The sequence below is a fragment of the Microcoleus vaginatus HSN003 genome, assembly GCF_022701255.1.
GTDB lineage: Bacteria > Cyanobacteriota > Cyanobacteriia > Cyanobacteriales > Microcoleaceae > Microcoleus > Microcoleus vaginatus_B.
In genome coordinates, this window is sequence record NZ_CP031705.1 from 5944967 (window position 1) to 6002637 (window position 57671).

General features: G+C 47.1%; 45 protein-coding genes and 3 pseudogenes (2 of these 48 running past the window's edge). 29 read left to right on the forward strand and 19 right to left on the reverse strand.

What is annotated here, in order from left to right; all coding sequences use genetic code 11:
• Nucleotides 1-6079, forward strand: partial view of a DUF4347 domain-containing protein gene (locus D0A37_RS25490; protein ID WP_242718692.1) — the 3' portion only. It extends 674 nt beyond the left edge of the window; 6079 of the gene's 6753 nt are visible here — the last part of the coding sequence; the start codon falls outside the window, past its left edge; the stop codon is at nt 6077-6079.
• 47 nt (nt 6080-6126) lie between these two features.
• On the opposite strand, the gene D0A37_RS25495 is transcribed toward D0A37_RS25490, so the two are convergent.
• Nucleotides 6127-6684: an NUDIX hydrolase gene (locus D0A37_RS25495; protein ID WP_242718694.1), complete on the reverse strand. Its 558-nt coding sequence runs from the start codon at nt 6682-6684 to the stop codon at nt 6127-6129.
• Between the two features lie 90 nt (nt 6685-6774).
• On the opposite strand from D0A37_RS25495, the gene D0A37_RS25500 reads away from it, so the two are divergent.
• Nucleotides 6775-8103: an AMIN domain-containing protein gene (locus D0A37_RS25500; RefSeq protein WP_242718696.1), complete on the forward strand. Its 1329-nt coding sequence runs from the start codon at nt 6775-6777 to the stop codon at nt 8101-8103.
• Nucleotides 8104-8317: 214 nt separating this feature from the next.
• Here the strand turns inward: D0A37_RS25500 and D0A37_RS25505 are convergent, their stop codons facing one another.
• Nucleotides 8318-8914, reverse strand: a complete 597-nt coding sequence (locus D0A37_RS25505; protein WP_242718698.1) for a DUF3172 domain-containing protein — start codon at nt 8912-8914, stop codon at nt 8318-8320.
• 287 nt (nt 8915-9201) lie between these two features.
• Between D0A37_RS25505 and clpS the strand changes: the two genes are divergently transcribed.
• The gene (clpS, locus tag D0A37_RS25510) at nt 9202-9483 is read left to right on the forward strand and encodes an ATP-dependent Clp protease adapter ClpS (RefSeq protein WP_015178019.1); all 282 of its coding nucleotides are present in this window, start codon (nt 9202-9204) and stop codon (nt 9481-9483) included.
• Nucleotides 9484-9722: 239 nt separating this feature from the next.
• Here the strand turns inward: clpS and rbp are convergent, their stop codons facing one another.
• Complete coding sequence (gene rbp, locus D0A37_RS25515) at nt 9723-10064, reverse strand: RNA-binding regulator (protein WP_242718700.1); 342 nt, start codon at nt 10062-10064, stop codon at nt 9723-9725.
• A 287-nt stretch (nt 10065-10351) separates the two neighbouring features.
• Nucleotides 10352-11629 carry a Sll1247 family protein gene (locus tag D0A37_RS25520; RefSeq protein ID WP_242718702.1) on the reverse strand — a complete coding sequence of 426 codons (1278 nt, stop codon included), beginning with the start codon at nt 11627-11629 and terminating at the stop codon, nt 10352-10354.
• 409 nt (nt 11630-12038) lie between these two features.
• Between D0A37_RS25520 and D0A37_RS25525 the strand changes: the two genes are divergently transcribed.
• Nucleotides 12039-13421, forward strand: coding sequence for a UDP-N-acetylmuramoyl-tripeptide--D-alanyl-D-alanine ligase (locus D0A37_RS25525; RefSeq protein WP_242718704.1), 1383 nt, complete (start codon nt 12039-12041; stop codon nt 13419-13421).
• Nucleotides 13422-13544: 123 nt separating this feature from the next.
• On the opposite strand, the gene D0A37_RS25530 is transcribed toward D0A37_RS25525, so the two are convergent.
• Nucleotides 13545-13979, reverse strand: a complete 435-nt coding sequence (locus D0A37_RS25530) for a hypothetical protein (protein WP_242718706.1) — start codon at nt 13977-13979, stop codon at nt 13545-13547.
• Nucleotides 13980-14195: 216 nt separating this feature from the next.
• Here D0A37_RS25530 and D0A37_RS25535 point away from each other — a divergent pair, with 216 nt between their 5' ends.
• A complete protein-coding gene (locus D0A37_RS25535; RefSeq protein ID WP_242718708.1) occupies nt 14196-15323 on the forward strand; it encodes an HNH endonuclease in 1128 nt (375 codons plus the stop codon).
• Between the two features lie 121 nt (nt 15324-15444).
• Here D0A37_RS25535 and fusA read toward each other — a convergent pair whose 3' ends face one another.
• The 5 genes from fusA to rpsB form a co-directional block, all read right to left on the reverse strand.
• A complete protein-coding gene (gene fusA, locus D0A37_RS25540; RefSeq protein ID WP_242718710.1) occupies nt 15445-17529 on the reverse strand; it encodes an elongation factor G in 2085 nt (694 codons plus the stop codon).
• 544 nt (nt 17530-18073) lie between these two features.
• Nucleotides 18074-20587 (reverse strand): ATP-dependent DNA helicase RecG, encoded by a 2514-nt coding sequence (recG, locus tag D0A37_RS25545; RefSeq protein WP_242718711.1) that lies wholly within the window; start codon nt 20585-20587, stop codon nt 18074-18076.
• A 143-nt stretch (nt 20588-20730) separates the two neighbouring features.
• Nucleotides 20731-21687 carry a hypothetical protein gene (locus D0A37_RS25550; RefSeq protein ID WP_242718712.1) on the reverse strand — a complete coding sequence of 319 codons (957 nt, stop codon included), beginning with the start codon at nt 21685-21687 and terminating at the stop codon, nt 20731-20733.
• Between the two features lie 189 nt (nt 21688-21876).
• The gene (tsf, locus tag D0A37_RS25555; protein WP_242718713.1) at nt 21877-22536 is read right to left on the reverse strand and encodes a translation elongation factor Ts; all 660 of its coding nucleotides are present in this window, start codon (nt 22534-22536) and stop codon (nt 21877-21879) included.
• A 311-nt stretch (nt 22537-22847) separates the two neighbouring features.
• On the reverse strand, nt 22848-23675 hold the full coding sequence (rpsB, locus tag D0A37_RS25560) for a 30S ribosomal protein S2 (RefSeq protein WP_242718714.1): 828 nt from the start codon (nt 23673-23675) through the stop codon (nt 22848-22850).
• 435 nt (nt 23676-24110) lie between these two features.
• Here rpsB and D0A37_RS25565 point away from each other — a divergent pair, with 435 nt between their 5' ends.
• The 4 genes from D0A37_RS25565 (at nt 24111) to D0A37_RS25580 (ending at nt 29169) form a co-directional block, all read left to right on the forward strand.
• Entirely contained in the window at nt 24111-26315 is a 2205-nt protein-coding gene (locus D0A37_RS25565; RefSeq protein WP_242718715.1) for a cation:proton antiporter, read from the forward strand.
• 146 nt (nt 26316-26461) lie between these two features.
• Nucleotides 26462-26989, forward strand: coding sequence for a hypothetical protein (locus D0A37_RS25570; protein ID WP_242718717.1), 528 nt, complete (start codon nt 26462-26464; stop codon nt 26987-26989).
• A 287-nt stretch (nt 26990-27276) separates the two neighbouring features.
• Nucleotides 27277-27903 (forward strand): DUF3038 domain-containing protein, encoded by a 627-nt coding sequence (locus D0A37_RS25575; protein ID WP_242718719.1) that lies wholly within the window; start codon nt 27277-27279, stop codon nt 27901-27903.
• Nucleotides 27904-27906: 3 nt separating this feature from the next.
• Complete coding sequence (locus tag D0A37_RS25580; RefSeq protein WP_242718721.1) at nt 27907-29169, forward strand: DUF4335 domain-containing protein; 1263 nt, start codon at nt 27907-27909, stop codon at nt 29167-29169.
• A gap of 165 nt (nt 29170-29334) precedes the next feature.
• On the opposite strand, the gene D0A37_RS25585 is transcribed toward D0A37_RS25580, so the two are convergent.
• Nucleotides 29335-31410: an abortive infection protein gene (locus tag D0A37_RS25585; RefSeq protein ID WP_242718723.1), complete on the reverse strand. Its 2076-nt coding sequence runs from the start codon at nt 31408-31410 to the stop codon at nt 29335-29337.
• Nucleotides 31411-31415: 5 nt separating this feature from the next.
• A complete protein-coding gene (locus D0A37_RS25590; RefSeq protein WP_242718725.1) occupies nt 31416-32087 on the reverse strand; it encodes a hypothetical protein in 672 nt (223 codons plus the stop codon).
• A 240-nt stretch (nt 32088-32327) separates the two neighbouring features.
• On the opposite strand from D0A37_RS25590, the gene D0A37_RS25595 reads away from it, so the two are divergent.
• On the forward strand, nt 32328-33263 hold the full coding sequence (locus tag D0A37_RS25595; RefSeq protein ID WP_242718726.1) for an OmpA family protein: 936 nt from the start codon (nt 32328-32330) through the stop codon (nt 33261-33263).
• A 70-nt stretch (nt 33264-33333) separates the two neighbouring features.
• On the opposite strand, the gene D0A37_RS25600 is transcribed toward D0A37_RS25595, so the two are convergent.
• Nucleotides 33334-34446, reverse strand: a complete 1113-nt coding sequence (locus tag D0A37_RS25600; protein WP_242718727.1) for an AI-2E family transporter — start codon at nt 34444-34446, stop codon at nt 33334-33336.
• A gap of 144 nt (nt 34447-34590) precedes the next feature.
• Between D0A37_RS25600 and D0A37_RS25605 the strand changes: the two genes are divergently transcribed.
• Nucleotides 34591-35547, forward strand: a complete 957-nt coding sequence (locus D0A37_RS25605) for an alpha/beta fold hydrolase (RefSeq protein WP_242718728.1) — start codon at nt 34591-34593, stop codon at nt 35545-35547.
• Nucleotides 35548-35867: 320 nt separating this feature from the next.
• Here the strand turns inward: D0A37_RS25605 and D0A37_RS25610 are convergent, their stop codons facing one another.
• Complete coding sequence (locus D0A37_RS25610) at nt 35868-36095, reverse strand: hypothetical protein (RefSeq protein ID WP_242718729.1); 228 nt, start codon at nt 36093-36095, stop codon at nt 35868-35870.
• Between the two features lie 113 nt (nt 36096-36208).
• Here D0A37_RS25610 and D0A37_RS25615 point away from each other — a divergent pair, with 113 nt between their 5' ends.
• Complete coding sequence (locus tag D0A37_RS25615) at nt 36209-36400, forward strand: DUF433 domain-containing protein (protein WP_242718730.1); 192 nt, start codon at nt 36209-36211, stop codon at nt 36398-36400.
• Nucleotides 36401-36450: 50 nt separating this feature from the next.
• Here D0A37_RS25615 and D0A37_RS29595 read toward each other — a convergent pair whose 3' ends face one another.
• The 3 genes and pseudogenes from D0A37_RS29595 to D0A37_RS25625 form a co-directional block, all read right to left on the reverse strand.
• A complete protein-coding gene (locus D0A37_RS29595) occupies nt 36451-37023 on the reverse strand; it encodes a DALR domain-containing protein (RefSeq protein WP_445242448.1) in 573 nt (190 codons plus the stop codon).
• Nucleotides 37014-37985: a cysteine--tRNA ligase gene (gene cysS, locus D0A37_RS29600; RefSeq protein ID WP_445242449.1), complete on the reverse strand. Its 972-nt coding sequence runs from the start codon at nt 37983-37985 to the stop codon at nt 37014-37016. Before cysS ends, D0A37_RS29595 begins: the two co-directional genes overlap by 10 nt.
• A 71-nt stretch (nt 37986-38056) precedes the next feature.
• Nucleotides 38057-38221 (reverse strand): annotated as a pseudogene (locus D0A37_RS25625) (Uma2 family endonuclease); the annotation flags it as partial.
• Nucleotides 38222-38358: 137 nt separating this feature from the next.
• On the opposite strand from D0A37_RS25625, the gene D0A37_RS25630 reads away from it, so the two are divergent.
• The 7 genes and pseudogenes from D0A37_RS25630 (at nt 38359) to D0A37_RS25660 (ending at nt 45912) form a co-directional block, all read left to right on the forward strand.
• On the forward strand, nt 38359-40071 hold the full coding sequence (locus tag D0A37_RS25630) for an efflux RND transporter periplasmic adaptor subunit (RefSeq protein ID WP_242718731.1): 1713 nt from the start codon (nt 38359-38361) through the stop codon (nt 40069-40071).
• A gap of 73 nt (nt 40072-40144) precedes the next feature.
• Complete coding sequence (locus D0A37_RS25635; protein ID WP_242718732.1) at nt 40145-41320, forward strand: ABC transporter permease; 1176 nt, start codon at nt 40145-40147, stop codon at nt 41318-41320.
• A gap of 53 nt (nt 41321-41373) precedes the next feature.
• Nucleotides 41374-43284 carry a TolC family protein gene (locus D0A37_RS25640; protein WP_242718733.1) on the forward strand — a complete coding sequence of 637 codons (1911 nt, stop codon included), beginning with the start codon at nt 41374-41376 and terminating at the stop codon, nt 43282-43284.
• A gap of 45 nt (nt 43285-43329) precedes the next feature.
• Nucleotides 43330-43471 (forward strand): annotated as a pseudogene (locus D0A37_RS25645) (ISKra4 family transposase); the annotation flags it as partial.
• A 456-nt stretch (nt 43472-43927) separates the two neighbouring features.
• On the forward strand, nt 43928-44254 hold the full coding sequence (locus tag D0A37_RS25650; RefSeq protein ID WP_242718734.1) for a hypothetical protein: 327 nt from the start codon (nt 43928-43930) through the stop codon (nt 44252-44254).
• A gap of 32 nt (nt 44255-44286) precedes the next feature.
• Complete coding sequence (locus D0A37_RS25655; protein ID WP_242718735.1) at nt 44287-45606, forward strand: DUF4912 domain-containing protein; 1320 nt, start codon at nt 44287-44289, stop codon at nt 45604-45606.
• A 165-nt stretch (nt 45607-45771) separates the two neighbouring features.
• Nucleotides 45772-45912 carry a hypothetical protein gene (locus D0A37_RS25660; protein ID WP_242718736.1) on the forward strand — a complete coding sequence of 47 codons (141 nt, stop codon included), beginning with the start codon at nt 45772-45774 and terminating at the stop codon, nt 45910-45912.
• A gap of 4 nt (nt 45913-45916) precedes the next feature.
• Here the strand turns inward: D0A37_RS25660 and tnpC are convergent, their stop codons facing one another.
• Nucleotides 45917-47293 carry an IS66 family transposase gene (tnpC, locus tag D0A37_RS25665; RefSeq protein WP_242718737.1) on the reverse strand — a complete coding sequence of 459 codons (1377 nt, stop codon included), beginning with the start codon at nt 47291-47293 and terminating at the stop codon, nt 45917-45919.
• A 426-nt stretch (nt 47294-47719) separates the two neighbouring features.
• A pseudogene (locus D0A37_RS25670) lies at nt 47720-48568 on the reverse strand (IS630 family transposase).
• Between the two features lie 804 nt (nt 48569-49372).
• On the opposite strand from D0A37_RS25670, the gene D0A37_RS25675 reads away from it, so the two are divergent.
• The 10 genes from D0A37_RS25675 to D0A37_RS25715 all read left to right on the forward strand — a co-directional run.
• A complete protein-coding gene (locus D0A37_RS25675) occupies nt 49373-50689 on the forward strand; it encodes an ABC transporter substrate-binding protein (protein ID WP_242718738.1) in 1317 nt (438 codons plus the stop codon).
• Nucleotides 50690-50871: 182 nt separating this feature from the next.
• Nucleotides 50872-51780, forward strand: coding sequence for a carbohydrate ABC transporter permease (locus tag D0A37_RS25680; protein WP_242725760.1), 909 nt, complete (start codon nt 50872-50874; stop codon nt 51778-51780).
• Between the two features lie 50 nt (nt 51781-51830).
• Nucleotides 51831-52694: a carbohydrate ABC transporter permease gene (locus D0A37_RS25685; RefSeq protein ID WP_242718739.1), complete on the forward strand. Its 864-nt coding sequence runs from the start codon at nt 51831-51833 to the stop codon at nt 52692-52694.
• A 169-nt stretch (nt 52695-52863) separates the two neighbouring features.
• Nucleotides 52864-53946, forward strand: coding sequence for an ABC transporter ATP-binding protein (locus D0A37_RS25690; protein ID WP_242718740.1), 1083 nt, complete (start codon nt 52864-52866; stop codon nt 53944-53946).
• 333 nt (nt 53947-54279) lie between these two features.
• Entirely contained in the window at nt 54280-54630 is a 351-nt protein-coding gene (locus D0A37_RS25695) for a hypothetical protein (protein ID WP_242718741.1), read from the forward strand.
• An 800-nt stretch (nt 54631-55430) separates the two neighbouring features.
• The gene (locus tag D0A37_RS29210) at nt 55431-55520 is read left to right on the forward strand and encodes a hypothetical protein (RefSeq protein ID WP_278187208.1); all 90 of its coding nucleotides are present in this window, start codon (nt 55431-55433) and stop codon (nt 55518-55520) included.
• Nucleotides 55521-55569: 49 nt separating this feature from the next.
• The gene (locus D0A37_RS29215; protein ID WP_278187209.1) at nt 55570-55653 is read left to right on the forward strand and encodes a hypothetical protein; all 84 of its coding nucleotides are present in this window, start codon (nt 55570-55572) and stop codon (nt 55651-55653) included.
• Between the two features lie 162 nt (nt 55654-55815).
• Nucleotides 55816-56019, forward strand: coding sequence for a hypothetical protein (locus D0A37_RS25705; RefSeq protein ID WP_242718742.1), 204 nt, complete (start codon nt 55816-55818; stop codon nt 56017-56019).
• A gap of 333 nt (nt 56020-56352) precedes the next feature.
• Nucleotides 56353-56862, forward strand: coding sequence for a hypothetical protein (locus tag D0A37_RS25710; protein WP_242718743.1), 510 nt, complete (start codon nt 56353-56355; stop codon nt 56860-56862).
• A 223-nt stretch (nt 56863-57085) separates the two neighbouring features.
• Nucleotides 57086-57671: the 5' end (the start) of an ABC transporter ATP-binding protein gene (locus D0A37_RS25715; RefSeq protein WP_242718744.1), read on the forward strand. The gene runs 1448 nt beyond the window's last position; only the first 586 of its 2034 coding nucleotides appear in the window; its start codon is at nt 57086-57088; its stop codon lies off the right edge, out of view.

Here is a 57671-nt window from a genome sequence, read left to right on the forward strand (position 1 = left end):
TTTAGTGGACGAAAGTTTTCAAGACGCACGTCTAATCGGGCCTTGGATCTCTGGGGTTACTGGCTCGTCAGACGCTCCAGCTTTAACAGCAGGAACCGGAACCGAGAGTTTTCCGGGTTTGGACATAGACCCGGTTGGCAGCGGGGCGTTGAGATTAACTACAAGAACTTTTGACCAATCTACTTTTGTTATCTATAACAGTCAGGTTCCAGTCAACAGCGGTCTTAACATTGTCTTCGATATATTTGCCTACAATGGCACTGCACGTGATAATTTAGCAGGGCGGACAGGGGACGGCATAAGTTTCTTTTTAATTGACGGTACTGTGACGCCAACAGTAGCTGGAGGCTATGGAGGGTCTCTCGGCTACGCCCAAAATACAGATACAAATCAGCCCGGTTTACGGGGAGGTTATTTAGGAATTGGATTGGATGAATTCGGAAATTTCTCAACTGAAACTCAAGGGCGTGTAGGCGGACTTCCGGGGGGGCGTAGAGCAGATTCGGTAACGCTTCGAGGTAGCGAAGTTACGCAATATCAATTTTTAACTTCTACGTTTGTGCCGCAGGGAATAGATAATATTCCTGATACCGTAAATCCTCTGCCTCCAAACGGGCCAACCAACGCCATTACTAGCATTCGCGAAGAAGCCAGAAGAAGAGTTCAAGTTATTTTGCAACCCCCCACTTCTGACACGCCAAACCGTCTCAGTGTTAACTTTGATCTCAACAATAATGGTTCGTTTGCAGATCCGGGTGAGACTATTATCGACATTGCCAATTTAGAGGAGCTAAACGGGCCAATACCGGAAACATTCAAATTTGGTTTTGCTGGTTCAACGGGAGACGCAACAAATATTCACGACGTTCGCACTTTGTCTATCCAAACTATAGAGGTGCCGCGTACTACAGCAGATGTTGCCTCAACGAAAACAGGCCCGGCCGCTGCGGCACCGGGTAGCCCCATTACTTACACAATTACCACAGTAAATAACGGCCCGAACGACGCCGAAAACGTGGTGATTGAAGATAGATTGCCCGTCGGGGCAGTATTGAGTAGTGCCGAGGGCGGCGGCACTTTCAACCCGACAACGAGACTGGTCACCTGGCCCACTATTCCGAATTTACCTGCTGGGGCTACCACCAGGCGCACCGTAACTGTTACGAGCCCAACTACACTTGGCCCTATTACCAACAGTGTATTCAGCAGCAGCAGTACGATCGATCCCTTACCCGGTAACAACAGCGGCAGCAGCCCGGAGGCGCGAGTCACGACCACTATTACGAACGATCTTGCCGATGTAGTGACGGTCAAAAGCGGGCCCACTACTGCGGCCGCGGGTTCGACCGTCACCTACACAATTACGGCAACCAACAGTGGGCCGAGTCCGGCAGCCAATGTGGCGATCACCGACACCATTGTTCCGGGTTTAACAGGAGTCACCGTCTCGGAGGACGGAACTTACAACGGAACTACAGGTATTGTGACTTGGCCGGCGATCACATCCCTAGCCAGCGCAGCCAGTACCAACAGAACCGTCAGTTTCGCAGTTCCCGCCACCGGCGGCACCGTCGCCAACACTGCTAGCAGCACCTCAACGAGTTCAGACCCCAATCTCGACAACAACAATGGCAGCAGCCCCGAAGCGCAAGTCACCACCAGCATCACCGAGAGTGCCGATGTAGTGACGGTCAAAACCGGGCCCGCTACTGCGATCGCGGGTTCGACCGTCACGTACACAATTACGGCAACCAACAGTGGGCCGAGTCCGGCAGCCAATGTGGCGATCACCGACACCATTGTTCCGGGTTTAACAGGAGTCACCGTCTCGGAGGACGGAACTTACAACGGAACTACAGGTATTGTGACTTGGCCGGCGATCACATCCCTAGCCAGCGCAGCCAGTACCAACAGAACCGTCAGTTTCGCAGTTCCCGCCACCGGCGGCACCGTCGCCAACACTGCTAGCAGCACCTCAACGAGTTCAGACCCCAATCTCGACAACAACAATGGCAGCAGCCCCGAAGCGCAAGTCACCACCAGCATCACCGAGAGTGCCGATGTAGTGACGGTCAAAACCGGGCCCGCTACTGCGATCGCGGGTTCGACCGTCACGTACACAATTACGGCAACCAACAGTGGGCCGAGTCCGGCAGCCAATGTGGCGATCACCGACACCATTGTTCCGGGTTTAACAGGAGTCACCGTCTCGGAGGACGGAACTTACAACGGAACTACAGGTATTGTGACTTGGCCGGCGATCGCATCCCTAGCCAGCGCAGCCAGCACCAACAGAACCGTCAGTTTTGCAGTTCCCGCCACCGGCGGCCCCATCGCCAACACTGCTAGCAGCACCTCAACGAGCCCTGACCCGAATCCTGCAAACAACAACGGCAGCAGCCCCGAAGCGCAAGTCACCACCAGCATCACCGAGAGTGCCGATGTAGTGACGCTCAAAAGCGGACCCGCTACTGCGATCGCGGGTTCGAGTGTCACCTACACAATTCTCACCGAAAACAGAGGGCCCAGTACCGCCACCAACATCACCCTTACAGACACCATCGTTCCCGGTTTAACGGGCGTTACAGCATCCAACGGCGGTATTTACGACCCAGCCACAGGCATTGTCAGCTTTCCGCCCATTGCCCGCTTAGCTGACGGCGTGACCGTCAGCCGGAGAGTCACATTCCCAGCCCCGGTGACCGGCACTGTCAGCAACACGGCAAGAAGTACCTCAAATACGAATGACCCGAATCCCGCCAACAATAACGGCAGCGAGCCCGGCGCAACTGTTACCACCAGCATCGCCTCTGCCCCGACTCCGACTCCGACTCCGACTCCGACTCCGACTCCCGCACCGACTCCGACTCCCGCCAACCAACCGCCGATAGCTAACAACGCCAACCTCGAAATCGCCCCCAGCAGCGCTGTGGCGATCGCAGGACTTGGAGGAACCGACCCCGACGGCTCGATCGAATCCTTCACGATCAACACCGTCCCACCAGCAAGTGAAGGGCTGATATTTTTAGGCAATCCCGATACGGGCGGCACTATTGTCACCGCTGGTCAAATTCTGACACCTGCTGACATTGACCAATTATTTTTCCAATCGACAGCCAACTTTACCACCGCAAATTTCACCTACAGCGCTACAGACAACCAGGGCGCTACCAGCCCCGCCAGCGCTACTGTATCGGCGTTGCTGCCGGTGCCAAACCAACCACCGATAGCTAATAACGTCAACGTCGAGATCGCCCCCAGCAGCACTGTGGCGATCGCAGGACTTGGAGGAACCGACCCCGACGGGTCGATTGAATCCTTCACGATCAACACCGTCCCACCAGCAAATGAAGGGCTGATATTTTTAGGCGATCCCGAGACGGGCGGCACTATTGTCACCGCTGGTCAAATTCTGACACCTGCTGACATTGACCAATTATTTTTCCAATCGACAGCCAACTTTACCACCGCAAATTTTACCTACAGCGCTACAGACAACCAGGGCGCTACCAGCCCCGCCAGCGCTACTGTATCGGCGCTGCCACCATTGCCAAACCTACCGCCAGAAGCAGCCCCGGTCACTCTTGATATTGCCCCCAGCAGCACTGTGGCGATCGCAGGACTCGGAGCAACCGACCCCGACGGGTCGATCGAATCCTTCACGATCAACACCGTCCCACCAGCAAGTGAAGGGCTGATATTTTTAGGCAATCCCGATACGGGCGGCACTATTGTCACCGCTGGTCAAATTCTGACACCTGCTGACATTGACCAATTATTTTTCCAATCGACAGCCAACTTTACCAGCGCAAATTTCACCTACAGCGCTACAGACAACCAGGGCGCTACCAGCCCCGCCAGCGCTACTTTAACTGCCATTCCCGCGCCGGAACCAACACCAACACCAGCGCCAGAACCAACACCAACACCAGCGCCGGAACCAACACCAACACCAGCGCCGGAACCAACACCAACACCCGCACCGGAACCAACACCAACACCAGCGCCGGAACCAACACCAACACCCGCACCGGAACCAACACCAACACCCGCACCGGAACCAACACCAACACCCGCACCGGAACCAACACCAACACCAGTCCCAGAACCAACACCAACACCAGCGCCGGAACCAACACCAACACCACCAACACCCGCACCGGAACCAACACCACCAACACCCGCACCGGAACCAACACCAACACCCGCACCGGAACCAACACCAACACCAGCGCCGGAACCAACACCCGGGCCAACACCAGCGCCGGAACCAGCCCCAGAACCAACCCCTATATTCAACCCAGTAGCCGAACCGGATACCAGTTGCGGTTGCGACCCCCTACCTCAGCCCCCCAACATCACATTTACCCCCCCCCAGCCCTCGCCAATACTCAACTTCGACTCCAACGCCGCCCAACTCATCGACATCCAAAACACCAGCATCGGAACATCCGGAAACGATTCCTTAACAGGAAACGAAACCAACCAACTGTTTCTCTCCTTTGGTGGCGACGACACAGTGTTAGGTGAAGGCGGCAGCGATATCGTTTACGGCGACCAACAGCGAGACTTCATCGCAGCAGGTAAGGACGACGACATCGTTTACGCCGGCAAAGAAACCGACGCCGTATTTGGCGGCAAACAAAACGATCGCATATCGGGCGATCGCAATTCCGACACCCTGTATGGCGATCGCGGTTCCGACACCATAGTCGGCGACAACGGCAACAACATCGACTTGACCGACAACGACAGCGACCTGATTTTCGGCGGGTCTTCAGGCGACGCCATTGCAGGCACTCAAGGCAATGACACGATTTACTCCGGCAAAGGGCCTGACAGCGCCTATGGTGGCATCGACAACGACCTAATTTGGGGTGACAAAGGCCCGGACACCCTTTGGGGCGACAACGGAGACGACTCTTTGTTTGGTGGCCTACTCAACTCCCTAGACAGCGACCCCGACGGCTTCGATTTGCTGCTGGGAGGTGATGGCAACGACTTGATGAACGGCCAAGAACAAGACGACACCTTGCTAGGTGGCAACGGACGGGATTTGGTGTTTGCAGGCAAAGGAGGCGATCGCGTTTTCGGCGAAACTGACTCGGATACTCTCTACGGCAATCAAGGTTCCGACACCATAATCGGCGACTACGGCACTCAACAAGCCAGCACAATTGCGACATCTGAAGGCGATTTAATTTTCGGCAACGACACTGGCGATATCATCGGCGGTGGTAGTGGTAACGACAGCCTTTTTGCCGGCAAAGGTAACGACTTAATTTACGGCGGCAAAGATAACGATCGCATTTGGGGCGAACTCGGTTCCGACACCATTGTCGGCGACGAGGGAGACGATTCGCTTTACGGTAGTTTGCAAAACGAGTTAGTGTTGGATGCCAACGGCCGCGACTTGCTATTTGGGGGAGATGGCAATGACTTCCTTAATGGTGGTGAGAGTTCCGACTCTCTAAGTGGGGGTTTTGGTAACGATAGCCTTCGTGGTGGCAAGGATGACGATGTAGTACAGGCAGATGCTGGCGAGGATTTGATCTACGGCGATGATGGCAGCGATATTTTGTGTGGCGATCAGGGTAACGATACCATTTTTGGCGATCGAGGGCAAAATGAGCGAGGCGCTGTGGGTGAAGACGGTCAGCAAGACTGTATTAATGGTGGTAGTGGCGATGACCTGTTATACGGTAATGAAGGTCAAGATACTCTCAACGGTGAGGATGGTAATGACACTATTTACGGAGGGAAAGATAGCGATATTCTCAATGGGGGTGCAGGAGATGACTGGCTGTTTGGTGATGGCTCAGATGATACCTTGATTGGGGGTAGTGGGAATGATCACTTTGTGTTAGGCGCTAATAGTGGTATGGATACAATACTCAATTTTTCCGTAGGAACTGATAAGTTTGTCCTGGCTGAGGGCTTGAGTTTTGAGGCTTTGCAAATTAACCCGACGCCGAATGCCACACTGCTGCAAGTTGCGGCGACTGGTGAGGTTTTGGCTCAGGTTTTTGGCGCTGATAATTCTCTGACTTCTCTGGATTTTCTCGCTCTTTCTCGTTAAGAACAAAGGGCAATAAACAGCGTGTAAGGTTCCATTCACCCACCACCTTACCGCTGTTTATTCCAAAAATCTAATCCTAAAAAAATAGCTGCGAGGCTTCCTGCTACACAAATTTCTCGGTTTTTTATTTTTACCAAAACTTCGGCAATGGGGACTAAAACTACTTCAATATCTTCTGTAATATCTAATTGGATTTTGCTGGCAAGCTTGACATTTTTAGCAAAGTATAGGTAGAGAGAATTGGTGTCTTTTACGGGGTTATCATATAAGGTTGCTAGTTCCAAAATTTCTTCAGCAACATATCCCGTTTCTTCGGCAAGTTCTCTGGCGGCTGCCGATTTCCCGCTCTCTTCAGCAGGATTGAAAGATCCAGCAGGCAGTTCCAGCAAAATCTCGCCTACTCCGTGCCTGTATTGGCGAACTAATACAAGTTCTTGCTGCTCTGTCGTGGCAAATACGATGGCAATATTGGGTCGGACATTAACAAAAAAGTCGTCTATAATTTCTCCGCTTGGCAATTCTATTTCATCTTGTCTAACCTGACACCACTTGTTGTTAAGAACGAAGCGCGATCGCAATATTTTCCATTTAGTTAAATTTTTCATATCGCCATAATGCTAAACTTTCAGCGTCATCCGAAGGCACAATTTTCCCATCCATAATCTATTTCACATCAAAAATTTCACCCAGCCGCCATGCCATACAAAAAATTACTCACCAGATTTGGGGAAGACTTACCAAAATGGACTGTTAATTCTCTAGCACCCGGATTGTTGGCGATCGAGTCACTGAGTCTGAGTCTAGCAGTCGTCGCCGCAGTTGCTGCAGTGCCTGCAGCACAGCAACCAGCAAATGCTTCTACAGTCACAAGTTGGCAATTCGATCCGGCGACGAATCAGCTAGAAATTACTCTCCCAGAGGGAACAACCCCCAAGTATTCTCTACTAAATCCCAGTCAGATTGCTGTTGATTTGCCCAATACTGACATCGGAGTAGATGCAACTCAGCTATACCCACAAGGCAGAGTGCGTTCTGTGGGAGTGAGTCAACTGCGGCCGGGAACGGCGAGAATTCTGGTCAATTTGGCTCCGGGAGTCGGTTTTAGCGCAGGGAAAGTTCAATTCCAAAGAAGTGGGGTAGAAAATCGCTGGGTGTTACGCCCTTCGATCGAACCGACTGCGAGTATGGAAACTCCCGAAACTCAACCCCAGCCTGCAATACAAGTACCGCCCAACCAGCAGCAGACAGATTCCAACTCAACTGCTGCCACAGAGGTCGATCAACCTGAGCCTCCTACTTCCCTGAATCCCGCTACAAATTCTTCGCAGTCGCCAACTCCCAATGACCAAATCCGGCCGATAAAAGTGCCTTTAGTCAATGTTCGCCTTGAGGAACGCCGTGGACTACAAGCTGCTGCTCTACCCCGCCTAGAGCCTCAAATAACGGCTGCTGCTGCCCCCCAACAGCGAACGCTTACCTTTGGTGAACCGCTTCCTCGCGGCCGCTCAAGTGATCCTTTGCAGGCGCAGGCTGGGGCGAATGTCTTGTTGCCGGCGGGCACGGAACTCAGTTTGCTATACCCTGGTGCTCAGGCTTTGCGGCTGCAAGCGAAGCCCAGCCGAGAGGAAGTGCTGCTGCTGCAAGGGGGAATTCTCGACAGTGGCGGTAATACGATCGTACCTGCTAATACGCCGGTCATCGGTCGATTTGAAACGACTAACATCGGCAGTCGATTTGTAGTGGAAGCTATTAGTCTCAACGGTCGCAATATCCCTCTGGTAGCTCGCTCGCAACCCGTGGAAGGCCGCCGGGTTCAGCCTTCCGAGCGCAGTTTGTTGCGAAATACTGGTATTGGTGGCTTAGCTGTGTTCTTGCTGAGCGGCTTTTCCGGTATCGGTTTGTTGGCGGGAGCAGCCGGTGGTGTTGCTACAACTTACGTGGCGGCTCCTCAACCTGCTACGATTCAACCCGGCCAAATTTTGCAAGTTGAGTTAACGGAAGATTTCCCGCAGTTGGGTTTTTGAAGGAAGAAGGAAGAAGGAAGAGGGAAGAAGGAAGAAGGAAGAAGGAAGAAGGAAGAAGGAAGAAGGAAGACTCTCTTCTTCCCTCGAACCTCTTCGTTCTATATTTACTTGGAGCAGTTTTCCATTCTATGAAGTAAAGTAGGGACTTAAGCCAAGCCTAAGTCCCTACCCCATATCTGAAATTGACTCAACTGAAAACCGCTATATCGGCGATTTAGAAATTTTGACCTTCCGTGGTTGGCGCTATCGAACCCGGTTGGTTGAGGAACAGGTTTTTAGCGCCGTCGTTTTGGTAGATACAGTTAATTTCGGGTTGAGCTTCCAGGGGGCCGGTGAACCCAAAGGTGTTCATGCGATTTTTGCAATCGCGCACTTGGTCTTGGCTGATGAGTTTTCTTTGTTCCAGAATTGCCCAGTTATTGGTTCGCAGGACGCATCCGGGGCGCATACTCGGCTGCGAGATGTAGACGTTGAAAGGGTTGAGGGTGACGTAGAGGCGCATATCTGTCACCATCGCGCTTGCTCCAAACTGCACGCAAAGTTCTGGGTTCGGGGCGCTGCGATCGATAAATTCACGGGAGGCTACGTTCTCTGGGCTAATTGTAGCTGTGGAGCTAAAGGCAATGCCAATCCCAATTCCCAGAATAAAGACGGCTGTTAAAATCCCTAGGGTGGCGGAATTGAGGAAAGAGGGTTTACCGGACTGAGGTTGACGCCGCGACTGTCCGCCAAATGAGCCGGAGTCTTCATCTCCCCGGGATGGGTCGTCGCTGAATCTGTCGTCGTTGTAGGATTTAGGTTTGCGTTTCATATAAAGTTCCCTCAGTTCTGGAGACTCAACAGGTAGTAGTTTGTTATTTTTAACCGATCTCGCCCTTCTAATATTATGGCGCTAGGAAGGTGGTTGCTACAGGCCCCAGACACCCCCTGTGGGTTTGGTTTTTGGTTCAAAGCTCGCGATCGACCAAGGAGCTGCCTTGTCTGAAGTTTCAGATTTCAATAAAATAGCTGAAAGTGACATACTCTTGCACAGCGGAGGAATCCGGCTCAAGATTGTTAACAAATTTTAACATTTTACAAGTCAGGAGGTATAGATTAGTGTCTGTCGAAATTATTCAAAAGCCATCCACAGTCCGCAAGCTTGCACCGCGCTACCGCGTTCTGCTGCACAATGATGATTTCAATCCTATGGAGTACGTGGTGCAGACTTTGATGGCGACGGTACCAAGTCTGACTCAGCCACAGGCGGTAAATGTGATGATGGAAGCCCATACTAACGGGATGGGATTGGTGATTGTTTGCGCTCTCGAACACGCTGAGTTTTACGCTGAAACGCTCAATAATCACGGATTGAGCAGCAGCATTGAACCTGACGATTAGAACCTGACGGTACTGCAGCGGATTCGCCCAGACGCTTTCAAACTCATACCGTCAACCCTCATACCAAAAAGCCAAGGGTTAGGCCCTTGGCTTTTTGGTATATTTAATCCGGTAGATATGGAAATTTGAAGAGCATAGGTTTTGCGGAACGGCCGGAAGTGGTTCCGAGCTAGGTAAGCTCGATCGCCAATTTCAACTCTCCAATCTCAAATCTTTATCCGAGGAAACTAAGGAGGAAATTAATAACGTCCTCCTCCGCCTCCTCCGCCTCCTCCTCCGCGAGCAAATTTTCCAGGGCCGCCGCCGCCCCGGTTGCCGCCACCCCGGCCGCCTTCATCTTCGCGCGGCTTAGCTTTGTTAACTTTGAGGTCGCGACCCATCCACTCTGCTCCGTCGAGAGCACTAATGGCTGCATCTTCTTCTGCATCTGTGGACATTTCTACAAAACCAAAGCCGCGGGGGCGACTGGTTTCTCTGTCGGTAGGTAGATGTACTCGCTTAACGGTTCCGTATTCGGCGAAGACGGTGGTGATGTCTTCTTGGGTAACTTGGTAGGATAAGTTACCGACGTATATCGACATGAGGAATAACTCCAAAATTTAGACAGTGCGAAGATTTCAGTTTCGGAGAGTCCCCTGCCGATACAGAAGGGCAAGTTTTTAGACAATTCTGTAGCAATGAACAAAGCCTGCAACTGAATCTGATTCACACTTGGTACTTTAACATAGAATAGCGTCTTTTGAATAGGTTTCAGCAGTTAATTAAGTCGTTCTAATTAAACGTAAAACTTTTAGGGTATTCATAAACCTGGTTTATCGGTGTAATGTTTTGGCTGCAGTGGAAGCAGAGAAACTTATGGCGCGCGCTCTCACCGCAGAAAAGATACATCCACCTTGCCAAAGTTGGTACTCAAAGCTAGGTTTACGTTTTCCAGGGCTTTGACTAACCACACCACGCCTTCTCGGGTACTGCATTCGTAGTGACCGAACAAAATTGCCAGTCGCTTTTCTAGGTAGGGCTTGACTTTGCCGCAAATTAGTACGATTTTCAGCAGCAAACCTGTGGTTTGGGTCGCCCCGAGGTTTGAGATCAGGTCGATGAAGACAAAGTGGTTGGGTCGCACAGGACTCTCTACTACTAAAAAGTTCAATAACTGGCTGCAAGTTCTGATCATTAAAAATTCATTAAAGTTCTGATCATCGCTGTGGGCCAGGGTATTTTGTAGTTGCTTATACAATTTTTCGTTAAAGAGACGTTTACCGTAGCGGTCATCGGTGACAGAAGAAATCAGGTATTCGTACAAGTCGTCTTTAAAGGAGCGGTAGGACTGATTTGTGCTGGCGTTCGCCGTGAAACGGCCCGCTAGCTGTCTGTAGGTATCGGCTCCTTCTACTTTTCCGACAAATTGCTTGAGGGCAAAGAATAGTTCCGGGTCGGTCAACAGGGTCGGATTTTTTATAACTTGTATATTTCGGCCGAAGGAAATGGAGGTTTCCCGACGCGCTATTTGGGCTTTTCTCACTTGGTGAGCGACGTACTGTGAGAGATTAATCTCAAATTGCTGCTGCTTTTGAGCTTGGATTTTTTTAATGATTTTTTGCTGTTCGTAGGTGCTGTCGTCGCTGAGGAGGCAGTGTCTGTAGAGGTAAGGGTAACGGGGAATTAAGGTTCCGAGGGCAAGGCTAGCAGGGCTTTTGCTGTTGCTATCTTCATTGCTGTGAGTTATGACTTTGGCTAAGCGTTGGAGGGTGAGGTACTGTTCGCTTTCGGTAAATTGATTTACTAATTTAGGGATGGAGCCTCGCCCCCGCGATCGATTGTATCCAAATAATATTTTGGGCGCTTCTTCAAACACAGCGATCAATTCAGGGATGGCTGCTTGCTTGCTGGGGTATGTTTGCCAGCGGTTGATCAGGATGTGGCAGCAGCGGTTGAGGATGTATTTGAATTCTTGTTCGGCGTGTTCGGAACCTGCTATTTTTTCGAGTGCGTCGGCGACGGAGCGATCGGGATATCCGGTACCATGGATAAACAAAGTGCGGAAGCGGCTGATGAGTTCGGCCGGCTGCTCTCGTTGTACCAACTCCAGCCAGTGCTTGTAAAGTAGCTGTTCTTCTTCGTGGCTTTGTCTGTTGTAGTCGTTCACTGTGGATTAACCCTCCGAGGCTGGGGCAAGAGCTTTCAGCGCTATTAGCTTGATGAATTGGCCAATCAATCCCAATAATTGAGTCAACCGAGCTGCTCGCCGGATGAGGCTTATGGGTAGAAGCTGTCAGCAGCTAAAGCCGATCGATATTTTTTGCTTAGTTAAACTAATTACCAACACCAGCATGACATGAATTGTTGGTAATTAGCAAGGCCTTAAATCACCCTCAACTTTGTAAAGTATTGGTAAAGATTGTGGGTGGGTAGGGGATAATTTCTTGGTGGGCGGACGATTTAGTATTAGGATGATCAAGGTCAATCCTGATCCGCAGCCCGCTGTTAGTTAAATTTGAGGTTGGGCGAGGTAGAATTAGCTGTGAAAATAATTATTTGAAATGTGAGTGCTGGTTATGGTTTGTCGCGTAAGTATCGCCCAACTATCTGAAATTTTAAGTGTACCTTTGCCTGCTGTGTCTAAGGGCGTTTTGACAGCTTTAGGGACAGGTATTGCCACAGATACGCGCACTCTTGAGGGGGGCGAAGTATTTTTGGCGCTGGGGGGAGACAATTTTGATGGGCATCAATTTTTGGCAAAAGCCAGGGATTTGGGGGCGATTGCGGCGATTGTCGATCGAGATTGGCAAGAGGAATTGCCTAATTTTCCGCTATTGCGCGTTGACGATACTTTAAAAGCTTATCAGTCGATCGCCCGTTGGTGGCGTGACCAATTTAGTATACCTATAGTTGCTGTTACTGGTTCTGTAGGTAAAACTACTGTTAAAGAGTTAATTGCGACGGTTTTGTCAACGAAGGGAAATGTTCTTAAAACTCAATATAACTACAACAATGAAATTGGCGTACCAAAAACTCTGTTGGAGCTTTCACCTTCACACAATTATGCTGTAATTGAAATGGGAATGCGCGGAAGTGGCGAAATTGCGCTGCTGTCGCAAATTGCGAGTCCTACTGTGGCGGTAATTACTAATGTAGGAACGGCACATATCGGGCGATTGGGTTCGGAAGACGCGATCGCCCAAGCTAAGTGCGAACTTTTAGCCGAAATGCCTACAGATAGCATTGCTATTCTAAATCACGAGGGTGACAGATTAATCGCAACTGCGGCTAAAGTTTGGCAGGGAAAAACTTTTACTTACGGTTTAGAAGGCGGGGATTTATGTGGGGAATTCCTCAATCATGATACAATGTTAGTAGAAGGTGTGGAATTCCCCCTGCCGCTGCCTGGACGGCACAATGCTGTAAATTATTTGGCGGCTTTGGCGGTAGGAAAAGTTTTAGGTATTGATTGGGAAGTTTTAAAGCAAGGTTTGTCTGTGCAGTTACCGGATGGACGGGCGCGCCGCTACGATTTGCCGCAGGACATTGTGATTCTGGATGAGACTTACAATGCTGGTTTGGAGTCGATGTTGGCGGCCCTGAGACTGTTAGCAGATACTCCGGGAAAGCGCCGGATTGCGGTGTTGGGAACGATGAAGGAATTGGGCGATAGGGCGATCGAATTTCACCGACAAGTGGGGAGGGCGGCGCGAGATTTGCAGCTTGACGCTTTGTTTGTTTTTGCTGATTTTGAGGAAGCAGCGGCGATGGCTGCGGGTGCGGCGGGTTTGCCTTTTGTGGAGATAGGAGATATTACAGCCAAGGATGGGCGGGAAGATTTAGCAAAGCGGTTGTTGGGATTTGTCGAAAAGGGCGATCGGATTTTATTTAAAGCTTCTCATTCAGTTGAGTTGAATCGAGTTGTGGAGAAGTTTAGGGCAGATTTGGCGGGGGAGTAATAGAAAATAAATTTTGGGGATTTGAAATTATGCGAGCGCTTCTACTCAATCGTCGCCTCAAACTCACGTTTCGATCGCTGATGCGTAGGGTAAGATGCCCATCTGCACCTAAGTCCCGATGGCTCAATATTTTGATAGCCCTCTGGCCTCGATTTCGATATCGGGATCGATCTCAATTATTGAAATTTTGGCATTTTCAACTACTGTATTTCCCATCATTGTATTGTGCATTGCCTCAAACTTAGATTCTTCCTTAGCAATTCGTTCGTAGTGCAAAATTACGTGATAACGCTTTTCAATAGGCTCTCCAGAATCTGAAATTTCCACCGCGTCCCAATCTATATTTTGAGATTGTTCGGCTTGCTGGCGGTAGCGAGAGGCTAAATTTTCTAGGGCGATCGCGATCGCGTGTTCTTTCGTTTGGCCGTAAAAATTCATGTGCTCGTCGGCGCGATCACTCAGAGACGATGAAATCTGACAAAGATACTGCCCGTTTGATTGAGGAAAAACGTCGATCGCAATTGTTCCAGTAGTGCGATCGGGATTTATTTGAGTCATAAGCTGTTCGGCATTTAAAAGACGATAGTAGGGTGCGTCAGTCCATAAGCGTTTCCCTTGTCCAGTAAGTATTCTAACTGACGCACCCTACAAGGCTGAAACTCACCACAGCACAAGTTTTAGGAACCGGGGAAGCATGACCTATTTCAGGATATGTCGAAAAAAAGCTAAAATATCGATGAGTTTTCGTTGGACTTGTCATGTCGGAGAGCAGATATGAATTCAGTTGAGGAGACCGGATTGTCACAAATCGTTGACTTGCCACTGATAGGGTCTGCTGAACAAGATCTCTTCTCAGTCGAGGACGATCGAGAGCGTGCTGATAAGCTAAAAGAATTACTTGCCCCTAAGCTTAAAATAATCATTAAACAAGCTTGTGACCAAATTCACCAAGTTTATGGCACAGATGTACTCTCAGATTGTCAGATATTGACTACACCATGGCACAGCCTTGTAGCCAAGAAAACCCGGTCCTTCAAAATAGCAACCGCTGGCTTGGCTATAAAAGGAAAAGGTTGGTATTTCCAACAGAGATTCGAGTGTACTTATTATAGTTTATTTGTGAATTTTTTTGGATTAAGAGGGCTAGAAAGCAATCCGATTGTTCACGTTCTGAAAAACCATTTAGAAGATGTTACTAGGATTTTGAAGCATGGTAGATATAATATTTCCTCTGATAATATTGCACCGGAAAAATATGGTAAGTTAAAGTATGATGAGTTCATTAACAAACTGCAATTAATTCATGAAGGAGGTAGGAATGGTACTTATATTCAGAGTCCATCCCTAGTTATTCCTATTAAAGACCTAGATGCAGCTCAGCCAGTGATTAATAACTTTGTCGAAATCTTTGCTATCTTTCGTGCTGCAGCAAATGTGTTTCTTGGTGAGGAAGACCGTTTTGAGGAATACCTAAAATGTTTGTTGGATTGGCAAAATCAAAATCCGCTTCAGGTTCAGGAATCTGTAACTACTACTAGATTCTTTCCTGATGAAGTAGATGCAGTACAAACATTTCGTGAGGGGGCAGTACGGCAAGTTTCAGTCAATGCCTATGAACGAGAGCCTAAAGCTCGGCAAAAATGTATTGATTCTCACGGTTCAAGTTGCTCTATTTGTGGTTTCGATTTTGGCAGAACTTTTGGGCAACTGGGAAAAGGTTTCATTCATGTTCATCATCTACGACCCCTTTCAGAGATTGCAGAAGAATATGAAATTGATCCTATAAAAGATTTGCGTCCTGTTTGTCCAAATTGTCACGCTATGATTCATCGTCGTTCACCACCATTTAGTCTTGAAGAAATCAAGATGCTATTGAAGTCTGCTCGTGGTTCTACTATCTAATATGTTTTGTTGACTTATTCTAACCGATAGTTTACAAAAATTAGATCCCCGATTTATTCAAAAAGCGGGGATCTAATTTTTCTGTTTGACTCCAGATAGCACCTACCAGGAGTCAAATTCATTACTTCGCAGCTTGACGCTCTTTTGCCGCCTTAATCACTTCTTCAGCGATGTTATTCGGACAAGGAGCATAGTGCGAGAAGGACATGGAAAACTGACCGCGGCCAGAGGTCATAGTACGCAAATCGCTAATGTAACCAAACATTTCGCTCAACGGTACATCTGCCTTGATCCGCGCTCCTGTTTGTCCTGTCTCCTGAGATTTCATCATCCCCCGGCGGCGGTTGAGGTCGCCGATCACGTCGCCCATGTAATCATCTGGAGTGAATACATCGACATTCATAATCGGTTCGAGCAACTGAGGCCCTGCTTTCGGCAGAGACTGACGATAGGCCGCTTTGGCAGCAATTTCAAATGCCATTGCTGACGAGTCAACGGGGTGGAAACCGCCTTCTAGAAGCGTGAATTTCAAGTCTAGGCAAGGGAATCCGGCCAAGACGCCTTTGTCGATGCAGCTTTCAAAGCCTTTTTCGACCGCTGGCCAATATTCTCTCGGTACACTACCACCAGTCACTTTTGACTCAAATATGAAGCCACTTCCAGGCTCACCAGGCTCGATCACATAGCCGATTTTGGCGAATTGACCGGAACCACCTGATTGCTTTTTGTGGGTGTAATCGTCTTCGAGGCGCTTGGTAATCGACTCGCGGTAGGCTACCTGCGGTTCGCCGACTTCTACTTCGATGCCGTGGGTGCGCTTGAGAATGTCTACTTTGATGTCGAGGTGTAACTCGCCCATCCCCTTGAGAATCGTTTCGCCACTTTCTTGATCCGTCACCATGTGGAAGGATGGATCTTCTTGCACCATCTTGGTGAGGGCTGCTCCCATTTTTTCTTCGCCGCCTTTTTGTTTCGGTTTGACCGAAATCGAAATAACGGGATCTGGGAATACCATCGGCTCTAGGGTTGCGGGATTTTTGGGGTCGCAGATGGTGTGTCCGGTGCGGACGTTTTTCATGCCGACGATCGCCACAATGTCTCCTGCTTGGGCCGATTCAATTTCTTCGCGAGAGTTGGCGTGCATCTCCACCAAACGGCTGACGCGCTCGGTTTTGCCCGTGGCGGTGTTGAGTATGGTGTCGCCCTTGGACAGAGTACCGGAGTACAGGCGCGTGAATGTTAGAGCACCGTAGCGATCGTCCATGATCTTAAACGCGAGTGCGCGCAATGGCCTGTTGGGATCGACTATCGCAAACTCGCCGGTTTCCTCGCCTTCGAGATCGACTTCTGGCTGCGGTGTGACTTCCATCGGGTTTGGCAGGTAGTCAACCACGGCATCGAGAACCAACTGCACGCCTTTGTTTTTAAACGATGAGCCGCAGTAGGTGGGGAAAAATGCCCGATCGCGAGTACCTTTGCGAATGCAGCGCTTGAGGTCTTCGAGGCTCGGCTCGTTGCCTTCGAGATACTGTTCCATCACAGCGTCGTCTTGCTCGACGGCCAGTTCGATCAACTTTTCGCGCCAACTTTCGACATCATCGACCATATCGGCGGGGACATCTTTAATTTGATAGTTCATGGGATCGCCGGAATCATCCCAGATCCAGGCTTTGCGGGTCAGCAAATCGACTACGCCGCAAAACTTTTCTTCTATGCCGATCGGCAATACCATCACCATCGGTTTAGCGCCAAGGATTTTATCGACTTGCTTGACAACGCGGTAAAAATCTGCACCGGTGCGATCGAGCTTGTTGATGTAGATAACGCGAGCGACTTTGGAATCGTTAGCGTAGCGCCAGTTGGTTTCCGATTGCGGTTCAACTCCACCCGAACCGCAGAACACACCAATGCCACCATCGAGAACCTTCAAAGAACGGTAAACCTCGATCGTAAAATCGACGTGTCCGGGAGTATCGATGATGTTGAGCTGATGCTCGTTCCAGAAGCAGGTGGTAGCAGCGGATTGAATCGTGATACCGCGCTCTTGCTCCTGTTCCATGAAGTCAGTAGTCGCCGCGCCTTCGTGAACTTCACCTATTTTGTGGATTTTACCTGTGAGTTTCAGGATTCTTTCAGTTGTGGTGGTCTTGCCAGCATCTACGTGGGCGAAGATGCCGATATTTCGATAACGAGTGAGATCTTTCATAATTACTGTTGAGATTAAATGCGACGAACCGTCGGCGACCACCTGCAAGCGTGACAAGCGAGGAATCAATGTTGCCTGGTAAGGCCAGTACAGGCCGGATTTCCTTTTCCCTGTTTCTGGCAGGACTATCTTAATTTTGACACTTTCTCGTCATTCCTGCGAAGGATTCTGGGTTTAATAAGTGCCCCAAGCCTGACAACTCATAAAAATACCCTAGACCCAGGGAAAAATCGTCTCCGAAAGTAGGTTGGGTTGAGGCACTCGTACCCAACAAATTCGTGTTTTTGACGCTTCGCTCAACCTGATATTTTGCACCATTCTCAGCAAAACTGTATAAACTGGGTTTCTTGACAAAAAAACTATGATTTTACGTGACTTTGTGGCAAGAAACCCGGTTTCTGACATTAAATAGGCAAAGGCAAATAAACCGCCCTACGGGGAGAGGGCTGGTTTGGCAGCAATAAACAGCCGGCTTTGATAGATATTCGCTTAACCGACCACTACAAAATATTATTAAAAACCCCGTTGCTGCGTCCAGAAATATTTAAGTCAAAATCGACCCACTCATCATCCGCTGATATCTCCGCTCCAATTCATCCCGCACCACCGGCCACTGATTCAAACTTTCATCATTCTCAATTACCATTTGAGCCGCCGCCCTCGCCAACTCCAAAACCTCCTGATCCTCCACCAAACTCGCCAAAGCAAAATCTGGCAAACCCGACTGCCGAGTTCCCAAAACCTGACCAGGCCCGCGCAATCTCATGTCCATTTCCGCAATAAAAAAGCCATCTTGAGATTGTTCTAAAACCTTCATTCTCTGCATGGCTTCCGCAGTTTTGGAACCGGGCATTAACAAACAATAAGAACGGTTGCTGCCCCGACCTACTCGGCCCCGCAATTGGTGTAGTTGGGAAAGTCCAAAACGCTCAGAATTTTCAATCAGCATTACTGTGGCATTCGGCACGTCTACTCCCACCTCAACCACAGTAGTAGATACTAAAATATCAGTTTCTTTGTCCCGAAACTTAGAAATTGCTTCATCTTTGTCGGCACTGCTCATTCTACCGTGCAGCAAACCTACCTTAAACTCAGGAAATACACTTTTTTCAAGTTTCTCTTTTTCCTCAATTGCCGATCGCACGTCCAACTTTTCCGACTCCTCCACCAGCGGCAGCACCACATAAACTTGACGCCCGCTCGCCACTTCCCGCCGAATCAAATCGTAAGCTTGAATGCGTTCTTTGGCAGACAGTACAGTTGTTTGAATTGCCTGCCTGCCGGGGGGAAGTTCATCAATTTGACTCACATCTAAATCCCCGTGCAGCGTCAGCGCCAGCGTCCGGGGAATGGGAGTTGCCGTCATCGTCAAAACGTGGGGAGCTTCGCCTTTTTGCTGCAATTTAGCGCGCTGCTGCACACCGAATCTGTGCTGTTCATCAATTACCGCCAAACCCAACTTATTGAAATTCACTGTATCTTGAATCAGCGCGTGAGTTCCCACTAAAACTGGTAATTCTCCGGTTTCTAATTGGTTGTGAATTTCGCGGCGCTTGGCTATTTTTGTGGAACCAGTTAACAGTTCGACAGACAAGTGCATCAAGTTAAACCAACCTACCAATTTGCGATAGTGCTGTTCTGCTAAAACTTCTGTCGGGGCCATTAAAGCGGCTTGATAGCCGGATTGAATTGCTGCTAGCATGGCGACGACGGCTACTACAGTTTTGCCAGCACCGACATCGCCTTGAACTAATCTGTTCATCGGTTGCGACGAAGCTAAATCGTTGAGGATGTCGTTAATTACTCTTTCCTGAGCATTAGTCAACGCAAAAGGCAAGATTTCATAAAAATGTTCGATCAATTTGCCAGTAGGAAGGATGACTGCACTAGCTTGAGCTTTCCTTTGGGTTTGGCGGCGCTTTAAAAGTCCTAATTGCAGGTAGAAAAATTCGTCAAAAACTAAGCGGCGGCGGGCGGCGGCCAAACAATCTCGATCGAGCGGAAAGTGAATATTAGTTACGGCATCGGCTAAACCCATTAAACCGTAACGCTCGCGCAAATCCTCTGGTAGGGATTCTGGTAACATTTTTGCCGCCGGCATTGCAGCCAAAATCGATCGCCTCACCGAACCAGCATCCACCCCCTCCGTCAGCGGATAAACTGGTATCAGGCGCCCGACTTTCATTGATTCGATCGCACCGCCGGAGTCGTCTAATACTTCTAACTCAGGATTTTCTAAAGTAATTCCATATTTACCCTGCTTAACCAACCCCGAAGCAGCCAGCACCACACCAGTACAATACTCGCGCTTTTTGAATTCTTGCCAGCCGCGATTGCTGTAGCGAGGCCCTGCAAAAAAACGACTAATTTTTATTTCTCCGGTGCGGTCTTTTAAAATTACTTCTAATATGGTTAGCTTCTTATTCTTCGGACTAGAAAAGCAATTGCAGCGCTTTACTTCTGCGATTAAAGTGACAGTTTCCCCGGCTACTAGCTCGCGGATTTGTACTTGCTTTGCATAGTCGATGTGGTTGCGGGGATAGTAGTAAAGCAAGTCATATACAGTGTATAAACCCAGTTTTGCCAAGCGGTTGCCGTTGGCGGGGCCGATGCCGGTGACACGGTTTAACTGTTGGTCGAGAGTCAGGCTGGGCGGTGGGGGTGCTGTACTCAGGGGTGCTGTTCGGGGAACGGAAAGTGCTGGGGCGGTTGGTTCCGAAGCGTTAGCGTTTGCGGGTCTGACTTGTCTTGCTTGTTCTTGCTGGTGGCGAGTTTCTTGTTCCCAAACTTGCTCCATTTGCCTCAAAAAACTGACCGTAATGGCGATCGAATGTTGGCGCTCTTCGAGATCTTTCTGAGGGTAGATGTCAAATTCAGCGGCTAGTTGTCTGGCTCGATCGCGCGAAGAAGCGGCCACAGAACCTGCAAGTTGTCTCAAACTCAGGCCCAGAAACTCGCTGAAGCGGTATTGACTGCCTTGGATGTCGTTAAATCCGCGATCGGCTTCTACTGAAAGAGCTTTTTGCAATCGCTGCCATTCGGGTTGGTAATTAGTCATCAGTCATTAGTAATTAGTCATCAGTCATTAGTCATTAGTCATTAGTCATTAGTCATTAGTCATTAGTTATTAATCATAGCTCAAGAATTCCAGACAACTGACAACTGACAACTGTCAACTGACAACTGTCAATTGACAACTGATTAATCTTCAAACCAACTCGATCGCCAAGCCGACTCAGCCTCCACCACAGCGAGTTCCCGTTGCTTTTTCTGGTAATCGCGGCCCAGCGAGTTCAACTTTACAGAGAGGTTGCGAATTTGCTGGCGCCAAGCCGAGGTTCCCGCATCGGCAAACTCTATTTCCGACAGCCGCAGTTTAATCGCTGTAATCTGCAGCGCCCTACTACCCAAGGTTTCTGCCAATTTTCGCGATGCTGATGAGGCATCGGTTTCGATGATTATGTTTAATAAGTTAGGTGGCCCCGCAACGCTATCGCCGGACAATTCTGCTTGAGAAGCAGCTTCTAGAACAGGTTCTGGCAATTGACTCGGCAAGATTCCCGACTGTTGTAGCAAGCGGTTGGTGTCGCGAGAAAGCAGTTTGAGTATATGGACGATCGACTTTTCAATACTATTTTGCCAGCGTGCCAAACTTTCCGGGGAATTGGCATTTGGCAATTGGTAATTTGCCAATGAAAATAGATAGTTAATGGCGGAAACTTGGTTTTTTTCCTTGTCGTCTGCTTCGTCTTCCTCTTCCTCTGCTTCGTCTTCCTCTTCCTCTTCCTCTGCTTCGTCTTCCTCTTCCTCTTCCTCTGCTTCGTCTGCTTCCTCTGCTTCCTCTTCTTTTTCTTCCTCTATTTCTTCATCTGCTCCTGATTCACTCACCAGCGATCGCAATTTTTCCTCCGACGCCGCAGCCAAACGCCTTACAGACTGCTGCATTTTTTGCCGCCCCTCGATGGACAACTTGAGAAACGACTCGGGTACTGCTTGAGTGCAAAGGTGATAGCAAGCCAAAATTAACTGCTGCCGCACCGCTTGTCCCAACGCATTTAAATAACCTTCGTAGGTATTGCTAAACTCCAACTTCAAGGCTGCTAAAGCCTCTTCGAGTCCTGCCAAATCTTGCTCTATTCGCTCTCTTGGTCGCACCATATCTCTCGTATAAAATTAAAATAATACTTACGCAAGTTTTAAATTCTTACGCTATCTGTAGTAGTAAGGTGTGCAGTGCACACCCTACAAATATACTCTGTCCATAAGTCCTGTAAAAATTAAAAATTAAAAATGCAAAAAATCTAGGTTTTACATTTTTAATTTTTAATTTTTAATCTTAATTTGGGATTATTGAGCACCCATTTGGGCTGCCACTTCATCGGCAAAGTTAGCTTCTACCTTTTCAATGCCTTCGCCCAAGACAAAACGCACGAAGCGGCGCACTTGGACATTTTCTCCAATTTGGGCGATCGTTTGTTTCACCAACTCTTCCACCGAGATATTCTGATCTCTAATAAAAGGCTGATCCATCAAAGATAACTCTTTCAGGCGCTTCTCAATCCGCCCTTGAACAATCTTTTCTTTGATGTTGGCCGGCTTGTTGCCCAAGTCGTCCTTCTCCATTTCAATTGCCTTTTCTCTTTCGACAATTTCGGCGGGAATATCTTCAACTTTCACGTATTCCACATTCGGGCAAGCTGCAATTTGCATCGCAATATTCCGCACCAAAGCTTGGAAATCTTCGCGGCGGGCGACAAAATCTGTTTCGCAGTTAACTTCCACCAACACTCCCACGCGGCCGCCCGTGTGAATGTAGCTGCCTACTATACCTTCTGAGGCAACTCGTCCACCTTTTTTACCTGCCGAAGCCAGACCTTTTTTCCGCAGCCACTCAATGGATGTTTCGATATCGCCATTGTTTTCAAGGAGGGCTTTTTTGCAGTCCATCATGCCCGCGCTGGTTTTGTCGCGCAGTTCTTTAACAAGTTTTGCAGATATGTCCGCCATCTTCTTTAAGTTCCCAATCAAAATTAATTATTAGTCATTAGTCATCAGTCATTAGTCACTAATCTTAATGTTAATGATTAGACAAGAGTGAAAAAATACCCAGTCTACATTAGGGCGCACTTTGTACCTGTAGCGCCAGAATTAATTCTGGCGCTACAGGTACAATGAATGCTTTTGCCAGAAGTCTACTAATGACTTAGACTCGTGCCATGTACAATTAAAAATTAAAAATATCCAACTAAAAATAATGATTATTTTTAGTTTTCAATCTTTAATTTTTAATTTCCTGGTGTCAGATTCCGAGGGCAATACTAGCTCTCGGTTTCTTCGCCTTCAGCGTCTGCTTCGTCGGGATCTACATAATTGGGGTCATCCAATTCTTCGATTTCGACATCATATTCAGCGCCTTCGTAGCCACCTTCGTAGTCGTAGTCTTCCTCAGAGTCGCCGCCCTGCTGACCGTGACGACCTTCGTAGATGGCATCAGCCAACTTGCCGACAATCAGCTTGATCGATCGAATAGCATCGTCATTCGCCGGAATCGCAATGTCAACCAAATCCGGGTCGCAGTTGGTGTCCAACAGAGAGACGATGGGAATTCCCAACTTTTGGCATTCCAACACCGCATTATACTCGCGGCGTTGGTCTACCAGCACCACTCCGTCGGGAATCTTCCGCATAGATTTAATCCCGCCCAGATATTTCTGGAGTTTGACCATTTCTCGGCGCAGCACCGAAGCTTCTTTTTTCGGCAGCAAATCGAGGGCGCCGATTTCCTCGCGGCGCTCCAAATCCTTGAGGCGCTCCACGCGGGACTTAATAGTCGTCCAGTTGGTGAGCATTCCCCCCAGCCAGCGCTGGTTGACATAATAAGCACCGCAGCGTTGAGCTTCTTGGGCTACAATCCCGGCAGCTTGCCGCTTCGTACCCACGAACAAAAACTTTTTGCCTTTTTCTGAGGCCACTCTCATGTACTCGTAGGCGTCTTCCATAAGCTGAGCGGTTTGCACGAGGTCGATGATGTGAACCCCGTTGCGCTCTGTAAAAATGTAGGGAGACATTTTCGGGTTCCACCGGCGGGTTTGGTGTCCGAAGTGAACCCCTGACTCTAACATTTGAGCCAAACTGACTACTGGCATTGTATTTTTAACTCCTGATTCGGGTTAATCCTCCACCCGGTCGTATTTCTGAAGGTTTGCACCCTCGAAACACCCGAAAACCCGGATGTGCGAATTTAAACAACTTTTCTAGTTTATCACAGCGCGCGCTACTTTTTCTGACAATCTGATATCCGTAGGGTTGGCTTGGCACCCGGAGGTGAGATTTAGTGCGCGGGTTGGGTGCGGGGTGTACACGCTGCGGTTAAAGTTACTCACAAGCGCTTCTTACAAACGAAAAATGCCGGTGGGAGGTTGCCAAAGCCTTTGTTGGCTTGTGAGAGAATGGCTTTGTTGGTGCGCCTCTGGTGCCTTTTACCTTCGATCGAGCTGGTATCGATTTTTTTCGATCGGCAATTGAGTCAGCTTTAGTACACTGCCATCTCGATCCGCAAAAATCCCAAAGCTAAAAACGTCATGCCCATACCCATTCTCGTCCTGCTTGAAGTTCTAATTGTCCTCGCACTTTCGAGACTTGTAGGTTTAGGATTTCGAGCGATCAAACAACCTCAAGTCATTGGAGAAATTCTAGCAGGAATTATGCTTGGGCCTTCTCTATTTGGCTTAGTTGCACCTGATTTAGCAACAGCACTTTTTCCAGCCGAAGCCGTTCCCTTCCTCAACGTGCTCTCTGAGGTGGGGCTAATATTTTTCATGTTTTTAATTGGTTTGGAACTGAATCCCAAGTATCTAAAAAGCAATTTAGATATAGCGATTTTCACTTCCCACGTCAGCATTCTAGTGCCGTTTTCCCTGGGAAGCTTGCTAGCGCTGCTGCTGTACCCCATCCTTTCAAATAATAGCGTTTCCTTTACCGCCTTTGCTTTGTTTTTGGGCGCTGCGATGTCAATTACGGCCTTTCCGGTGCTGGCAAGAATTATTACAGAGAACAACTTACAGAATACAAAATTGGGGACGCTGGCCTTGACTTGCGCTGCGGTAAATGGCGTAACGGCGTGGTGTTTGTTAGCGGTGGCGATCGCAGTTACTCGTACTAATTCGATGCTCGGTGCTTTGCCGACAATTATTGCATCTTTAATTTACATCAGTTTCATGCTGACTTTAGTCCGCTGGTTCTTGCAGCGACTTTCCAAACAGTACAACCGCACTGGCAGATTAACACAGTTATTGCTCTCCGGCATTTACATGGGAGTTGTAGCTTCTGCCTTAATTAGTGAATGGATCGGCATTCATTTAATTTTCGGTGCATTTCTGCTGGGTGCTGCAATGCCTAAAAATGCTGGATTAACCAGAGAATTAGCCGAAAAAACCGAAGACTTTGTACTAATATTTCTGCTGCCTATATTTTTTGCTTATAGCGGGTTGCGGACTCAAATCGGCTTGCTCAACACTCCCGAATTGTGGCTGCTGTGCGCCGCAGTTTTAGGAGTGGCAATTGTCGGCAAATACCTCGGCACTTACGTTGCAGCTAGAGTCTGTGGCATCAGCAACCGCGAAGCTTCAGCCCTGGGATGGCTGATGAATACTCGTGGTTTGACTGAACTAATTGTGCTGAATATCGGTCTTTCCTTGGGGGTGATTTCCCCGCTGCTATTTACGATGTTAGTCATCATGACTTTAGTGACAACTTTTATGACTTCGCCGCTGTTGGAGTGGACTTATCCAAAACGGTTAATTAGATTAGATATTTCAGAAGTTAACCCGGGGTATTCAGAATTAGAAGGTTCAGAATTTGCTGACAGCAGCGAAGAAACTGCTAGCAAATTACTGCCAACTTATCGAATTTTAGTACCGGTTGCCAATCCCAGCACGCAGAAAGGTTTACTGCGACTAGCGTTAGCGCTAGCGCAGCCGGCGGCTGGTATGGGTGGTGACGATTTACAGTCGGCGGCGGTTCATCCTCTGAGTTTGATAGAATTAAATGATGACTATGCTTTTGAAAGCACGCCTGCAGAAGCCGATCGCATTATTCAAGAACGTCGCTCGAAATTATCAGAATTGATTGAGAGTTTGGAACTGCCGGAGGCGCGAAAATTCGTACATCCCATCATTCGGATTACTAAGGATGTAGCCAGGGAGACGGCACAAATTGCGGAAATAGATTGCGCGGATTTGATTGTAGTAGGTTGGCACAGACCTACTTTTAGCAGCAACCGTTTGGGAGGACGTGTCGGTCAAATTCTCAGCAACGCTAAGGTGGATGTAGCAATTTTTGTAGACAGAGGCCGGGAAAAATTGAATAACTTGTTAGTACCTCACGCGGCAAACATTCACGATGATTTGGGGTTAGAATTGGCGTTGAGACTGTTAGTTAATAGCGAGGAACGCCGTTTGACGGTGCTGCGGGTGGCGGTTGACGGGGAAGCTGAAAATGCTCTGAGTTATGAGTTTCAGCGAGTGATGGATCAGTTACCGGTTGATGTACGATCGCGCATTGAAACTCCGATTGTGGAGGCTGCTGAGCCAATTCAAGCAGTGGTGGCGGCTTCTGCTAAGGCTGATTTGACTATTGCGGGTACGAGTCGGGAGTGGGGAATTGAGCGCCAAACTTTGGGACAGTATACTGATGAATTGGCTGTGCAGTGTCATTCTTCGCTGCTGATTGCGCGCTGTTACGTTAGAGTGCGATCGCACTTGGCATCGGTACTTCCTCAAAGGTAGTCAGTTGACTGTTGACTGTTGATTGTTGACTGTTGACTGTTGACTGTTGACTGTTGACTGTTGACTGTTGACTGTTGGCAGTTGTTATTAGTTATTGGTTATTGGTTATGGGTGAGTTAGTACCAATAACCAATGCCCAATGCCCAATGCCCAATGCCCAATTATTAATTACCAAGATGATGAATCATTTAAGCCTCAAATCGCTGGCCTTTTACGGGATTGCGATCGGCTCAGCTTCACTGCTGTTTAAAGTAGTAACTGCTTATGGCGAAACAAATTTAAACGCTCCTCCGGCACTTGCGGGAAATTATCGCTTCGATCCTAATAATTTGCCCGAATGTCTGAAATCTGATGTTTTGGTATTGACAATTGAGCAATCGGGTGTTTATTTGAGCGGTAATTTGCGATCGGGCAGCAGGGAGGGCAGGGAAAAAACAGCTCAAGGGAAAGCTTCTCTACTTGGTAAGTGGGAAACTCAAGGATTGAACTTGTCGGGTGCGGTTCCTAATTTAGCTGGTTGCAGCGACTCCACAGCAACCGGTCAAAACAGTTCTGTTAAAATGCGCGGAATTATCGAGCAAGAAAGCCTCAAGGGAAAAATTAGTCTTACTGATGGGGCGGCGGCTACTGATTTTACGGCTCCAAGAGAAGCGGCGGTGCAACCCCAGAAGTAGGAACATTGATCGATCCCAATAGAGAATAAGAAATGGGAAATGGGTAATTCTTTGTCGCTTTCCGACTCGGCCCTTCTCCCGTCGGGAAGCAAGGAATCACAAAGCGGGGCGGGGGTGGGGGAGTGGGCGATCTAACTCCCGCCGCCGGAACTCGCCCACGACGGTCGGTTACTGCTAAATTGAAAATATACCTAAAAGTTAATGATAAAAATAAAGTATCCCAGAAGAGTCCTTGGTTGAGAATTTGTCTTGCTCAAGACCCCCCGTGCCCGTATAGTTTGTTTGGAATGGATGTTGCCGTGATCTTAATGCCGTCAGAAACTTCGCTTACCCAGTCAAACCCGTTAATTTTAGACAGTTTGCCAGACTTGTCGCCCTCCGATGGGGGATGTCCCCGCCGAGCCAGATTGCAAATTGACTTGATGTTGCTGGCGATCGAAGCCTTGTATCTCGGAGGTGCGGAAGAAATGCTGGCAGTGTCAAAGGACCTGGAATTGCAATCAATTATCAAAAATCGGGTTGCCCTTTGGCTGATGCGTAATACTAACCCGCTGAGACGCTACACGCAGCGCCGCTCCCTTACCATGGTGGAGGCAAAAGCGCTGGTGGCGATCGCCTGTAATATGGCGCGCAAGTTAACCGCGACAATTCGGCAGTTGCTGCTAGACTCGCAGCAGTTGCGAGCGAGAAATATCCCCCTCAACCAGAACCTGCCGCTGGCCGAGTATTTAGAACGTTTTCGAGCTCACTTTCGATCGCGCATGAACCCCAAGCGATCGCTAGTTGCAGCTTACGATTCCGACGACAAGCTCAACGAACTAGCTTTGAACTTGTTGAGCAAACTGCTATTTTGTACAGGCACAGCCGGAATGCAGCGCTTCTGGGTTAGCCTGTTTGATGGAGAAGTTGAATAAAAAATGACTATTAGGCGTCAGTACAGTCTGCCAAATTGCACCCTAGTTCTAGAAGGGTTGAGCGATGGATCGGCAGCCAGCCAGTTAGATATACGACCGGTGCTTTCTATATTAATGAGCGCTGAATGCTATTTGACCGGTCTTGGCGAGCCCCTAAGCGGGGGACGGGAGTTTTTTGAAAGCTTGGTGAGGGTCGTCAGCAGCTACGCTCAAGAATTTATGAGCGGAGTGCATTATCCCGATCGCTACGGCCCGAATGTGGGTATGGTGCAGTTACACAGAATTGACGGGAACGTGCATCGGTTGACCGTTCTACCCGCCTCCACAGGCAGCGCAACCCAAATCGATCAAAAAACAGAACTGTCGGCAAAAGTTGATTTGACGACGGTACAGCTATTTGACTTGGTAGAGGCGATCGATCAGTTTTTTGCTGACACGCAGACGCTGCCGGAATTGTCGCTGCAATTAACCCCAATTTCCAAGCGTTACGTCAAGTCGGCCGAACCTTTGGCGAAGCGGACTTTACCTGCTGTCGTGGGAGTGTCGAGTTTGGCTTTGGCGGCGATGGCATTTTTCTTGGTACCAGTCCCCGAAGTCCAGCGCCAGAGAGATCCGGTGCCGCAGCCCAATCCAGCGGGCCAGAATCAGGGGACGCCGAATCCGGGCGGATCGGGTTCGCCTAATCCCAATCCCACGCCCCCTGCTGACGGTTTGCTGCCAGGGGGTCAAACTCCCAACGCTGAATCGACTTCGCCGACTCCTATCCCCGCGCCGGAGTCGGACGCTTCACCTAGCCCCACACCGGAGTCGGACGCTTCACCGTTGGCCGCGCCGGAGTCGGACGCTTCACCTAGCCTCACACCGCAGTTGGACGATTCACCTAGCGCCACACCGCAGTCGAATACTTCGCCCGAAAGCACGCCCAGCCCTGTTGCTGAAGGTTTGGCAAGCCCTGAGGCAGCAGCCGTGCCAATTACCGATCCAGGGCAAATTGAGCTGTTGAGGGGCCAACTTTCCCAGCAAGTTGACGGAGTTGTGAAAAATCAGCCTCCGGTTGATGCGGAGTTGGTTTATCGGGTGAGTGTGGCCCAAGACGGGGCAATTGTCGGTTACAAACCCGAGAATTCGGCAGCAGTCGATCGATCCGAAACGCCGTTGTCGGAGTTGCTTTACCAACCGGTTGGCACCAGGTCATCGGCGGAACCGCTGGCTGATTTCCGCGTAGTTTTGGCACCAGGCGGCACTGTTCAAGTCAGTCCTTGGTAATGGTTGATTGTTGACTGTTAACTGTTGACTGTTGACTGATACCAAATCCGGTTTACATACCCCTTTTATTCTTTAGTCCTTCTCTGCTAGGACTAAAGTTAGTGTAGGATTGGTTTCAACCGCCGAGTCTTATCAAGGGGGTTTCTAACCCGGATTTGATATGATTCAAAGCCCTGTTGGTGCGATTGGCTCAATGTTTGGGTCAAATCCTCCAACTTGATTTGTGCGAATTATCCACAAAAATGCTCCCTGTTTTAAGAAAATTTTGGCTATTTCATCTTGGGTGCGCCTGGGTAGCATTGTTCGGTAACTAATAGCAGCTTTTATCAGGTTCACTATACCGACAAAAAAGGTTTTTTTCAGTTCCGCATCAATCCCCGCCAATCTTGCATTTTTCCGCCAATCTGGACGGACAATGCCGAGGGGCATTAATACTTTTTCTAAACTCTCTCCTAAAGCTACTAACTGGTGAAACCTTTGGGTTTGTGCGTCGGTGGGATGTGTTTTCAACCAGTCTTGAATCTGAGGATTTGACTCTATTTCGGAAGTAATTTTTTTAATTGTCGCGTAAATTGCCTGACTTGAATCTTGGACGCAAGAAGTTGCTGGGGTGACTAAACTTGCGCCGGTGCCGTCTCCGCTGCGGTAGCGGGCCATCATGATATCTAGTTGCTGGTTTAATTCGGTTAAAGGCGACAAGGTGATGCCGTCAAAATCGTAGTCGCAACACACGCAGTCTAATTTACAGATGATATCGCAAACCGGGCGATCGCCCAACCAGCCGCGTTGCAAGTCTCCCATGTAACTTTGCCATTTGCTGGAACCTGCGACAATTCCGTCGGGATTGTGGGCGTAAACTTGTTTGTATTCTATGTCAAAACGCAGTTCGCTGGTAAAGCGATCGCGCACTACTTTTGCTACTCCCAAAGCAAAATGTCCGGTGACAATTCCCAGCGGTGGCCGTTCCCCTTTTTTGCCGCCGATACCGCCGAAACTGTGAAGCACTATCCCGATATCTCCTTCTTGCCAAGGAGAGATGGAAGCGTTTTCTGTAGCATCATTTGGGGTTAACAATATTCTTTTTGCTTGCCCTTTTTGTGCTGGTGTATTTTCCCAATTTTTGTTGCTTAAATAAGCGAGAGATTTTTTCAGTCCGAAATATGTTTCATCTGGTGTTAATTGGGCAATTTTGCGGGGTTCGATTGCCTGTACTACAAATATACTGTCTTCGTCTCTTTCGCCATAAATGTACCAGCCGTCTGGATTTAATGGGGATTGTTCGATCAGGTGATTGGTAGACCTCGCTACGCCATTTTTGTCTGGCTGTACTTGCGGAATCCGAATGATTTCAGCGGCGCCGTCAAATTGTTGAGATGTTTTGTTGAAATGGCGGACAATAAATTTGTCGCTGTCGGGTTCTTTTCGCTGTAAAATTGATACTAAGGCGCACAAACGTCCCATAATTTGTACTGGCTCGCGATCGATCGTGAGTTCCTGGCGATCGCTGCTGCTATAATTAATCGCAATCACAGGCCTGCGTAGCATCACAGTCAGGCTGTCTTCGAGTCTGCTGCCTGCTAGAGTTTCTAAAGGGCCGACATTTCGCCAGCCGTTCAATCTATCTGGATGGATATTGCCAGATTTTTGACTTTTTTTAGTTTCTTGTGTAAAGTTTATATCTTGACTGACTGCGTGGACAAAAAACTGTACTTCCCGATTTGTACTCCATTTCAAAAATACTGTTTTGCCAATAAAATTTTTATACTTTTTGGGGGCATTTATTACTTCAAAAAACACTGTCCCGTAAGGCTGGCGCTGTTCGTGTGAGGGCAAAATTAAGCGCCCGTGCCAAAGAGCGATCGGCTTGTACAGATAGGCAACCGCTGCTGAATTTTCGCAGATTACCTGCGGCTCAAGCACTTCGGAAATATCGTTTTTGTCTCCCAAAAATGAAGCAGTTAACTTGGGGTCAGTTTCTACGAAGACAGGTTCTAAAAAAACCTTTTCAGGTTCTGAAATATGAACCGATGAGCTGTCATTCTTGATTTTGAGCGAGCGTCTAAATAATCGGCTATTTTTTTCTAATTTCGCCTGCAACCAAGTGACAAAAAGGCGCATAAAAATAAAAGCTGTTAAACCGAAAACAACAGCTAAAATTATCATCCCCAGAGTCAAAATGAATTGGTTGAAAACCTGACCTGACAGTAAAAAAATGGTTGGCGCGATCGCAGAAAATGCCATAATATCTAAAAACGAGTTTTAGGTTCGATCCAGTCGGTGCTGGCTTGACTGCCGAAAACTAGGGGTTTGTCCTCGCTGACAGCTACCGTTTGGCCTGTCATATCCACTGCACAAAGAGGCCAAGATCGATCGCCCAAATTGCCGGCGCGGAACAGAACTTGTCCGGGACAAACTTGACTCCAACCCAACAATACCGCATGAGTGTAAAGACTGCGAGCCGGAGCAACGGTATAAGTGTAATTATCATTTTTGTCCCAAATGACACCGTAGTCGGACATATCGGAAGAGTTGAAAAGTGCTTCAAATTCACGGGCGAGAACGCGGGAACCGTCTTGATTCCAAGAAACAGGCACTAAAATGGCGATCGTCCCGGACATATCTGTATCCTCGCTACCATACATCCCACTTTCCGCCAGTGGCGAAGCAGCAGCCACTGTTTGCAGTTCGCCGGTTTTGAGATTTTCCACAAACATGACGCTGCTAACCCGACACTGGGAGAATTCCGGCTGCACTTGCAACTCAATTCGACTGTAAGCTGCGTATTGGCCGTTAGTTGAAACTAGGGATGGACTGCGATAGTAGCGCAGACCTGTGCCTGCAGTGGAGCTCACTTTAGCATGAGTGGCACTAATCCATTCCCAAGGAACGGGATAAGGGCTATTTAAAGGGTCAGTCATCGGTTTTTTTTCCAAAAGTTTTACTGAATTATCCAACAGATTCAGGCTTGCAGGCAACGGACTAGAAACCCGGTTTCTGCCTCGATGCTTCGCCACCAAACCCCAGATTTATAGAAACCGGGTTTCTTTTTTAGATTTGAGATTGGAGGACAAATCTCAAATCTAAAATCTCAAATTTCAAATCGGATAGGTAAGATAGTATCGAAATTAATCTGGTATGTACACCGAGAGGGATGAAATATGACGCGATCTTTTAACCAAAAACCTTCCATTCCCCCGACTCGCGTATCCAACTCGCGGGGAAAAGGTTTGCTTGTACTGTCGCTAATTTTTCGACTGCTGCTGCTGGGGGTAGGCAGCGGTTTTGCGTGGGTTTTGGGGATGGCGATCGCTCAAGTTTATCCGTCAGGCGCGACGGAAATGCCGCTGGCAGAGAGATTGGTGCGTGTAACTCAAAATTTGACCTCCCGCCCGAAACGCGCCCCAGCAACGCCAATTCCGGCGCTCCCGCCACCAACCGCTACACCGACTCCCCAGTCAAAAGTCAGTCCTGCCCAGAGAGAGAAATTGCAGTCGGATTTGAGACAGTTGCAGGGCGAACTCAACGCGCTGATTGGTCGCACGGCGGCTTTGGAGAGTCAGTTGGGCAGCAGCCGGCCAACGGAAACTTTGGAAAAGCGTTTGCAGTTGATGTCGCGCGAATTGGCGACGCCGGAAACGGCGGCAAGTCTTGCCCCTGCTTTACCGGCGATCGGCAGCAGCCCCAGTCTGAACCCTGAAACGGTGAATACTGCGCCACAGAATGCCAATAATCCGGTGTTTGCGGGGGATGGGCTGATGGTGACTCTGCCCAGCGATGTTTTGTTTGATACTGGCAGCATTTCTTTGCGCGCGGGAACAAGTGCGATTTTGGACAATTTGGTGGCGGAGTTGCGTAATCACGAGGGGGCGACAGTGCGGGTGGGTGGCCACACTGACGACGCCGGGGAAGCGGCGGATAATCGCAATGTGTCGTTTGCGCGGGCTCAGGCGGTGGTGCAGTATTTGTCGGGTGTACTCGGTCAGAAGTATCATTGGGTGGCGATCGGCTATGGGGAAAGTCGCCCTTCGGTGGATAATAGTTCTGATGCTAATCGCCAGCGCAACCGTCGCATTGAAGTGGCAATTAATCCTTAGTTTTTACTCTTTAGTCTTTTGTCGGCGAACTTGTCGATACTCTCTTGAATTGTCTAGGAGGTAGTTAGTGTCACGCCGACGGTGTAACAGGCGGCAAGTCAGAATTATTCTTAGCCCGATCTATTGCCTCTCGATGTTCACTCCTCAGCTTCGGTTTTAAATACAAGTTCTCAATCAAAGCTGCCACTCCCGCAAACCAAGGCGGTACAATTACAGCTCCGATAATTCCCAATACTTGAACGCCTCCCAATACAGACAGCAATTGATATAAAGGATGCACACCAACCGATGAACCAACCAGCAAAGGATCGAGTACGTAAGTTTCTAAATTCTGGATGATTACAAATAACAGCAAGACCCACACAAGTACCCAGCCACCTTTAGCTAATGCTACGATTAATGCGGGTACTGCTCCTAACACGGGGCCGATGAAGGGAATCAAGTTGGTAACACCTGCGATCGCACCCAAGCCTAAAGCAAATTCCGGCATTCCCAAAACGCTCAAACCTGTGGTAATAAATATCCCTAAAATGCCCGAAACTAAGACTCGCCCGCGAATATAACTCCCCATTCTTTGACCGATTGGCGCGGCTTGTGCGGCTAATTTTGCATCCCAAGGTTTTGGGAAAAACTGCACCAAACTTTTGATTAAGGTGTCGCTGTCCGCAACCATGTAACCTGAAATAAATAATGCTAAAACTAAGCTGAAGACCCCGCCTAGAATGCCTCTCGTTAAACTGTACGATCGCAAAACCAGTTGTTGGCTCGATCGAATCAACCAATTAGTCAGCGATTGAGTGTCCACCAACTGACCCACCAAGGTTGGGGCATCGTCGGTTAGGCGACTCAATACATTAGTTGCCACAGTTCGCAAACTTTCAACATACAGTGGTAGCTGTCGCAGCAGTAACTCTATTTGTTCGATTACCGTGGGCCCGATTAACACTACCGTCCCGCTAAATCCGCCGATGAGAGTTAAATAAACCATAATCACCGCCAGCCAGCGGGGAACGCGCATCGTTTGGGCCCAATTAACGATCGGGACGATCGATGCAGCCAGCACGACTGATATCATTAGAATTACTAGCAAGCTCCGCAATTGCCACAGCAGCACTAGGAGCAATGACGATGCTACAATTAGCAGCAAGTTAGGTAAAGAAATAGTTATCCGCTGTTCTGACATGATTAAGTAATAAAGGTTTGTATTCGCGCTTATGTCCTCCCGCAGGGCGGGTTTATCTATCTTGTCAGTTACCACATATATGTCGGGTAAAACTCGCACCTACTCATATTATAATAAAAAGTAACATCGGCACAAAAAAATAATATGCAACCGCAATATTCAACCCAAGATTTCTCCACCATGTCGTCTATAAAATCACCAACGCTGTTTTACGAATGGCAAAACTATCGCTGTGCTTATGATGTTTATAACCCAACTACTGCGACAGAAGATAGCATTCCTTTGTTATTAATTCATCCGATAGGAGTTGGTTTGTCAAGAATCTTTTGGCATAGATTTTGTGAGAGTTGGTACCAAGCAGGGAACACTAATCCGATTTACAATCCCGACCTTTTGGGCTGCGGCGATTGCGAAATGCCGGCTGTGGCTTGCTATCCTGACGATTGGGCCGCACAGTTGCAATATTTCTTGGAAACTGTAGTCAAAAAACCTGCGATCGTCCTCGTACAAGGTGCTTTACTATGTGTAGCCTTGGCTTTAGCAAAAAGGCAGCAGGAAAGCGGCTCAAATTTAATTCGTGGCTTAGTTCTCGCAGGGCCTCCCGCTTGGGCTGTGATGAACAAACATTCGACAGAAAGACAGCAAAGAATTGTCTGGAATTTGTTAAATTCTCCCTTGGGAAATGCTTTTTATCGCTACGCCAGACGCGCTGAGTTTTTGCGTTCTTTTTCAGTGAAACAACTGTTTGGCGATGCGGCAAAAGTTGACAGCGAATGGTTGGATGCTTTGCAGGCGGGGGCGGCAAATCCTGACAGCCGACACGCGGTTTTCTCGTTTTTAGCGGGGTTTTGGCGCCAGGATTATAGCGGTACGATTCAAAAGTTCGATCGACCCGCACTGATTGTGATGGGAGAAAAAGCCTCAAGCATCAGTCAAGCGGGTAAGGAAGAGAAACCGGATGAAAGATTAGCGCAATATTTAGCCCATTTTCCCAATGCAGAAGGTTTATTAATGCCGGGGCGCAATGTTTTGCCCTATGAATCCACCGCAGAATTTGTCGCTGCTGTTGCGGAGTTTGTGGATAAGTTAAATAAAAATTAAATCTATTTGTGAGTTATTATCTAATAATAACTGACACAGTTAATAGACCTCATCATGTGTCCCGATGTCGAGTAAAACAATGACTTCACTATTTGTTTCTGTATCCTCTTCAATCGAGAACACAATCCGACAATTATAGCCGCAAGAGCAGGACTGAAGACCATCAAGTTGGCCACCTAGTTTATGAGTACCTAGGTTGGGAAAAAATACATCTGCTTCCATTTGTTGAAGAGAGTCTTCAATACGTCGCTGGAGGTCAGGATTTCGTTTCACAAACTTGCGGAATGCTCGTTTGAATTTGGGAGTCAGAACCAGTGGTCTCATGTTTCGGGCTCGTCCAAAGACTGGCGTAATGTTGAAATAACATCCTCGGCTGACTGCTGTCGGAATTTGCCTTTACGGAAATCAGCTAAGGTTTGTTGAGCATCCGCAGCTATTTCGGCGCGGATACTATCGCGGTGACGGTTTTGCAGGATTTTTATCAGCATTTCCTGCTGTTCGTAGGACAGTTGCAAAGCAGTTTCTAGCACTTGGTCGAGGGTATTCATAGAGCTACGCTATTACCTCTAAGGTTGAACAACTTGCGAAGTTTAGTAAATTGTATCGCTTCTTCCAAGACTAGGCTAAACTTCAAGAAAAATGCACTAAACTAGGTCTTGTCATGAGCGATCGCAACATCATTACGAGCGAACCAGGTAAACGCGGTGGAAAGCCTTGCATCAGGCGAATGCGAATTACCGTGTATGATGTGTTGGGTTGGCTGGCTGCGGGAATGTCTCAGGCAGAAATTCTGGACGATTTTCCAGAGTTGACGGAGGAAGACATTAGAGCGTGTTTAGAATTCGGCGGTTGAAACCGCTTCTTGTCCAACAAAGTCTGCCTCCGCAGACTATGAATTTAGTTTCAACCCCGATGCCAGATGGTTGTACCATCCTTTTGATCGATCAAAGTAATCCCATTATCCTTAAGTTCGTTGCGAATGCGATCGCCCTCAGCAAAATCCCTAGCTTTCCGGGCATCTTTCCGCTGCTGAATCATCGCCTCAATCTCCCCATCACTCAAACCGTCAACAGCATTATTGCTGTCACCTTCCGGCTGAACTTCTAAACCCAAAACCTCGGCCAAACTCACCAAAGTCACCCATTTTTGCTGCAACAAATCCGGTGAAGTTTCTGTTTTGCCTTGATGCACTAAAACATTGCCTTCTTTGGCCAATTCCTTAGCCAATTCAAACAAAACCGTCACAGCGCCGGGAGTATTGAAATCATGATCCATCGCTGATTGAAATTCGTGCACAGCTTTGCTATCCTGTCCAGTTTTCTCAACGTCCCAACTCAGTTGAGAACCGTACCGGAGGCCAAACAGCAAACCTTCATTGATGGTATTCCAGCCATTTCGAGCGCTAGCGATCGCCTCTTCGGTAAAATCAATTTGACTGCGATACTGCGCCATCAACACAAACAGCCTCACCGCCATCGGTTCCACCGCTTTTGACTTCTCGCTTTCATTCTTACTCCCCCCCTTACCAAGGGGGGGCTGGGGGGGTTAGATTCCAAATCACCCGACCAATTCCCATCCAACAAATCGCGAATTGTAATAAAATTGTGCAAAGATTTCGACATCTTTTTGCCGTTGACAGTCACAAAAGCATTGTGCATCCAATAATTAGCAAGGGACTTGCCCGTCGCGGCTTCAGATTGAGCAATTTCATTCTCATGGTGGGGGAAAGTTAAATCGGAACCGCCGCAGTGAATGTCAATAGTTTCGCCCAAGCAATCCCGCACCATAGCCGAACATTCGATGTGCCATCCGGGGCGACCTTTTCCCCAAGATGAATCCCAAGCAGGTTCACCGGGTTTAGCGCTTTTCCACAGGGCAAAATCAGAGTAATCTTGCTTTTTTTGAGCTTCTATTTCTGCGGTTTCCAATCTACCGCTAGCCCCGGCTTGCATTTCTTCCAACTTGCGGCCGGAAAGTTTTCCGTAATCGGCAAATTGCCTCACGTTGTAGTAAACGTCGCCGCCGGAAGCATAGGCATAACCTTTATTTTCTAATTCGTGAATCAGCCGTTTAATGCCGTCGATTGTATGGGTGGCGCGGGGATATTCATCGGCCCGGAGAATATTCAGCTTGTCCATATCTACGAAATATTCATCGATGAAGCGTTCCGCCACGGCTTCCATTGTGGAATTGGTTTCGCGGGCGCGATCGAGAATTTTGTCGTCAATATCTGTAAAATTCTGCACGTAGCGCACATCGTATCCCCGCCACATCAGATAACGCCGCACCATGTCCCACACAATGTAAGCGCGGGCGTGGCCTACGTGGCAGTAATCGTATACCGTAACGCCGCAGCAGTACATCCGCACCTTTCCTGGTTCGAGGGGTTCAAAAGGTGATTCGCGACGGGTCAAGCGGTTGTAAAGCGTTAGGGGCATGGGATTTGAGATTTGGGATTGATGTACTGCTCTAATTTATTATATTGCGGTTGGTGAATCTTTCGGTGTCATTACCAAACATCTGTTAAATCTAAGACAAATCCCGGTAAGACATCTTCCCCTGACAAAGTGCTGGGATTATCTAATATTTCCACATCCTGATTTTGTCTGTATATCTCAACTTTCTGGTTTTTGCGATCGATTAACCATCCCAAAATGGCTCCATTTGCGATGTATAGCGGTTCTCAAGAAAGTGAAATACACGGGCTAGTTCGATGCCCCATGCTTTTAGGCCCGATGCCCAATCCCCAAGAGCACCTCATGTTACTGAGAAAGGCTATATTCCCACATTTTTTCTCGCAATGGTTCCAGGTTGTCAGACTTAGAACGCAATACAGATTCAGAAGAAATAGCGACCTTAGAAGGGAAGAGAGAAAGTAGTACGTCAACAGATGCTAGAATATCTCAGCCCCAAAGTTGCCATTTTTTTATCCAAACAGTAATTAAAACGGTTAAAGGGCGATCGCGCACGCTTAACAGTTATTTACAGTTTGTAGGGGAGGAGTTGACAGTGAAATATAAAGAAAACAATAGTTTCAAAACAGGAGTCAAATGGCTACTGTGGTCTAGTTTTCTCACTCTAGGCATCGGCGGCGGCTTATTTGCCTACGGGTTATATCAAAATCGACCTCCCGAACCCATAGGAGTGCGCTTGATACCCGTCAAACTTGGCGATATTGAAGATACGATTAATGAAAGCGGCACTATTGAATTGGCTGGTCAACAAACTCTTAAATCTCCCGTTGATGCTACTGTTGATGAAGTGTTAGTAAAAATCGGGCAAAATATCACATCTGGTCAGAACTTAATCACTCTTCGTAACCCCCAAAAACAAACAATTCTCAGCAAGCAAGAGTTGGTGATTCAAAAAGAAAAACTCACTCTAGAAAGCTTACGCCAAAAACTTGTCGCAGCCCAGGACAAGCTCAGTATCGCCCAAGGGAGACTTCAAAATTATAAATCCGGGCAAAATAACGATTTATTAGAAATTAAAAAACAGGAAATTGCCTTAGCAAATAATCGCCAAAAAGTTGTTGACGCTGAGGTGGTTTTGGCTGCTGCTGAGCGGAAACTTACCGAGCAAAAAGCATTATTTGAAAGAGGTTATATTCCGGCAGATAACGTGCGCTCCCAAGAAGACGAAGTTCGCAAGGCTAAAGTCAGTTTACGAGAGGAACAGTCTCAAATCAACACCGATTTGCTCGACCTCAAAAGTCGGCAAATTCAGCGACAAGATAAAGAGCAAGAACTTCAGGAAAAAGCGATCGCTGCTGAGTCAGTAGTGCGACAAGCTCAGTTAGATGTTGCTACAAATAGCCGCAGTCTCCAAAGCTCTCTGCTTGAGTACCGAGAAAAAGAACAGGAACTAAAAAACAATATGGTGACTGCATCTATTGATGGCAAGGTACTTAATATTCAAGTTAAAAATGGCGACGGAGTGACGCGGGGAACAGAGCTTTTGACATTAGGCGACCCTTCACAAGAACTGGTAAAACTACAGCTTTCTACCCTCAATGCTGCTAAAGTTAGACCGAAGCAGTCCGTCCGTATCAGCATTATTGGCCCCAATCCTAAGCAGTTTTCAGGAAAAGTAGAAAGCTTGTATATTCTTGCTAAAAGTGGTGATAGTAAAGGAAATGACGACTCTAATCAAGGCAGTCAACCAACGGTTCCTGCAACGGTAAGACTCGATGCTCCAACCCGGACTTTGATTCCAGGGAGTCAAGTGAATGTGGAGATAATTTTGCAGCAGCGCCAGAAGGTAGTAGTTTTAAATACAGAGGTAATTGTGCGATCGGACTCTAAGCCTTTTGTGTGGATTCGTGACAGTCAAGGCAAAGCCCAGAAACGGTCAGTTACATTAGGTTTAGAAGGATTGACACAGGTAGAAATAACTTCTGGTTTGCGGCCAGGTGACAGTGTTGTGATACCCCCTCCTGAACCTTCCTTAAAGCCAGGAACTCCTATTCAGGAAGAAAAAACAACTAAAAAGAAAGAAAAAACAGAGGGTGACGATCTGGAATAAAAATTAAAGAGTAGGCTCAAATTAGCTAATTTTATTAATGTACGAAATGTTGATTTTTGATTTTTAATTACTTATGAGCCTTTCTCCTTTAGACCTCCTCCGCCTTACTTGCATTTCCCTAAGTGGCAATCTTTTGCGATCTGCCCTAACTACAGTTGGAGTTTTTATGGGTGTAGCTGCGGTAAGCGCAACGTTGCAAGTTGGCAACATTAGCCGCGCGGTGATTGCTGAACAATTAGCTGAGCGAGAAGCGCCTCAAGTGCGAATCTTTATGTGGGGTGACACAAGCTTGAAATTAGAAGATATGGAATTTTTGCGGCAAAGGCTGAAAGGAGTTCAGGCGATTAGCGCATCAAATGGGTTCTATTTAGAGGGCGGCAAAGTTGTATTTCAGGCTGAAGAAGCAGAACCAGAGATGATTGCCGTTTCTCAGGACTATTTGCTGACATCGGGGCGGCAGTTAATGGGGGGACGGTTTTTTTCGCCTACTGATTTTGCTGACTATCGACCAGTAGTGGTAATCGATGAATTGCTAGCCACAAAACTTTTTAAAGGTGACGCGGAACCTGTAGGTAAACGGATTTATGCTGCTCGCAGACCTTACATTATTGTCGGCGTGATGGAGAGCAAGCAAGGTTCTTTTGGCAAACCAACAGGTGAAATGTTGGTGTCGATGTCGGTTTACAAGGCTATAACAGGGAGCCAGAGAATTAACTCAATTTCGGTGCGTCCTTACAATCTCAAAGATATTAAAGGGATGGAAAAGCAGGCAAAAAAGGTTTTGAAGCAGCGCTTTCCCCAGGCAGAGGTTTATACTGGGAACAATGTTAGAAAAATTTTGGAGGAGCAGGAAATTCTGGAACTTGCTTCACAGGGACTATTGGCAGTGGGGGTAATTTCGCTATTGGTGGGAGGGGTTGGTATTGCTAATATTACGATCGCGGCGGTGATGGAACGTACCCCAGAAATTGGTTTGAGACGTGCGATCGGGGCTACTCAGAGAGATATATTGTTGCAGTTTATTCTAGAAGCAGTGATTCTGAGTTTAGCGGGGGGAATTGCTGCTATTGTGACGGTACACGGGTTAACGGTGGTGGTTGCGGATGTTTTTAAGTTGCCTTATAAATTTGACAGCAACACAGCAGCTTTGGCTCTAGGAGCGGCATTAGCGGTGGGTGTAGGAGCTGGATTTTTCCCGGCTCTGCGAGCTAGTCAACTCGATCCTGTTAAAGCGCTGCGTCAAGGGTAGTCATCCCGTAGGAAATCGCCATAGAATTACTTGCAGAAATCACTGGAGTTAGCATGACTGAGCAACCGCACGAAGATTATCTCCCAAATAGCGATTCCCCTGCTCGCTACGAGATTCCTTGGATATTTCGTTTTAGCCTAGTTATGGTTGCAAGCTGTGGGCTATTGGCGATATTTGCTGTTGCTTTTAAGTCTAGTTCAACAGTCAAAACTGATGTTAGCTCTAAATCTGCGATCCCGCCCAAAATTCTGCCACTTACCACTAAAAAACATCTCCCACACATCCAAAATCTACCGCAAAATCAGGCGCTCATTAAACCCCAAAATCAGAGAGAAACGCCAACTACCAACCAGAGAATAGTTATTCCTCAATTCCCAGGCAAAAATCCCACAAGTAAAATCAAACACTCACCAATTTCCCATTCCCAATCCCCAATTCCCAATTCCGAAGTATTAACAAAATCTACTCAAAAGAAACCTGTCCCACCAGAATCAATAGTAATTTCTGAAGTTCCACCAAATCCAGAAATAACAGCAGAATCAATACCTGAAAATACCCAAAATCCAACTATTAAACAGCAATCTATAGCGGATGAATTAGGGGTTGAACTGACACTCCAAGAAGTTGTATTTTTAGGCTTAGAAAACAACAGAGATATCAAAAATCAATACCTCGAACGCATCGTCCAAAAACAAGATTTAGCCGTAGCAGAAGGCTTATTTGTCCCTAGTTTTACACCGAGACTATCCGTGTCATCAATTCGTTGGAGGAATGGGGGAAGAGCCGCCACTACTGGCGAAGTCGATTTATCGGCCCAGGTGAGTGTCAAAATTCCCACAGGAGGGAATATAAGTTTTGTTTGGAGTAGTAAACAAGGACAAGATGCGAATGGTTTTGGCATTAATAGTGAAGGTTCTTTAAGTCCAAATCTCACGTTAAATTTTACCCAACCTCTGTTAAGGGGAGCTGGAGTTGCTGTCAATCGAGCACCAATTGAGATTGCTCGCCTGAGTGAAAAAAGAAATATTCTGAGTTTGAAATCGAGGCTAATTGAGACAATTACTTCAGTAATTTTAACCTATCGAGAGTTGATTAAGGCTCAGGAACAAGTTAAAATTTCACAAAGTTCTCTGGAAAGTGCCCGTCAGCAATTGGAGATTAATCAGGTTTTGATTGAGGCAGGAAGCGTAGCAAAAGTTGAGATTTTTACAAGTGAAAAAGCTGTGGCAGATCGGGAAGTGACAGTATTAGCTAGTGAGGAGCAACTGAAGAAGGCAAGATTAGCACTGCTGCAAGTTCTAGACCTCGATCGCAATCTTAATATAACAGCAAGAGAAGCTGCTACTGTACAGACTAACCCTCTGGATTTCTCTAATATTCTACCATTAGCTCTGTCAAATAGTCCTGATTATTTACAAGTACAGCTCGACCGGGAAATCGCTAAATATCAATTGCTCGTAGCGGAAAATAATCGAAAATGGCAATTGGATGTAAATGCAAGTTATAATAATAATGCTACTAATCTTTCAGACAGCAGCTCGGATTTGAGAGCGGGACTGGTTTTGACTCGCGAATTTGGAAATAGAGGAATTGAGCGAAATTTTCAGAATAGTCGTGTTAAGCTATTACAAGCTGAGAATATTTTAAAGGAGTACAATCAAAAGCTGGAAGTTGAGGTCAGAAATGCAATTCGAGATATAAATTTGAATCTTAAGCAAGTAGAACTAGCTCAAAGGTCAAGGGAGTTAGCGCAAAAGCAATTAGAAATAGAGCTAGACAAAAGAAGATTGGGAGTGGGAAGTCCTCGGAGTATCGATATTGTGAATTTTCAGAATTATTTAATAGAGGCTAGAAATGCAGAACTTAATGCGAGAATTGCCTATTTTAATGCTTTGACAAATCTTGATAAAATAATAGGTACTACTTTGGATACTTGGCAGGTGAGGATTGAAAATGAAGAATGATGTTAGTTAGTTGTTATCGGATTGAATGAGACTTGTCAGTAATTCCAACCAGCCTCCATCGGATCGGGAGCGGTAGAATCAGCCGTCAAGCAGATAGGTACAAGGCTAAAAATTTCATTCTTCACAGTAGAAATCTGAAAGTGTTTCGCAAATGTTACAACTGCGTTGTGCCTACTTGAATGGTTAATTTGCAGTTTAATAATTTTGCAAAATCGGGATGCTCCCGCGAAGCCTTCTTGTTAGAAGGATTATAGAGCAATACGGTTCAGTTAAGAAAAATTGTAGCGAAAATGTTGGGCGGAGTGAAACGGAGGGTTCGTTCCACGGGCCCAACCTACGCACGATCTGTTTTTTAGCACTAACCCAAGCGTATTGGATTATAGAGAAAGTCTTCCACTTTGTCATATTCGCAAAGACATATCCATTCTAAACGATCGCCCCCACCCTCCATACCCATCAAAAGCCCCCTCTCCCAATTTGTCATCAAATCCTGACATTTGCTTCAATACCGATCCCCCAAATCTCCCGAATGTCAAGATTCCCTGACATATTGATCCCCAAAATCACGAAAATGCGTATAAGTACCCATAATTGAGGGAAAAGACCCCTTGACCCGATCGCAAGTTGTCTGCAACATTGAGTCATGACAAAACGATCCCAAAGAAATGCTTGGATTAAGCAGCCCTGGGAGTCGAATAGCGCGTGTGCTGCAAGCACAGCGTTGCTAGCAGCACCGATCGCACTCACAAAATCGATCTTGTCAATCAAGAATCGACAGAAAAGTTTTATTTATCGGACGGTGCGCGCCGAAGCCAAGAAGTCACAACCCTCGATCGCATTGGGGACAAGACAAGCTAAAAACAATCAAGGCTTCAAAGGTTGGAGAGATTTGGAAGCTCGATCGTATTTGCATTTAAAAGAGTTTCTAACTCAAAAAGTCAACACATTTGTGTTGAAAGGAAAAATCTAACCCGCCATCCCAAATTAGTGGAGAACAAACTCATGGCAAAAGAACGCCCACCATTAGAAGAGATGACTTTGCGACAACTCCGCAGAGTTGCTAGCGAATGTGGAGTCTCTCGCTACAGCCGGATGCGGAAATCGCAACTTCTGGCATCCATTCAAGAAATTCAGCGCACCAAATTTTCATACAGTCCATCTCGCAAACTAGAGGCACAAGAAGCAGTGGAAGCAGCAAAGTTTGAACTCGGTCAAGAAGATAGAACCGGCGGTTCTTTGTCATCTGTAGATGAAGGTTTAGCAGATTTGCCTAACGGCTACGGCGAAAGCCGGGTTGTTTTAATGCCCCGCGACCCAGAATGGGCCTACACTTACTGGGATATTCCCAACGCTCGCAAAGAAGAATTGCGTCGCCAAGGAGGACAGCAACTCGCCCTGCGGATCTACGACGTTACAGATGTTAACCTCGAAACCCAAAGCCCGCACAGCATTCAAGAATATCCCTGCGACGAACTGGCGCGGGAATGGTACGTGCCAATCCCCGTGAGCGATCGGGACTACGCGATCGACATCGGCTACCGCTGTGCAGATGGCCGCTGGCTGGTATTAGCTCGATCGGCCCAAGTCCGCGTTCCTCCCGTCTATCCTAGCGACTGGATTGAAGATCAATTCATCACCCTCGATTGGGAAGAAGAGTTGCAAGGCAAAACCTTCGTCGAACTGGTTCCTCCGGCCAAGAAAATGGCACAAGCATCCAATGGCTTCGGTTTCAGCACCGAAAATGCTATCTACGAACAAATCTTCGGCATGGCAGAATCTGCCGAATCCCTGCGGGTAGCGGGTTCAGTCTTCGGTTCCATGCAGCACGTCGGCGGTTCGGTGCAGCAAGTCGGCATCCACGAACAAGCTCTCAGTTCCTACGTGTTCCCCTCCGGTGTCGGAATGTGGGCGGCTCCCACCATGTCAGGTGTCGGTATGTCCGGCCTCACCATGTCGGGTGTCGGTATGTCCGGCCTCACGATGTCTGGTTTCGGTATGTCAGGCGTTGGTATGTCGGGAGTTGGCTTCGCCGCCCCGATGCGCCCCCGCCAGTTCTGGTTAGTTGCTGATGCCGAACTGATCGTTTACGGTGCCACCGAACCGGACGCTACCGTCTACGTAGGCGGACAGCCGATTAAACTCAATGCTGACGGCACTTTCCGCTTCCAGATGTCCTTCCAAGACGGCTTAATCGACTATCCGATTTTTGCAGTAGCAGCAGACGGCGAACAAAACCGCGCCATCCACTTGAAATTCAACCGCGAAACCCCAGAACGGCGCACCAATAGCAAGCAGGATGCTGTTGTTGAATGGTTGGGCTAATCCCAAAGGTAGAAAGGTCGATCGAGCGGCGGGCGCTCATGCAGGTTTGTGCCAATTTGGGAACCATCACAAGGCATAGCCTCAGCCGATCCTGATTTGTTAAGGTTAATCCCAGACAACAACCCATAACACCCCCTATACACCGTTCTCCTGTTTTTAGGAGCGGTGTTTTTTGTATTTAGAAGGAAGAAGGAAGAAGGAAGTTCGGCAACGGATTCTGTAACGGATGTAACGGATGTAACGGATGTAACGGATGTCAGGAAGAAGGAAGAAAAAAGAAGGGAGAAGGAAGAAAATTTTAGGTAATTGCTCAACTAGGGGAAAAAAGGGAGCCATCAGTAGAGAGAGCTTGTTGAATAGATTGATAAGCAGTTAAACCCTGACGCTTGCCAGTATTAACAACTGAACGAACGGCAGCAAACAAATCTCGCCCCCATTCCGAACGGAAGCCATTGGTCACACGGCGAAATATCACGCTCATCCGAATCGCCTGTTCACTACTATTATTCGTGGGTGGAATTGTCGCATCTTCCAGAAATAGAAATAAATTGTCAATCAGCCCACCGTAACGTTTTCGTAACCGTATACCATCGGGATGCTGTGGTGCTAAATCCAAAATTTTGGTTAATCTTTCCTGTAAATTTATTCGATATCTCAAGAGTCTAGTATCATCCATATTCTCCCGTTGCCGATGGATGATCAAAGCCCTTAATAATAACCTCTTCATCGCTGGGGCAAAAATTCTGTCCCCTGCATCAATCGCATATTGGCAATCCCGCAGTTGATGAGCCAAACACACTTGCCATTGTGGTGCGGGGTGATTTTTTTGAGCGCTAAATAAGTCTGACACCCAGATATCAGGACGATGTTCTCCTAGAACTTCGTTAATTACCCCAGTTCCTCGACTCGGACGGATGACGTGTAAACAAACATCTTGGTTCTGAAACACCCACTCCCACTGATTCTGTCCATTAACTCTCGCGCTGGTTTCATCTGAACAAATTAATTTTGCCCGCCGCAACCGATGAAGTATTTGAGTTACTTGGTCATCTAAACTCGTTTTGACTTTCTCTAATAGGTTGGCGATTGCTCCAACTGAAATCTTGAGTCCAAAGACAGATGCAAATATGGACGATAGCCGTTCGTAGCTGATGGCATGAGTGTAACGCAGATATGTAACTAAGCTTTGAATAGAACTGCCAAACGGTGAACCTGGTTCCATTCCCAATGGTACAGGTGCAACATACTCAGCCTGACAGCAGGCACACTGACCACCATAACGTTCGATTCGGGTGATGATCGGGCGAATTGGGGGTAGTTCGATTTTTTCGTAGACCGATTGCAATTTTTGGGTGGCGGCGGTGACTTTCTCTCCACACTGGGGGCAATTTTTGACTTGGGCGATGATTGTTTGGTCGGGATGAGGATGTAGTTCTCTTCCCCCTCCGACTCTTCCTAGGCTTCTTTGTCTTTTTATTCCTTGAATTTTCGACGGCTTAATGTTCGGCTTGAATCCTTTGGATGGTTGAGTGCTGGAATTTTTGCTAGTTTTAGTGGGAGATGAGCCTGGTTTTGGTTCGTATGTGGCTAATGCTGCGCTAAGTTTTTGGATTTCTTGCCATAGCTCTACTATCAAGGCTTCTTTTGCCTCGTTCGATAGTTGCTTTAAGTCGGGGAGTTTTTCCATTCCTTTATCTAATGTCTATCTCGTCTTCTTGTCAAGGGGGTTGAGCAATTACAATTTTAGTTATCTAGGAGAGAAGTTTTAGTTATCTAGGAGAGAAGGAAGAATCAATCTACTGCATAGGTTTTAGCAATTAAGAATGTCCTCACCCTCATGGCGGTTGCTATATGGCAAAATACCAGGCAAGTGGGCGATCGGCCAAAGTTATACCAATCCTTAAAAGTAGGGATAAAGATAGATTGTATGCGAGCATCCGATTGACAACGGCTATCTTATATAGTTTCCGGTTGCATGGGTATTGTTCCAATGTCGAAACAGTCAGTTCCCCCGAAAGCATAATTTTAGTCAACAGCCAACAGCCAACAGTCAACAGTCAACAGTCAACAATCATCTATCTTATATATAGTCATTTCAAATAAAAAAGAGACACTATTGATCGCAGTAGGCACAGATGAGTTCATCTAAAGATGTGCCAGGAGGAGCATACATTCTGGCTCGCTTTAAGGCACTAAAATCGTGTTCAATATCGTTCAGGTAGGCGAGAATATTTTGGGAGAAAAAGAACTTGATGCTCCGTTTCCTCTACCAGTTCTCGAATGGCTGTTTTTCGATGAATCGGTGCATTATCCATGATTAAGATAGATGGCTGGGTCAGAGAGGGTAATAAATATAAAGATAACCACCCTTCAAAACCTTCTGCATTGAGGCTGCCCGTAAAAACCATTGGGGCAATTAAGTCCTTTTTTCCTTTCCTTCTTCCGGCTACTAGATTTTCTCTTTTCCCCCGTTTTCCTGACTTTTCACCCCAGATTTTTTTGCCTTTTTTTGACCAGCCTAATGCACAATCTTGAAACTCTTCAAATCCTGACTCATCAATAAAAACCAGACTTTGACCTCCCGATACTTTAATTAATTCTCGGAGATATCTGTAGTATTTCATTCTTTCTTCTCGGTTTCTTTCCTGATAACGAAGTTGTTTTTTTTTCGAGTAATTTTCATTTCTTTAAGAGCATAAGATATGGCACTTGGTCTGACCCCAAACTTCTTGGCTCTGTCGATTAATCTGGCATCTGGGTTCTCTTTTACATCGTTTTCTAAGGCTTTCCAATCTAGCTTTCTCTTACGTCTTTTTACCTTGGTGGCTCTAAGGTCTGTCCGACCCAGCCACCGATATATCGTTGCCACAACTACCTGAAAAAGTCCGGTTGCTTGAGCGATACGACCGCCATTTTCTACATAATCCACTACTCTTTTTCTCAAATCAATACTGTAAGACATTTTCCTAGCGGGTTCACTATTTTTATTAATTTTACCTCATTTTTAAATAGTCTCATACTTATTTGAAATGACTATAGTTTCCGGTTGCATGGGTATTGTTCCAATGTCGAAACAGTCAGTTCCCCCGAAAGCATAATTTTAGTCAACAGCCAACAGCCAACAGTCAACAGTCAACAGTCAACAATCATCTATCTTATATAGTTTTCGGTTGCATGGGTATTGTTCCAATGTCGAAACAGTCAGTTACCCCGAAATCATAATTTTAGTCAACAGCCAACAGCCAACAGTCAACAGTCAACAGTCAACAATCATCTATCTTATATAGTTTCCGGTTGCATCGGTATTGTTCCAATGTCGAAACAGTCAGTTACCCCGAAAGCATAATTTTAGTCAACAGTCAACAGTCAACAGTCAACAGTCAACAATCATCTATCTTATATAGTTTCCGGTTGCATCGGTATTGTTCCAATGTCGAAACAGTCAGTTACCCCGAAAGCATAATTTTAGTCAACAGCCAACAGTCAAGAGCGTTGCCCTGAGCGAAGTCGAAGGGTCAACAATCCTCTTGCTCGTGCAACCGGAATTGATATTAGACAATTCTCTTAATATCTATCTGTAGATAGATGTTTACTTAAATCCCGTTATAGCTCGTTAAATCAAAATTTGCACTCTTCACTCAAGCATTATTAAGTAAGCTAAAGTTTACTTAAATTTTTATTGCACAAACTCGGTAAATCCAGCGAAACAAAAGAAAGCGAGTTATGAGAGAAATAAGGCGATCGCACCGCCATTTCTCAAAAGCAAATGCAAAAAATAAACTCCCCGCAGCAACGAAGCCCGAAGCGTCCACGTCTTTTAGCCTTATTCGCTGCCACATTAACCGCCGTCTTGCTTTTATTTATTCTGCCGGCACTGACTCAACAGCCAGTCGTGCTCACCATGTTAATGCAAGGCCAAGACATTGTTAACTGGAAACCCTTTGTCAAAGAATTTGAACAGAAAAACCCCGACATTCGCATCAACCTTATAGAAGGGCCTTTTGACACCAACCTCATAGAAAATCTTTACACATCTGCCTTTCTTTTAGGCGAATCGCCCTACGACATCATCAACATGGATATTGTCTGGGTTCCCAAATTTGCAGCCGCAGGTTGGGTAAGCGATTTGACAGACAGAATTCCCCCCGAACAACTATCAAAATTTATCCAAGGTAACGTCGAAGGCGGGCGGTATCGGGGCAAACTTTACCGAATTCCCCACGCCTCCGATGCCGGAATGCTTTATTACCGCAAAGACATTTTAGAACAAGCGAAAATTCCAGCCCCGAAAACCTTTGAAGAGATGGTAAAAATCTCTCAAAACTTGCAAAAACAGGGAAAAGCAACTTGGGGTTATCTGTGGCAAGGCAAACAATACGAGGGAGTATCTGCGATGTTTGTCGAAGTGCTCTCCGGTTTTGGTGGCTTCTGGGCAAACCCTCAAACTTTTGAAGTTGGGTTAGATAAACCGGAGGCAATTAAAGCAGTGGAATTTCTCAAAAATACGATCGCCTCCGGCATTTCTCCTCCGGGTGTCACCACCTACGGCGAAGAAGAAACCCGGCTGTTGTTTCAAAACGGCAAAGCGCTGTTTTTGCGAAACTGGCCGTATGTTTGGAAGCTGGCAAATGCCGAAGGATCGAATGTTAGAGGCAAAATTGCGATCGAGCCAATGCTCAGCAGTACCGGTCAAACAGGCGGTTCCTGCTTGGGCGGCTGGGGCTGGGGAATTGCCAAAACCTCAAAACATCCAGAACAAGCCTGGAAAGCAATTCAGTATCTTACCAGCGAGGAAACCCAGCGCAAATTTATTTTAGAAACAGGTTTAATTCCCAGTTACAAATCCCTATTTACCAACAAAGAAATAGTCGCCAAATATCCCCACTACCCGCAACTGCTAAAAGTAGTGGAACGGCCCGCTTTGCGCCCGCCCCTGGCACAATACGCTCAAGCTTCTGATATTTTGCAGCGTTATTTGAGTTCAGCTTTTACTGGAAGAATGAGTGCAGAACAAGCAATGAAAGCAGCAGCTAGCGAAACTCGTAATTTATTAGGCAGTTTGAAACAACCCCAAGCTTCGTAAATTTGACATCTTGCCTCTGTCAGCAACAGGCAAGATGCCTGTTCCACAAAGAGTGAATTTTTTTTATTGTGGGGTGGGCATCTTGCCCGCCCGAACAGGCAAGATGCCTGTTCCACAAAAAGTTAATTCAATTGTGGGGCGTTGCTCCTAGCCCGCCATAAAATAAATTAAAGGTGAACAATATGCAATTAGACAAGATGCGACAGCGCGAACAAAAAACCGGATGGATATTAGTAGCACCAGCTTTGATAATTCTGATGTTAGTATTTGCTTACCCAATATTGCGCGCTTTTTGGCTGAGTTTATTCACCCAAAACCTGGGTACAGAATTAAAGCTGGTTTTTTCCGGTTTTGCTAACTACAGTCGAATGTTAGGCGACGGGCGTTTCTGGCAAACTTTAGGCAACACTACAGTATTTACAGTCGCCTCTGTTTTACTAGAATTAATTCTCGGTATGGGCATTGCCTTAGTCTTAAATCAATCCTTCGCAGGGCGCGGCATTGTTCGCACAATTTCCCTACTACCTTGGGCGCTGCCCACTGCATTGATGGGAGTAGCTTGGGCGTGGATTTTTAACGACCAATACGGCGTAATTAACGACATTTTAAGGCGTTTGGGATTGATTCAAAATAGCATTAGCTGGCTAGGAGATCCAACTTTGGCAATGATGGCAGTAATTACAGCCGATGTCTGGAAAACTACGCCCTTTGTCAGCTTGCTTTTACTAGCAGGATTGCAATCAATTCCCGGTGATTTGTACGAAGCCCACGCGATAGACGGCGCGAGTAGCTGGCAGAGTTTCCGTCAAGTTACCGTGCCCCTGCTGATGCCGCAGATTGTGATTGCTTTGCTGTTTCGATTTGCCCAGTCTTTCGGCATTTTTGACTTGATTCAGGTAATGACGGGAGGGGGGCCGGCGGGGGCAACGGAGACGGTTTCTATCTACATTTACAGCACGGTAATGAGGTATTTAGACTTTGGGTACGGGGCGGCTTTGGTGGTGTGTACTTTTTTGCTGTTAGTGGCAGCAGTTGCGATCGCCGCTTACCTGTTATCGAGAGCCCGCACCAATGCAGCCGGAGGAAACTAAGACGATTTTAGATTGCCAACTGTTGCACTTTTATTTCATTGGTATAAATTATGTCGATCGCCCGCGAACAACCTAGCAAAAAAACCTTTAACATCCGGCAATTAATCTTGCCACTCTCAGCGCTCTTAATTGTCGTATATTTCCTCGCACCTATTATCTGGCAGGTGCTAACTTCTTTCAAAGTAAATGCAGATATTTCAGCGATTCCCAACGTCTACATTCCCAAACGAATTACTTTCGAGCATTACCTGTCCCTATTCCAGCGCCGCCCGTTTGCACTTTACATTTTAAATAGCGCTTTTGTTTCCATTACTTCAACATTGCTGTGTTTAGCAGTAGGCGCTCCCGCAGCTTACGCTTTAGCCCGGTTGCGGCTGTGGGGGGAGAGAATCATCCTGGCAACTGTGACGATAGTTACCCTATTTCCGGCGGTGCTGCTATTTTTGGGACTGTTGGAAATTGTCAAAGCTTTGAATTTAGGGAATAATTATTTAGCATTAATTATTCCTTACACCGCTATCAATCTACCGCTGACAATTTTGGTGATGCGGAGTTTCTTTCAACAGTTGCCAAAAGATTTGGAAGATGCGGCTAAAGTAGACGGATACAACACTTTTCAAATGCTGTGGCAAATCGTGCTACCGATGACATTTCCAGCTTTAGTCACAACGGGAATTTTGACATTTATTTCAGCTTGGAACGAGTTTATATTTGCACTAACATTTATGACTCGCGAATCTCTAAAAACAATCCCCGTCGCCACGGCTCAACTCAGCGGGGTGTCAGTATTTGAGATTCCTTACGGGCCAATCGCCGCAGCTACCGTTTTGGGAACTTTGCCCTTGGTTTTGCTGGTTTTGGTGTTCCAGCGGCGCATTGTTCAGGGTTTAACTGCCGGGGCGGTAAAAGGATAGTTTAGAACTCGTTCCTAGGCTGTGCCTGGGAAGCGATATCTAGAGGCTCTGCCTCGCTTTTTAAACAGGAAAATTGGAGGCAGAGCCTCCGGATATGCGTGACCAGGCAGAGCCTGGTAACGAGTAAACAATCAACAATCAACAGTCAACAGTCAACACTTTAAAAATCATGGCAAAATTGCAACTCAAAAACCTCAATAAAACCTACAGCCCTAAAGTTGTTCCCGTAAAAGACATTAGTTTGGATGTCAGCGAAGGGGAATTTCTGACTTTGTTGGGGCCGTCGGGGTGTGGCAAATCTACGACGCTGCGGTTAATTGCAGGGTTAGAACAGCCGACTAGAGGCGAGATTAGAATTGGCGATCGCGATGTCACTTATCTCAGACCGGGCGATCGCGATATTGCAATGGTTTTTCAAAGTTACGCGCTTTATCCACACATGACAGTATACGAGAATATGGCATCGAGCCTCAAACTTCGCAAAATCCCCTCCGGTGAAATCAACCGATTAGTGACAGAAGTTGCAACATCCCTCGGATTGACGGAATTAATCGATCGCAAACCCGGAAAACTATCAGGCGGACAGCGACAGCGAGTCGCCCTCGGCCGCGCATTAGTGCGCCAACCGGAAGTATTTTTACTCGACGAACCTTTGAGCAATCTCGACGCCTTATTGCGGGAAAAAGTTAGGGCCGAACTCAAACAATTGTTTTCCTCTCAAAAAGCTCCTGTAGTGTATGTAACTCACGACCAAACCGAAGCAATGACGCTTTCTACCAAAGTCGCAGTTCTCAACAGCGGCAACGTACAGCAGCTCGATCCGCCACACTTAATTTATACCCGTCCTGCAAATCAGTTTGTAGCCGGTTTTGTGGGCAGCCCGCAAATGAATTTGCTCGTGCTTAAATGCCAGGGAAATTTTGCTAAGTTGGGGGATTTTCGAGTTCCACTCCCCAATATGCCGACTGTGCCCCCAGAAATTGTGTTAGGAATTCGTCCGGAACACGTCGGCTTTGCAGATGCAGAGTCCGGCAATATGCCGGGCCCAGACGCCATTAAAGGTGACGTTTATTTAGTGGAAAACTTGGGAATGCAAAATTTAGTTAGCGTCCGAGTTAAAGGTGTGGACTCAGTAACGGTGCGGGCTTTGCTGCCCAATGACCGCCACTGGAATTCAGAAATTGTAGAGCTGGTTTTTCCGCCTCAGTTGCTCCACTGGTTTGACGTAAAAACGGGCGATCGCTTGCAATAAGAATTTGCCCTGCATAGCATGATTGATTAAAAATTCTCTAACCCTGTGCTGAAAAATATTTTTTTTGCTTATAACTAAGTTATGACTTTAGTTAGAGGTAGAAGTATTGTGCGGCTGTTAAGGTGATATTAATGTGTGAAAAAGCTAATTGGCTGACACATAGGTTGCGTGTTTACCAGATTTTATCGCTAACCTATAACTCTATTTAGGTGGTTAATCAGAAGTTAAAGCTAAGTTGGCTTTACCTCGCATTAGCTGCTAATTTTGGAGTGAGTCAATTAGATTAAAAAATGTTGAAAATTATCACCAATCAACTTAGGGAGTATTACTGAGATGAATTTGATTTCCACAGCCATTGCTCGCATTAGTTCCCTGCTTAAGGGCTTTCAGATGAAGAGTTTTTTGAGTGTTGTCCTAGTCGGTTTTCTGCTGCTGACAACAAATGTTGATTCGGGAAGCAGTAACAAAGGTTTTGGCACACAAGGCAGCTCAAAGACTGAGCTAAACAATCCTGAAAGACCGCAAACCACGCGGGAATGGAGGCAAGAAGCTCGGGAAACGTCAGAATCTCCCGGCGAACGAGCTCAGAAGATTGGCCAAGAGGCAGGAGCAGCGGTGAAAGAATTCGGCGAGATGTATCAAGACACTGCTAAGAGAAGCATGAGCGAATTAAAGGATAACTAGCTCCACCTAAAAACATATAACACTGAGAAACCTGATTGCTTTAGGGGCGCCGCCAAGAGGGCCCGCCCTTCCAGGTTTCTGAACACCTCAAAAGTTTGACGTTTAAATAGGTTGAGCTACTTAAGATGGCTAACGCCATCAAGTAGACGAGCATCAATAAACTAGGACAGACCCTCATAAACCCGGTTTCTCATGTGAAACTGGGTTTTTGAGTTAAAAGCCTTTTATCTTAAATTAAATCAAATTCGCGTTAAAAACCCCTTGATAAGACTCGGCGCTTAAAACTGAGATATTGCAGCATTCTCAATCAGTATTTCAAGAGCGGGCTAGAAGCAACGAGCCACAAGAAAATTGAACTAGGAGTGGAACAAGCCGGAAAGCCTATTCATGAAAATGGTGCTATATGTCACTTAAAACTGCTTTTGACCTCAAACTCGTATGTCGCTTTCAGGGCCTCTGGAATGCGAGTTAGAGGTCAAACTGCACAAACTTTTGTCTCTGCTTGAGACTAATAAATAATCGGTAATGCGCTTATGTTGCAGCCTATATCCGACAATCCTACATATAGAAGTTTCCCGTAATTCCTGATCAAGAAAACTCTTAAGAGTGTTTAGTTGACAGGCCTGCTGTTCATGCTGCCTGTTTGTCCTGCAACAATTGCCCGCGCTCAACTTCCCGAAAGTTCGGAGACTAATGCCAAGCAAACAAATCTCCTCAAAAATGAACTGTTTTTTGGCTTAACAAAACCGCGAGGGGAGACAATTTGTTAATCAGAATGGCAGGGGTTTGTCAAGGCAGTTATTACCCCTCGCTTTCGGGAATGGCTCACGGTATTAGACGGCTGGGGGCAGTTACTCAATAGTTCGGGAATTCTGATTATAGAACTCTAAAAGAGTTATTTTAATTTATCAAAGTAGTCCGAAAAAAAATAAGCTATTCCTGAAATTATCGAACACTTACAAGCGCACTTTCCTGCAAGAGTCGGTGCTGCGGGCTACCAGCGAAGTTAAGCTTTCTGTCTGATGTGGTCATCGAATCAGTGTATTTATGATATTATTTGTGCTAAGCAAGGTCATACCCTCAAAGATAAGTAGGGTGCGGGTGCAAGCAAAATCATAATTGGTGGGTATCGATCGCACACTGCAAAAAATCGCTAGAAAAACCTGCCCGGGAGAAAACAAAAACATGATGAACGACGGCAACCAAAAAGCTGAAGCGGCGGAAACCGAGGATACACAAAATTTGTCCGGCATGGCGAAAGCTTTTATTGTGAGCGTGGCTTGGTCTTACGCAGAGGCATTGGAGCGCATGAAAGGATCGCAAAATCCACAGGAAGCCGCGCCGGAATCTCCTATAGAACAAGTCGAACCCGATACTGAAAAAAATTAATGAAAGACTATTAATGCGAGCCATCGGCAAAATTCTTTGGGATCGCGATCGAAGCCAATAGTCAATTAGCTGTTTTGAGTTAAAAACAATCAACTCAGAACAGCGAACTGTGCAGCTTAAGCCGGATTTGTATTAGATTTTACAATATAAAAAAAACTGAAAGCCCCGTGACCCTTCAACAAGCTCAGGAAAAGCTTTAGTCCGGGGATGACACCTGCGTTGCAGGTTTGAACCGCAACCTATATCTATCCCTAAAAGGGATTTAAACTAAACTAATGTACGGTTTTACCGCTACAGTGTACAAAACAAATAACCAATTTTTAGATCGGTCTCATGTCTAATTCAAAAATGATTGGTAAAGCGATCGCAGGTAGCCTTTGCTTGGGCATCCTCATTAGCTTCAACGCCTCACTCGGCCCGGCATTCGCAGCAGCACCAACAATTGCTCAAGCTACAGCCCCGGCCACCAGCAACATTGACACGCAACTCCTAGGTCAATGGCAAGGCACAGTCCCCTCCGGTCAGTCTTTCACCTTCATCTTTGCCCCAGAAGGCAAATTGTTTCTCATGGCTAAAGGCCCGGACGGAGCAGCCCGCGCCAAAGAAATGAGGTACAAAGTTAATCTCGGTGAAAAACCGATGCACCTTGATGTCGGCCTCAGCAGCACAGAAACCGTTGAGACTGTTTTTGAGTTGACTCCCGAAGGTCAAATGCGCCTTCAGTTGCAAGGCACCAATCCCGGACAGGCCAGACCTAATTCCTTAAACGAGCAGGCAACCGTGTTTAAAAAGGTTTCCGAGGCCACTGCACTGCCTGCTGACACTCAAATCATCGGTTTTTGAGGAAAATTACTCGCAGGCAGAAGGCACTCCAGTAGTTCTGAGTTTTGAATTTTAAGTTATAAACCATTTAAAATTCAAAACTCATCCACGGCGAAGCGTTGCAAGGAATGTTAGCTTTCGCCGTCTGTTATGCAAAGCAACCTTAAAATTTTCCCACTGCCTTCTGCCTTCAACAGGCCCTGCTACAATCCACTTAATCTCCATTTAACGGCCATAGACCTCCATGAGTGAAACCGTCCTAGAAGTTCGCAACCTGCGGGTTCAATTTCAATCTGCGGACGCAGGCGATGCGTCTGCAACTGTCAAAGCGGTTGACGGCATTTCGTTTGAGGTCAAGCGAGGGCAAACTCTGGGCATCGTGGGAGAGTCGGGATCGGGAAAATCGGTAACATCCCTCGCTATTATGGGTTTGCTGTCGAGTTCGTCAACGAAAATCGACGGCGAAATTTGGTTTTATTCGACAAAAGACGGCGCTAGCAAGGGGCCTGTGAATCTGCTGGAAATGCCGGACAGGGAAAAACAAACATACCGGGGCAGCCAGATTGCGACGATTTTTCAAGAGCCGATGAGTTCGCTAAATCCCGTTTATACGATCGGATTTCAACTCACAGAAGCCATTTGTTTGCATCAACAGGTGTCGCAGACAGAAGCACGGCGCCAAGCAGCTTCTCTGCTGCAAGAAGTGAAGCTGCTACCGAGCGACGATGAGATCAGGCAGCGGTGTTTGACTTTGCGGCAAGAGCATTCCCGGACTGCTGCGGGGAATCAAGCAGTTATGGAGGACGATCGCGATTTGATGCAGCTCGTCA

What these genes read in the sequence shown, in the direction of transcription:
- D0A37_RS25495 (WP_242718694.1), bottom strand. Translation starts at nt 6,684, where the DNA reads ATGAAAAATTTAACTAAATGGAAAATATTGCGATCGCGCTTCGTTCTT.
- D0A37_RS25500 (WP_242718696.1), top strand. Translation starts at nt 6,775, where the DNA reads ATGCCATACAAAAAATTACTCACCAGATTTGGGGAAGACTTACCAAAA.
- D0A37_RS25505 (WP_242718698.1), bottom strand. Translation starts at nt 8,914, where the DNA reads ATGAAACGCAAACCTAAATCCTACAACGACGACAGATTCAGCGACGAC.
- rbp (WP_242718700.1), bottom strand. Translation starts at nt 10,064, where the DNA reads ATGTCGATATACGTCGGTAACTTATCCTACCAAGTTACCCAAGAAGAC.
- D0A37_RS25525 (WP_242718704.1), top strand. Translation starts at nt 12,039, where the DNA reads ATGGTTTGTCGCGTAAGTATCGCCCAACTATCTGAAATTTTAAGTGTA.
- D0A37_RS25530 (WP_242718706.1), bottom strand. Translation starts at nt 13,979, where the DNA reads ATGACTCAAATAAATCCCGATCGCACTACTGGAACAATTGCGATCGAC.
- D0A37_RS25535 (WP_242718708.1), top strand. Translation starts at nt 14,196, where the DNA reads ATGAATTCAGTTGAGGAGACCGGATTGTCACAAATCGTTGACTTGCCA.
- fusA (WP_242718710.1), bottom strand. Translation starts at nt 17,529, where the DNA reads ATGAAAGATCTCACTCGTTATCGAAATATCGGCATCTTCGCCCACGTA.
- recG (WP_242718711.1), bottom strand. Translation starts at nt 20,587, where the DNA reads ATGACTAATTACCAACCCGAATGGCAGCGATTGCAAAAAGCTCTTTCA.
- D0A37_RS25550 (WP_242718712.1), bottom strand. Translation starts at nt 21,687, where the DNA reads ATGGTGCGACCAAGAGAGCGAATAGAGCAAGATTTGGCAGGACTCGAA.
- tsf (WP_242718713.1), bottom strand. Translation starts at nt 22,536, where the DNA reads ATGGCGGACATATCTGCAAAACTTGTTAAAGAACTGCGCGACAAAACC.
- rpsB (WP_242718714.1), bottom strand. Translation starts at nt 23,675, where the DNA reads ATGCCAGTAGTCAGTTTGGCTCAAATGTTAGAGTCAGGGGTTCACTTC.
- D0A37_RS25565 (WP_242718715.1), top strand. Translation starts at nt 24,111, where the DNA reads ATGCCCATACCCATTCTCGTCCTGCTTGAAGTTCTAATTGTCCTCGCA.
- D0A37_RS25570 (WP_242718717.1), top strand. Translation starts at nt 26,462, where the DNA reads ATGCCCAATGCCCAATTATTAATTACCAAGATGATGAATCATTTAAGC.
- D0A37_RS25575 (WP_242718719.1), top strand. Translation starts at nt 27,277, where the DNA reads ATGGATGTTGCCGTGATCTTAATGCCGTCAGAAACTTCGCTTACCCAG.
- D0A37_RS25580 (WP_242718721.1), top strand. Translation starts at nt 27,907, where the DNA reads ATGACTATTAGGCGTCAGTACAGTCTGCCAAATTGCACCCTAGTTCTA.
- D0A37_RS25585 (WP_242718723.1), bottom strand. Translation starts at nt 31,410, where the DNA reads ATGGCATTTTCTGCGATCGCGCCAACCATTTTTTTACTGTCAGGTCAG.
- D0A37_RS25590 (WP_242718725.1), bottom strand. Translation starts at nt 32,087, where the DNA reads ATGACTGACCCTTTAAATAGCCCTTATCCCGTTCCTTGGGAATGGATT.
- D0A37_RS25595 (WP_242718726.1), top strand. Translation starts at nt 32,328, where the DNA reads ATGACGCGATCTTTTAACCAAAAACCTTCCATTCCCCCGACTCGCGTA.
- D0A37_RS25600 (WP_242718727.1), bottom strand. Translation starts at nt 34,446, where the DNA reads ATGTCAGAACAGCGGATAACTATTTCTTTACCTAACTTGCTGCTAATT.
- D0A37_RS25605 (WP_242718728.1), top strand. Translation starts at nt 34,591, where the DNA reads ATGCAACCGCAATATTCAACCCAAGATTTCTCCACCATGTCGTCTATA.
- D0A37_RS25610 (WP_242718729.1), bottom strand. Translation starts at nt 36,095, where the DNA reads ATGAATACCCTCGACCAAGTGCTAGAAACTGCTTTGCAACTGTCCTAC.
- D0A37_RS25615 (WP_242718730.1), top strand. Translation starts at nt 36,209, where the DNA reads ATGAGCGATCGCAACATCATTACGAGCGAACCAGGTAAACGCGGTGGA.
- D0A37_RS29595 (WP_445242448.1), bottom strand. Translation starts at nt 37,023, where the DNA reads ATGGCGGTGAGGCTGTTTGTGTTGATGGCGCAGTATCGCAGTCAAATT.
- cysS (WP_445242449.1), bottom strand. Translation starts at nt 37,985, where the DNA reads ATGCCCCTAACGCTTTACAACCGCTTGACCCGTCGCGAATCACCTTTT.
- D0A37_RS25635 (WP_242718732.1), top strand. Translation starts at nt 40,145, where the DNA reads ATGAGCCTTTCTCCTTTAGACCTCCTCCGCCTTACTTGCATTTCCCTA.
- D0A37_RS25640 (WP_242718733.1), top strand. Translation starts at nt 41,374, where the DNA reads ATGACTGAGCAACCGCACGAAGATTATCTCCCAAATAGCGATTCCCCT.
- D0A37_RS25650 (WP_242718734.1), top strand. Translation starts at nt 43,928, where the DNA reads ATGACAAAACGATCCCAAAGAAATGCTTGGATTAAGCAGCCCTGGGAG.
- D0A37_RS25655 (WP_242718735.1), top strand. Translation starts at nt 44,287, where the DNA reads ATGGCAAAAGAACGCCCACCATTAGAAGAGATGACTTTGCGACAACTC.
- tnpC (WP_242718737.1), bottom strand. Translation starts at nt 47,293, where the DNA reads ATGGAAAAACTCCCCGACTTAAAGCAACTATCGAACGAGGCAAAAGAA.
- D0A37_RS25675 (WP_242718738.1), top strand. Translation starts at nt 49,373, where the DNA reads ATGCAAAAAATAAACTCCCCGCAGCAACGAAGCCCGAAGCGTCCACGT.
- D0A37_RS25680 (WP_242725760.1), top strand. Translation starts at nt 50,872, where the DNA reads ATGCAATTAGACAAGATGCGACAGCGCGAACAAAAAACCGGATGGATA.
- D0A37_RS25685 (WP_242718739.1), top strand. Translation starts at nt 51,831, where the DNA reads ATGTCGATCGCCCGCGAACAACCTAGCAAAAAAACCTTTAACATCCGG.
- D0A37_RS25690 (WP_242718740.1), top strand. Translation starts at nt 52,864, where the DNA reads ATGGCAAAATTGCAACTCAAAAACCTCAATAAAACCTACAGCCCTAAA.
- D0A37_RS25695 (WP_242718741.1), top strand. Translation starts at nt 54,280, where the DNA reads ATGAATTTGATTTCCACAGCCATTGCTCGCATTAGTTCCCTGCTTAAG.
- D0A37_RS25705 (WP_242718742.1), top strand. Translation starts at nt 55,816, where the DNA reads ATGATGAACGACGGCAACCAAAAAGCTGAAGCGGCGGAAACCGAGGAT.
- D0A37_RS25710 (WP_242718743.1), top strand. Translation starts at nt 56,353, where the DNA reads ATGTCTAATTCAAAAATGATTGGTAAAGCGATCGCAGGTAGCCTTTGC.